Genomic DNA, 57671 nt, shown 5'->3' with positions numbered 1-57671 from the left:
GTGAACATCTTTCACGGCTTCTAGCAGTTCTTCTTCTGGTAGCGAACCTTTGTGGTACTCGATGTTGGTGTAGCCAGCAGCCTGAAGTACTTCTACAGATGATGGATGTAGACCTTCAAGTAAGAGGATTTTAATTTTGTCTTTTTCCAGTGAAACTTTGGCCATTGTCTTCTTCCTTAAAGTGGGAAATATGGGCTTAACGGGCGCACATTAGGCTAAATCAGGTAAAGCAAACGTTTTTGTAGACATAACACAGAACGCAAACGTTTTCCTTGTGCGTCTTCTGACCATTAAGTTAACAAAAAAAATACACTTTGGGTAAGAAAATTACGGAATAAGGCATAATTTTTATAGACTAAAATGAAAAAAACGGCGCTAATGAGCACCGTTTGTAATGAAATAACAAAATGAAGGGCTTATGCTTCGATTTTTGCCCCTTCAGGAGTACCAGTAATCACAACATCAGCACCGCGATGGGCAAATAGGCCAACGGTGACGACGCCAGCGATGGCATTGATTTTATCCTCAAGCGTTTTCGGGTCAGCGATCTGCATATTGTGAACATCAAGAATCACGTTACCATTATCAGTCTTCACACCTTCGCGGTAAGCCGGATCACCACCAAGTTTTACTAATTCTCGCGCAACGTATGAGCGTGCCATTGGGATTACTTCCACAGGTAGTGGGAACTCGCCAAGAACGTCGACAGCTTTAGTGTTGTCAACAATACATACAAACTTATCAGAAATAGCAGCGACGATTTTTTCGCGAGTTAGCGCTGCACCACCACCCTTGATCATATCGCGAGCAGCGTTGATTTCGTCTGCGCCGTCAACATAAATGTCTAGCTTAGCCACTTCGTTACAGTCAAAAACCTCAATGCCTAGGCTTTTTAGTTTTTCAGTTGAAGCTTCAGAGCTTGATACAGCACCTTTAATGTCATCTTTCATTGTTGCTAGTGCATCGATGAAGTGATTTACTGTCGAGCCAGTGCCTACACCAACAATGCTGTCTTTTTCAACATACTTCAGTGCTGCCCAACCAGCTTCTTTTTTCATTTCATCTTGAGTCATGCTCATCTCCTAAAGGCGGTAGTATTAACGATTGCGGCGCGATTATAGCCTTATCCTACCGATACTTGAAGTTAAGCGAAAAGAATCTAAGCAAGAGGGTCAATCCCATTGCCAAATCTTGGTTGGAGTCACAACTTTCGGCAGTGGTACATCCCAAGATGCTATCGGCAACTGTTCCACATGTTGACAATCGTGGGCAAGTCCAATTGGTATCGGTCCTTTTCCGGTCTTAAACCAAGGTTCTAAGGTTCGATCATAGTAGCCTCCTCCCATACCTAATCGGTGACCTCTTGAGTCAAAACCGACCAGTGGCGTGCAGATAAGATCGAGTGACTTGGCCGGCAGGATTTGGCTTTGAGCGAGTTTGGGTTCAGGTATTGAGTAGCGATTTAGCACCATTGGGGTAGTTCGATCATAATGCAGAAACAGCAGGTGGCCTTTGGAAAAGGGATGAATGACGGGCAGGTAAGTCTTTTTACCTTGCTGCCATAGCCACTCAATCAGAGGCATGGTTTCAAGTTCGCCATCCGTCGTGAGATACAAGGCGATATGTTGGGCTTGAGACAGTTCAGGCAGACGTGAGAATTGTTGAATTAAATCTAGCCCTGCGAGATGCTGAACATCACTATTCAGTTGATTGCGCTTGTGACGAATACTTGTACGAAAGTCTTGTCGGGATAGTGTCATGACTGTACCCATGGTTAATGGGGATCAGGTAAGGATACCCCAGAGTGCCGTTGGAGAAATGGACCCTTGAACCAGCTGGTTCAAGGCGGATCAGCAGAGATAACCGTAGGCTTCTCGGTACAAGCCGAGCCTGCTCAATAGCTACCAAGTACTAACCCTTAGGTATTGCTTATCGGCTCAGGGACTTAATCCCCTCACGAACACTCCAGGGTAAATTCTTGACGGTGTAAAGGTTTATTGCTGTCCTGGCTTAACTTTACTAATTGCGTTGTCTAACGATGCCGAAAGGAGTTCCATTCGCTCATATATGGCATCTTGTTCCTGCTTAGAATTACTGTCACGCGCTTCTAGCTCATGACAAAAGTTTAACGCAACAAAGGTCAAAAGTTGAACTTCATTGGTAATCTTGGTTTTCGCTGACATATCTTGTAGACGCTCTTCAAGGCGTTCTGCGGCTTTAATTAACGACTCTTCTTGTCCTGCTGGACAATTTACGAGAGTGAGTTTGCCTAAGATTTCAACTTCTACCGCTTGATTACTCATATCGACTCTATATCGGTTGCCTAAGGTGATAACGCAGATAATCACCGAGGAGGAAACTATAGAAAAACGCCAATTAAGATTCAAGCTTTTCAGAGCAGTGATAGGTAAATCAGAGCGTAATAACACAGTATTTGGGCAATTTGTGCAAAAGCTGCCCACAATCGCTAATCGCTCGTTTTCGCTCGCTGTGGTAAGTGATACGATTGGAGATATTTAGATAAATTTAGGCCATTCCAATGAGCGAAACAAAACTACCTGATTACCTAGCATTTGCCAGTGAACTGCAGTCGGCAGGATTAGCGGTTAATCCTGCTGAGTTGCATGGGTTATTGATAGGCATGCTAAGCGGTGGCTTGAGCCTGACGGATAAAAGCTGGCAACCAATGGTTTTTGACTATGTGAGCGAGGGAATGGGGTGGCCAAGCAAAACGCTGCAACTGGCTGAAGCAACCTTAGACGCGAGTATTGCTGAACTTACCGGCTCTGGAATGGACATTAAAATGTTACTGCCAGATGAAGACGCAAGTGCCTCGCTGTTTGATATTGCGGATGGTTTAGCTGACTGGGTGAACCACTTTATCTCTGGATTGGGGTTAGTCAACGCTGAGCTTAAAAAGGCTTCTAACGATGTTAAAGAAGCACTTGCTGACTTAGAAGAGATCGCCAAGTTAGGCATCGATGAAGATGATGACTTACAAGAGCAGGCGCAGCTACTTGAACAGGTTATTGAACACGTCAAAGCGTGTGTCTTAACTATTCATGCGGAATTTGGCCAAAGAAAAGCTGGACCGCAGCAAGCGCCAACGATTCATTAGAAGAGGTTTTCATGAAGCAGTTTGATGTGGTGATTGCTGGTGGTGCGATGGCAGGAATGACGCTTGCACTTGCGATAAATAAGCTTGCAACGCAGCCTCTGTCTGTGGCTGTGATTGAGCCGTTTCAGGTTGATCATAAATCGCACCCCGGGTTTGATTCTCGCTCAATAGCTTTATCATACGGTACAGTTTCAGTCTTAAAGCAGCTTGGTTTGTGGCAAGAGATTGCGAAAGTTGCAACCCCCATTGAACATATTCATGTTTCAGATCGCTCCCATGCAGGAATGACGCAGATTACCACTGAAGAAGTAGGCGTTGATGCATTGGGCTATGTCGTTGAACTGGAGGATGTTGGACGTATTTATCATCAACAAGTCCAGCAAGATACCCAAGTCTCTGTGCTGCATGCTGCGGTTGATCAGGTGCAGCGTAATGAAGAAAAGGTCACACTTGAGTTAAGTGATGGCAGCCATATCGAAGGGAAGTTATTGGTTGCGGCCGATGGCGCCATCTCTACTTGTTGTGAGCAAATAGGCATAGAGCTTTCTGAGTATGATTTCGAGCAAGTGGCGGTGATCGCCAACATCACTGCTCAATCGCCACACAATGGGCGTGCATTTGAACGTTTTACTCAATCAGGGCCAGTAGCCTTGCTGCCGATGTCGCGAGGACGAATGTCATTAGTTTGGTGCGTACGACCTGATAAAGCGCAAGAGATCATTAACTATGACGATGAACAGTTCCTCTCAGAGTTGCAAGATGCTTTTGGCTGGCGACTCGGAAAAATACAGAAAGTCGGCCAGCGAGCCAACTATCCATTACTGTTACGTTACAGAAAACAAAATGTTTCCCATCGTTTTGCCATTGTGGGTAATGCCGCGCAAACCTTGCATCCCATTGCTGGACAAGGATTCAATTTGGGTATACGGGATGTAGCGACGTTGGCAGAGCTCATTGCCGATTCGAGTGAAGATCCAGGTAGCTATAGCGCTTTAGCACAGTTTAAAAACTCGCGCAGTGAAGACCGCAGTGCAACCATCGCCATGACTTCAGCTTTAGTGCATATCTTCTCCAACGATTACTTGTCATTACGTATTGCGCGTAACCTTGGGCTATTTAGTATGGACAATTTCCCCGTGCTTAAAACCCCCTTATTAAGAAGAACACTAGGTTTAGTGGCTCGCTAGATACGCGAAAAAGGATACAAAACTATGATGAAAAGTGTAGATATCGCCATCGTCGGCGGTGGAATGGTTGGCTTGGCGCTTGCCGCTGCATTCAAGGACACTGAATTGCGTATCGCAGTTATTGAAAGTCGCGCGCCAGAGAGTGAGCTGAATGACTTACCAGATGTGCGAGTTTCAGCACTCAGCCGCTCAAGTGAAACTGTGCTTAAAAATTTAGGTGCATGGCAGGGTATTACTCAACGCAGGGCTGCTCCATATCAAGCGATGGAAGTCTGGGAGCAAGACAGTTTTGCTCGAATTGAGTTTGAAGCTCAACAATTAGCGCAACCGGATCTTGGGCATATTGTCGAAAATCGAGTGATTCAGCTTGCGCTTCTTGAACAGGTTAAGCTGCAAAGCAATGTGACGTTGTACATGCCAGAGAAGTGTGCTTCGATGGCAATCGGAGAAAGTGAAGCTTGGCTGACTTTAGATAGCGGTCAAGCGTTAACGGCTAAACTGGTAGTCGGGGCTGATGGGGCAAACTCTTGGGTTCGCAAGCAGCAAGATATCCCACTGACACATTGGGATTACGGCCACAGCGCAATCGTTGCTAATATCCGCACTAAAGAGAATCATCTTCGAGTCGCAAGACAGATCTTTACTCCGCAAGGTCCTTTGGCATTTCTTCCTTTAGGTGAAGACAACTTGAGCTCGATTGTCTGGTCAACGGATCCGAGTCGTGCAGAGCGCCTTATCAATATGTCTTCAGGTGAGTTTGATAGAACCTTAACGGCTGAGTTTGATAACCGTTTAGGGTTGTGTAAAGTTGAAGGTGAACGTTTCGCATTTCCACTGAAGATGCGTTATGCGCGTGACTTTGTTACTGAGCGTGTTGCCTTGGTTGGTGATGCTGCACATACCATTCATCCATTAGCGGGGCAGGGAGTGAATCTTGGCCTGTTAGATGCTGCGAGTTTAGCTGAGGAAATTATTCAGCTCTGGCAAAGTGGAGAAGATATTGGTTCTAAGCGAAATTTACGCGGATATGAGCGGTGGCGTAAATCGGAAGCCGCCAAGATGATTGCTGCAATGCAAGGGTTTAAAGACCTTTTTGAAGGAAGTAATCCAGCGAAAAAGCTTATTCGTGGTATTGGTATGAAACTCGCAGGTCAACTGCCGGGAGCGAAAGATGAAATCATGAAACGAGCATTAGGCTTAAAAGGGAATCTTCCTCTGTTAGCGCAGCAATCACGCCACAAATCACAAGCAATATGAATGCAAAAAGGGTTGGCACTGCCAACCCTTTTTATAATTCTGTTATGCGTATGCGCAGCGAAGCTTCATGATTTCTTGGTTAATCTCTTTTACCGTTTGGAAATGCTTACGCTCTGCTTTTTCTGGCAAGATCAACTTACCGTTATCAAATTCAAACTTACCAACCCCGTAAATGTAAATTCTTCCCTTAAATAGCCGACTAATGTGTTTAGCAATCATACTTGGTGTATAGCGCTTAAACAGTCTCATACAGTTATCCTTATCTTTAGCAAGCACTGCAAATTATATGTGTTTCCCACCCTGAAAATTGTGATTGTGATGGTGGAAAATGCAGATGAAACGGGTTTGTTTGGATATTTGTGTTGCTGTAGACAAAACCACGGATAAATATCCAATTTATTGTGATAATTACCTCACTTATCTTCTGACAGCGGAACTCGCGTAAGAGTTCAATCGCGAAACATTAAACCTCAGTTATATGACACATTTAAGAATAGTTTAACTTTTTGGATTGGGTGTAAAGGAATTGTAATGTTTCGTCAAAAAAAAGCCCGCTTTGATGCGGGCGAATAGTCACAGATGCATTACACAAAAAGTGGATGTCCTGAAACAATCAGTGGATTCACTTTTTAGTTGGAGAAGGATTCACATACCTTTCGAGCCACATACCAACTCTAAGAAAAGCTGTGTCATTCAGGCCAAAACGTATAGCTGAACGAACTTTAACCAACGGAGACAGCATACTTCAAAAAAATCACCATGACTACTTATGCTTGTTTGATGAATAATAATTTAGTTAAGAAAAAGCTAATGATGCGATAGTGCTCAAGGTTTGATGAAATCGATTGCAACAAGCTTGTACACCTTCTACCTAGTTATGGGTAGAAGGTGTTTGATTGCGGCAGATATCGCCAATGAGAGGTTGGGTTAGTTGAATAAGATCTTCGCAGCTTAATGCGAGGCCTGCCATATTAGAGCCGCTGCTGATAGTGACTTCCGGTTCTGCCAAAAGTTGTTGGTCGAAAACAATTGTCATAGGTGTGCGCAGCAATAATGGAACGACTGTACCGATTTGGTATCCGGTGAGACTGATAACTTCATCCATAGACACACAAGTCATTCGCCGCCAGCCGAGTAATGCACGAACCTTTTTGGGATCTACCGATTTATCCCCAGGGGCGCAGGCAATGGCATAGCGGTTACTCATATCGCGCAGAACGATAGATTTAACCATTTGTTGCGGGCGAATGCCTCGTTGCTTTGCCGCATCTTCTATCGTTGTTGCTGGTGTTTGGTGTGGCAGCAGGCGAAAGTGAACCCGCTGCGACTCAAGATATTGAGTAATATGAGTTGAGGAAAGATCAGTCATTGTCTTCGAGTGAGTAGGGCAGATTAACAAAAGTCCATTCGCTCTCTGGCTGATCTTTTAAGCGCAGCTTAGTGTCTGCATCAAGATTGTTAGGCAGTACGATAAGCGCCAGCGCTTTGCCATCACTGTAGCGGTATTGCGCAATCAGCTTACCTGCGCTACGCCAGTTTTCACCTACTGCGCGCTCTAATTCTGCATTGACATCAATGCTAGTGTCAGCATTACCTTGAACGATAAACAGTGCGCGTTTATTGATACCACGGTACTTGGCTCGCGCGACCGTTTCTTGTCCGGTATAGCAGCCCTTGGTAAAGCTAATTCCCCCAAGTGCTTGAATATTTAACGCTTGCGGTATGTGTTCATTCTGTTGTTGTGCATTGAGTAGTGGCAAGCCCGATTGAATATCTAGCAAGGTCCAGAGTTCATCTGTTACTTGCTCTGCTTGGCTCGCGGCAACGATTTTCTCTGCGGCGGTTTGTTCAACGAGCAGTAGCCAACGCTGCTGGTCAATTTTAACCGCAGTACCGCCTTGGATTGAGCGTACATTGCCAGTCTGCGATGACAACGAGTCGACAAACGTTGTTGCAGATGTCCCCATTAAGCCCAGCGCGATATCTTCTGTTTGCGTAATCTCTACTTTTGAGAAAATCGCATATTTCTTTAGCTCAATCAGCTCTTTTTCTATAATGGATGTTGGTTGGAACATGGCATAGCCGCCGTTGTGGTGAAACAGTCGAAATACGCTCCACATTTTACCTTTTGCATCGCAATGAGCGCCGAAAGTTGAGTCATGCTCATCTAACGTAACCACATCACACGTCACCTGACCTTGAAGGTACGATTTTTTGTCATCTCCAGTTATAGTGATGGCACTCCAAGAGGGAAGCACTGCTACTGAAAGTTGAGGAAGTGCATCGTTTGACGCAAGTTGTAGGGGAGCAAACGCTTTCTGCCAGTCCATGATTGATTCCTAATAGAAACTTTATAGGCGTATGTTAGCGCTGATTCCTAGTGATAAACAACCTTTAGAGTTGTAGGCGTTTATTTACCATCTGAAGGTCGAAAATCATGACCTTGCTCGGGAGTGTGACTGACGTACTAGTTGTCAGCGAAATTGCTTGTTACACTCGGCGCAAACAACCGGATAGGTGAGGAATTAGAATGTATACCGCAGAACAAAAAGCGCGTATCAAATGGGCATGTCGTCGTGGAATGCTAGAGCTCGATGTTGTGATTATGCCGTTCTTTGAAGAATGTTTTGACGCCCTACAAGACAATGAGCAGAAAGATTTCGTGTCTCTATTAGAGTGTGATGACCCTGATCTGTTTACATGGATTATGGGTCATGGCCGCAGTGAGAACCTTGGTCATGCTTCTATGGTAGATAAGATTGTCGCCCATAACCTCAGTAAAGTGCGTTAGGCTTAATCTTAGCCCCTCTTATATATCTACAATGGCCAGTGTCATGCTTTTGATGCTGGTCTTTTTGATTATTACCCTGTCATCGATTCCACTTCCGGCTTCGCTCATGCTGATTTACTTACTGGGTAAATTGGCCGCTACCAAAGTGGATCTGTTGCCTACAATGCAAGGTGAGGTGGAGTTTATCTCTCCGACTCGTTATAAAACCGCTCAAGGAGTTAACCATATTCGAACGGTTAATTATGTGGCTATGGCTTTTGGCTTGTTGATTACACGCTCCGACAATAAGCGGGAAATTTTATGGCGTGATAGCCTGCCAGAAGCAAGCTATCGGCATATAGTGGTGATGTTAAAAAGGGAGCACTAAGCTCCCTGGGTTATTTTTGCTTCTCTGGTAGTAGTATGGTCGGGCCGCTATCTTTAGCTAGCTCTGGGTAATCGAGAGTGTAGTGAAGACCACGACTTTCTTTTCGTTCCATTGCACAGCGCACCATTAGTTCAGCAACTTGCAGTAGGTTACGCAACTCAAGCAAATTATTGGAGACTTTAAAGTTGCTGTAATACTCGTGAGTTTCTTGTTGCAGCAACTGTATACGACGCAGCGCACGTTCTAGGCGTTTGTCGGTTCTGACAATCCCCATGTAATCCCACATAAATAGGCGTAATTCGTGCCAGTTATGTTGGATAACCACTTCTTCATCTGAACAACTCACTTGGCTTTCATCCCAAGCAGGAAGCGTTGGTGGCAATGTTGCCTTGGCAATATTCGCAATGATGTCATTGGCGGCAGCCCATGCATACACGACACACTCAAGAAGAGAGTTTGATGCCATACGGTTCGCTCCATGCAATCCTGTGTAGCTCACTTCGCCAATCGCATAGAGCTGAGAAAGATCGGTTTGCCCCGTTTGCTCGACCATAACACCACCACACGTATAGTGGGCGGCTGGAACCACTGGAATTGGCTCTTTGGTCATATCGATGCCAAGGTCGAGTAAACGCATATTAATCGTTGGGAAGTGCTTCTCAATAAAATCAGCTGGCTTGTGGCTGATATCAAGGTACATGCAATCTGCACCCAATCGCTTCATCTCAAAGTCAATGGCTCGCGCGACGACATCACGCGGAGCAAGCTCTTCTCGCTCATCAAAATCGGGCATAAAACGAGAGCCATCTGGACGGCGTAAATAAGCCCCTTCACCACGTAGAGCTTCTGTGAGTAGAAAGTTACGCGCCTCTGGATGGTATAAGCAGGTTGGATGGAATTGGTTGAACTCAAGGTTAGCAACTCGGCATCCCGCACGCCATGCCATGGCAATGCCGTCTCCAGAAGATACATCCGGATTTGACGTGTACTGATACACTTTAGAAGCACCACCAGTTGCAAGAACGACAAATTTCGCTCTGACGGTTTCCACATGCTCTTGGTTGCGGTTCCAGATGTACGCTCCAACTATTTTCTTCTCGTCACCACCGACTTTGTCTTCGGTGATAAGGTCTAGTGCGTTATGACGCTCTAGAACAGTAATATTTGGATGATTATGAACATTGTCCTGCAGCGAGGTTTGCATTGCCATACCGGTAGCATCAGCAGCATGCAAAATTCGTCGATGGCTATGACCACCTTCGCGAGTCAAGTGATAGCGTGGAGCTTCATCACTGTCGTTCTCTTCACGATCAAAAGGTACACCACCATCGATCAGCCACTGCACGCACTCTTTGGCATTCTTGGCAATGAACTCAACCGTCTCTTGCTCGCAGATACCGGCACCAGCCACTAAAGTATCTTGGACATGAGACTCGATACTGTCTGATTCGTCAAATACGGCGGCAATGCCACCTTGCGCATAATAGGTCGCACCTTCGCTACGCGGCCCTTTACTCAGTACGATTACCTTGCCGTACTCTGCGACACGTAACGCCAAAGACAGTCCTGCTGCGCCACTACCCACCACTAACACATCACATTGATGTTCACGGTTTGCGTTCATAAAACTTTTAAATTCCCGAGTTAATGTGTACCTGTGCCATATTCATCCCGAAAAACCGTTGCGGCTTGGCAAGGTAACAGAGCGATCCCGCTCTAAAATAATTCAATGAATTGCAACGTCGACTCTGAAATCTAAAGAGTCAACTCACTATAGTACCACTGTGAGAGTGGCTTTGCATAAATGCAATTGTTCGTAAATAGCATTGCTTTTCTTTACCTTGATCCTCACAATCTGCAACAAGAAGTAGATTGAAGTGTCATTGCGTAAAAATAGTTTGAAGAATTTTTGAACTTATATTTATTTGCTAGGTCACAATAGTGCTCAAGTAGGCAGTGGTGTCAAGACTACATTTTGCATAATTAATGCTCATGTCTGAGAAGATTAGAGTGAATAACGATAGGAGTACCCGCTCGAATGAACGAGCAGCTGACCGATCAAGTATTAATTGAGCGAGTTCAGAATGGGGATAAGCAAGCATTCAACTTGTTGGTGACTAAGTACCAAAATAAAGTCTGCAACCTTATTTCTCGCTATGTGAATAATCCTGGTGATGTTCCCGATGTAGCGCAAGAAGCATTTATAAAGGCGTACCGAGCGATACCAAGCTTTCGTGGTGAAAGTGCCTTCTATACTTGGTTATATCGGATTGCCGTTAATACTGCAAAAAACCACCTTGTTGCCCAAGGGCGCAGACCGCCTGCACAAGATGTGGATACTGAAGATGCTGAATATTACGAAACAGGAAGTGCTTTAAAAGAAATTTCGAACCCTGAGAATTTAACGTTGTCCAATGAATTGAAACGTGTTGTTTTCAGTGCAATCGAAGCACTGCCTGATGATTTAAAAACCGCGATGACGTTGCGTGAGCTTGATGGCTTAAGCTACGAAGAAATAGCAGCGGTTATGGATTGCCCTGTAGGAACGGTACGTTCGCGTATCTTCCGTGCTCGTGAAGCGGTTGAAAAGAAAATTCAACCCCTTTTACAACGCTAGACCAGTAACATTAATGGTGAAAATAATGGCTGACAAAGAGAAACTTTCAGCACTCATGGATGGAGAGTTGGTTGATAAATCTCTAATTACTGAATTAGAGAAAGACCAAGATAGCCTACAGACTTGGCAAAGTTACCATTTAATTGGTGATGTGATGCGAGGTGAAGCACCGGAACAGCCGGAGTGGAATATAGCTGAAAGCGTAGCGTTAGCGTTAGAGGGGGAACCCGCGCACTCTAAGGTTACTCAGTTAGAAGAACATCGCTCGGTCGAGTCGCAACCGACGCCGTCACAAGCGCGTCGCCAGTTACCTGCTTGGTTAACTCAATTCGGTCAGGTAGCTATGGCCGCTTGTGTATCTTTGGCAGTTATATTGGGTGTCCAGCAGTATGGTGGAACGGATGCTGCGACTGCACCTGAGACGGAAACATTGCCTGTTCTTCAGACTATTCCATTTTCTGGTAGTGCAGAGCCTGTAAGCTTGACGCGCTCTTCCGTTGAGCAACCAGCGAATGAAGTGAATATTCAGGAGCAGCGCCGCCGCATCAATGCGATGTTACAAGATTACGAATTACAACTACGCTTAAACAGTGACAATACCATTGAGCATAGTGATAATCCTGAAACGGTAGTTGAATGAAAAAATTTCTGATCAGTGCGCTGACACTGTTCAGTTTGAATACACCAATAGCCTTTGCAGAAAATAACGCTGCAGAGGCTTTGTTGCATCAAATGAACGAGGCTAGTCAGCAGCTTAGTTACGAGTTGTCTTATGTCCTGATAAAGAAAAATAGTATTGAGCCACTGCTTTATCGTCACGCTAAAGCAGAGGAACAACAACTCGCCCATCTCGTTTATCTTAGCGGTCCTGTCCGTGAGGTGATTCGCCGTGGCGACGAAGTGAGCTACATTGAACCAGGTGTAGAACCTTTCACCATTGAGTCTGGCAATATGGTTGCGCCGACGATTCCGTTGTTAAATTCGGATGTTAGTGAGTTGAGCAACTTCTATGATTTTATTCAGGTTGGTCGTGCTCGCGAAGCTGGTGCTGCCTGTCAGGTCTTGCGCGTTGTGCCGAAAGATGGCCAGCGTTACTCTTACGTTCTTTGGGTTGATGAGAAGAGCAAACTACCTTTACGTGCCGATCTTGTCGATCGTGACGGTGAGATTTTAGAGCAATACCGCACCATCTCATACAGCGTCAATGATCGAATTAGTCAGATTCTTAGTGGTCTGAATCAAGTTAAATTGCCACAGGTACTTTCTCTACCAAAAGGCCAAATCACGAACCCATTTTGGACAGTGGGTTGGATCCCAAATGGGTTCGAGCCAAAAGAACTTAATCGCTATCGTATGACCAATACTGAGCGTATGGTTGAAAGCCAGATGTACAGCGATGGGCTGTTTAGCTTTTCGGTTTACGTGTCAGATAGTGATAATTTGTCACTAAAAGGGCAGCTTGTCCGCCAAGGTCGTCGCACCTTACATAGCTTTGTCCGTGGTGATCGCGAGATCTCTGTGATTGGCGATATACCGCCAGCAACGGCCAAGCGCATTGCTCAATCGGTAACGTTTACTGCCAATGAGAGTGCCACGCAATGATGACGGCATTGGCTACTGTCTCTGCCGTTAAGCCTGTTTCCTCCGGTTTTGACGTAGAGCTAAGCTGCGAGCAACAAACTAGCTGTAGTAGCTGCTCCTCACAAAAGAGCTGTGGTACGGGCATTGTATCTAAAGCTGTCGGTAACAAATCTTTACACTGGCACCTAGTGACGCAAAAGTCGGTGAAAACTGGTCAAGTGGTTGAAATTGGTCTGCCAGAGAAAAGTTTGCTCCAATCGGCGGCAGTGGTTTATTTAGTGCCCTTATTTGCTCTGATCTTGGGTGCATTCGTTGCCCAGTGGTGGCTGGCGCCATTGTTTTCCGCTGGGGAAGGGCTGGTTATTTTCACTTCTGCTGTCGCAACGGTCGGTGGTATTTTCCTCGCAAAACGACTATCGGCTAAATTAGAGCAGCAATCTTCGCAACAAGTCATACTATTAAGGGTGTTGGGCGAACCAATTAGCTAGTGCGAAGTGACTAGAAATTGGGTAGAATCTGCCAACTTGATTGAAATGCCGTCGTTCACCTTGAGAAAACGCAAGGTTCAGAGCGGCTTTCTTGTCCCTATTTAAAAGAGTTTAGTCACACCAAATCATGAAGCACATTCGTAATTTTTCGATTATCGCCCACATCGACCATGGTAAGTCGACCCTATCAGACCGTTTGATCCAAGTATGTGGTGGATTAAGCGACCGTGAAATGGCCTCACAGGTTCTGGACTCCATGGATCTAGAGCGTGAGCGTGGTATCACCATTAAATCTCAGAGTGTGACTCTAAACTACACAGCGAAAGATGGTGAAACATACCAACTTAACTTCATCGATACACCAGGGCACGTTGACTTCGCATACGAAGTTTCGCGTTCGCTTGCTGCCTGTGAAGGTGCGCTGCTGGTTGTGGATGCGGGTCAAGGTGTAGAGGCTCAAACTCTTGCTAACTGTTATACCGCGATCGAAATGGATCTAGAGGTGGTGCCAATCTTGAACAAGATTGATCTTCCAGCCGCAGACCCAGAGCGTGTCGCAGAAGAGATCGAAGAAATCGTTGGTATCGACGCGATGGAGGCGACTCGCTGTAGTGCGAAAACGGGTATTGGTGTTGATGATGTTCTTGAAAATATCGTATCAGCGATCCCAGCGCCAGAAGGTGATCCGGAAGCACCACTACAAGCACTAATTATAGACTCCTGGTTCGACAACTACCTTGGTGTCGTTTCTCTGGTGCGTATTAAAAATGGCGAACTGAAGAAGAACGATAAGATTAAGGTAATGAGCACAGGTCAAGTTTGGGGAGTTGACCGTCTTGGTATCTTCACACCTAAACAAGTCGATACTGATATTTTACGTACTGGTGAAGTTGGTTGGGTGGTTTGTGGTATCAAAGACATCCTAGGCGCCCCTGTCGGTGATACGCTAACGCTAGCAAAACATGGCTGTGAAGCTGCGCTACCTGGTTTTAAGAAAGTAAAACCTCAGGTCTACGCTGGCCTATTCCCTGTGTCGTCTGACGATTACGAAAACTTCCGTGATGCGCTAGGTAAGCTAAGCCTTAACGATGCATCGTTGTTCTACGAACCAGAAAATTCTGCGGCACTGGGTTTTGGTTTCCGTTGTGGCTTCCTTGGTATGCTGCACATGGAAATTATCCAAGAGCGTCTAGAGCGTGAGTACGACTTAGATCTGATCACCACTGCGCCGACTGTAGTGTATGAAGTTGAAGAAACCAACGGTAATCTACTTTACGTAGATAGCCCAGCGAAGCTTCCAGCGGTTAATGACATTGAAGAAATTCGTGAACCGATTGCTCGCTGTAATATTCTTGTACCGTCGGATTACTTGGGTAACGTCATTACACTTTGTGTTGAAAAGCGTGGTGTTCAGGTTGATATGGTTTATCACGGAAACCAAGTAGCAGTGACTTACGATATCCCGATGGCAGAAGTGGTACTTGATTTCTTCGACCGTCTGAAATCAACCTCTCGTGGTTACGCTTCGCTGGATTACAACTTCCAACGCTTTGAAGCTTCGAATATGGTTCGTGTCGATGTGCTACTAAACGGCGATACAGTAGATGCGCTTGCGATGATAACTCATAAAGATCACTCACAAACACGTGGTCGTCAGCTAGTCGAGAAGATGAAAGAATTTATTCCTCGTCAGATGTTTGATATCGCGATTCAGGCTGCAATTGGTAATCACATCATCGCCCGTTCAACGGTTAAACAGTTACGTAAAAACGTAATTGCCAAATGTTACGGTGGTGACGTGAGCCGTAAGAAAAAGCTCCTGAAGAAGCAGAAAGAAGGTAAGAAACGTATGAAGCAGATCGGTAACGTAGAGCTGCCTCAAGAGGCCTTCCTTGCCATTCTGCACGTAGGTAAAGACTAATCCCTGTCATATTTGCCATCGCAGCGTTACTGTCTGTGCAAACTATTTATGGGATTGCTTGAAACAAATTTAATTGGTAAGTGGAAGGGTTTCGGCTCTTTCACTTTCGTATTTTTGAGATAAGGGAAGTCAATGGCGAATACATTTTCACTCATCCTAGTACTTGTTACTTTGGTGACCGGTGTTGTCTGGGTCTTAGAAAAATTGGTTTTTGCCAAGAAACGTCAAGCGAAAGTGGCCGAGGTCGAAGCTCAAACTAACGGTTTAGATGCTGCCATTGTTGAAAAAGTGAAAACGCAACCTTGGTGGATTGAAAATAGTGTGTCTATTTTCCCTGTCATTGCTGTTGTCCTGGTACTACGCTCATTTATTTATGAACCATTTCAGATCCCATCGGGGTCTATGATGCCAACGCTTTTGGTTGGTGACTTTATTTTGGTTGAAAAATACGCATACGGATTGAAAGATCCGGTTTGGCGTACTCAGTTAGTAGAGACAGGTAAACCACAACGCGGTGATATCGTGGTATTTAAGTACCCACCACAGCCAAGCATCGATTATATTAAGCGTGTTGTAGGCCTTCCGGGTGATACCGTGCGTTACAACAGCAAAAAAGAAGTCTGCATTCAGTCTCAAGGCGACACAAGCTGTCAGCCAGTGAGACTGTCTAACGTTGAAGAGAGCCAATTCATTCAAAATGGCATTCCACTGATTCAGTTGGATGAAAAACTAGGTGAAGTTGGTCATCAAATTTTGGTTAACCCACTGCGTCGCGACCGTGTTGAGTTGTATCAACCACGTAATGGCGTCAACGAATGGGTCGTACCTGAAGGTCAGTACTTTGTTATGGGTGATAACCGCGACAACAGTGCAGATAGCCGCTACTGGGGTTTTGTTCCAGAGGGCAACCTAGTCGGTAAAGCGGTCGGTATTTGGATCAGCTTCGAGTTTGAGCGTGATGCAGATAGTGTTTTACCTTCTTGGATTCCAACTGGTGTTAGGTTTAACCGCATCGGTGGTATTAACTAAATTTTCGTCATAGTTGGTACCACAGCGTTGTTGACTGCATAAATCCACCTTAATCACATAGAGCCTCTATGTTCATAGGGCTGGATTTATTTGTCGCCTAGCTGTGAAATCAACTATTTAGAAAATTCGAAATTATGAATGAGAGAGCATGAATTCTCCTATTGCAAAACTAGAGAAAAAGCTCGGTTATCAATTTAATGATGCTGAGTTAATCAGTTTGGCACTGACACACCGCAGTGCTAATGGAAAACATAATGAGCGTCTTGAGTTTCTGGGCGATTCAATTTTAAGTTTTGTCATTGCTGATGATCTTTATCATCGTTTCCCGAAGGTCAATGAAGGGGACATGAGCCGTATGCGTGCCACACTAGTACGTGGAAACACGCTGGCGGAGCTAGGTCGTGAATTCGAACTAGGAGATCACTTAAAATTAGGTCCAGGTGAATTAAAAAGTGGCGGTTTCCGTCGTGACTCAATTCTTGCCGATGCTGTAGAAGCCATTATTGGTGCCATCTACCTTGATAGCGATATCGAAGTCGTACGTGGCATTATTCTGAGCTGGTATAAAACGCGTCTTGATGCAATCAAGCCGGGAGTTTCGCAAAAAGACCCGAAAACGCGTCTTCAGGAGTTTCTTCAAGGGCGAAGAAAGCCGCTACCTGCTTATACAGTGACTAATATTAAAGGTGAAGCACATAACCAAGAGTTTACGGTTTCGTGTGAAGTGGCAGGTATTGGACAGCCTGTTATTGGTAAAGGCACCAGCCGCCGCAAGGCAGAACAAGCGGCTGCTGAATTAGCACTAGAGCAATTGACCAATGACTGATTCAACTGACAACAACGAATTTGATATCGACACGTTTTTCTCATCGAACAGTGAGAAAGAGAGCTCGCCAGAGAACCAACACTGTGGCTTTATTGCGATCGTAGGTCGCCCTAATGTAGGTAAGTCGACACTGCTCAACCGCATCCTTGGGCAGAAGATTTCGATTACATCACGTAAACCGCAGACGACTCGTCACCGTATTATGGGTGTTGATACTGAAGGTGATTATCAAGCAATTTACGTTGATACACCGGGACTACATATCGAAGAGAAGCGCGCAATCAACCGCTTGATGAACCGCGCTGCGAATTCTTCGTTAAGTGATGTAAACCTAGTGTTTTTCCTCGTTGATGGTACGCACTGGACTAACGACGATGAAATGGTGTTGACTAAGCTGCAGAAGTCTAACTTCCCTGTGGTTTTGTGTGTCAACAAGGTCGACAACGTCCAAGAACGCAATGAAGTCATGCAACACATGATGGATATGTCGAAGAAAATGGAGTTTGTTGACGTAGTGCCTATCTCGGCAAAACAAGGCAAAAACATCGACGTACTGCGTAAACATGTTCGCGACCATTTACCTAAAGCGACGCACCACTTTCCTGAAGAATATGTGACTGACCGATCTCAGCGCTTTATGGCGTCAGAGATTGTGCGTGAAAAGCTTATGCGTTTTACCGGTGAGGAATTACCTTACTCGGTAACGGTTGAGATTGAGCGTTTTGATTACAACCCGGAAACGGATGGCTTCCACATCAATGCCCTTATTTTGGTTGAGCGTAACGGCCAGAAGAAGATGGTAATTGGTAAAGGTGGAGAGAAGATCAAAACGATTGGTCGTGAAGCGCGACTAGATATGGAAGAGCTGTTCGGCCGCAAGGTTTACCTAGAAACTTGGGTAAAAGTAAAATCTGGTTGGGCGGATGACGAGCGAGCACTGCGATCTCTTGGCTATATTGACGATCTATAAGCTGCGCGAGGCTAAATGCTTCGCTCCGTGCAAGACGAAATAAGGAGCCAGATGGCTCCTTATTTTTTATCATAATTATTTAATAATTCTGTGGCAGATTTTATGTCCTCTGAAGGTTTACAACGCTGCTTTGTTTTACACCGCCGCCCTTACAGCGAGTCGAGTTTGATTCTCGATGTGTTTAGTGAGGAGTATGGCCGTGTGACGTTAATGTCAAAAGGGGCTCGAAGCAAACGTTCGAACCTCAAGGGCGCGTTGCAACCTTTTACCCCGCTGCTACTTAAATGGTCGGGTAATGGCTCAATGAAAACTTTGCGTCAAGCCGAGCCGATCAGCCTTGGTTTGCCTCTGACGGGAATCAACCTCTATTCGGGGATGTACGTCAACGAATTAGTGGGGCGAGTGCTCATGGCAGAAGTAGCTATGCCCGCTTTATTTCACGATTACTTACATGCACTGACGGAATTGGCTCAGTGTGACAATCCTGAACCCGCCCTGAGACGATTTGAACTCGCACTGCTTTCTTCGATGGGCTACGGCGTTGATTTTCTGCATTGTGCTGGTACGGGTGAACCTGTTGACCCCAGCATGACATATCGCTACCGAGAGCAAAAAGGGTTTATTGCTTCAGTACGTAAAGATAATCTCACTTTCCATGGCAGTGAACTGATCGCCATTAGTGAACGTAGATTTACCACAAAAGAACAACTTAAAGCGGCAAAACGCTTTACACGTATAGCATTAAAGCCGTATCTTGGCGGCAAACCATTAAAAAGCAGGGAACTCTTTCTTAGCATGGTTCCCAAACGGAGTATTGGAAAATGAGCTCAATTTACCTAGGTGTCAATATCGACCACATTGCAACGCTACGTAACGCGCGCGGTACTAAGTACCCAGATCCGGTTCATGCTGCTGAAATTGCAGAGCGTGCGGGTGCTGATGGTATTACGATCCACCTACGTGAAGATCGTCGCCATATTGTTGATCGTGATGTGCGTATTCTGCGTGAAACACTACAAACGCGTATGAACCTAGAAATGGCCGTCACTGACGAGATGGTTGAGATTGCACTTAACACTAAACCTGAATACGTCTGTCTTGTACCAGAGAAACGTGAAGAACTAACAACGGAAGGTGGCTTGGATGTCGCAGGATACCTCGAGAAAGTAAAAGCAGCAACCCAAACGCTAACCGAGGCTGGTATTAAAGTGTCTCTGTTTATTGATGCAGACCGTGAGCAAATTGATGCAGCAAAAACGTGTGGCGCACCATTTATTGAATTGCACACTGGTCATTATGCAGATGCGGAAACTGAAGAAGATCAGCAAGATGAGCTGAAGAAAATTGCTGCTGGTGCAAGCTATGCAGCTGATCTCGGTATTACCGTAAACGCAGGGCACGGTCTGACTTACCACAACGTGGCACCGATCGCAGCAATCCCAGAGATTTTTGAGCTTAACATTGGCCACTCGATTATTGGTCGTGCGGTATTTGATGGCTTGCACAAAGCGGTTGCTGACATGAAAGCGATTATGGTTGAAGCGCGTCGTTAAGCATGGCAATTGTTGGTTTAGGCACAGATATCGCAGAGATCGAACGTATTGAAAAAGCGCTTGGTCGAAGTGGTGAGCCATTTGCTAAGCGAATACTGACTAAAGCAGAGTTAGAAAAATTTGCTACTCTCAAACAGCAAGGACGCTTTCTGGCTAAGCGCTTTGCAGCGAAAGAGGCTGCATCAAAAGCATTAGGTACTGGTATCGCACTTGGCGTCAGTTTTCATGACTTTGAAATCACCAACGATGAGTTAGGTAAACCAGTGCTAAGTCTGTCAGGTACAGCCTTGGAACTAGCCAAACAAAAACAGGTGGAGCATATCCACCTGTCTATTTCTGATGAACGGCACTATGCTGTCGCCACCGTTATTTTAGAGAGCTAACTGTTTAGCTCTCTTCCATTTTTAGGTTTCCAAATAAGGTCTAGCGCTCGCGACCACTTTCTCCATCTCATCTTGTAGCTCGAATAACTCAGGTTCGATATCCTCAATAGCAGAACCTGAACGTAACGCTTTCTCTATTGCCGCACAGACATTTTTTAGCCTCGGTACGCCGCAGTATGAGCTGCTGCCATGCAGTTTATGCACATGATGAATCAACTGCTCAATATCAAAATGGTCATCTTCGAGCGCGGCGTCAACGATGGAGCTGACCTCTGGAATATAGTCGACCAACATCTTGAGCATATCACGTGCTAGATCCTCTTTATTGGCAGACTGTTTAAGCGCGGCTTGCCAGTCAATGATCATATTGTTGTGCTCAGTTGGAGGAGACTCCTCGATTTGGCTATCGATAGAAAGCGCACCAGTAGTGATCTCTAGTTTTTCTAACTCTTGCTCATTGGTGTGTGGGTTCCAATGCATCAAGACTTGTTGCAGTACATGCTCTTCGATAGGTTTGGTGAGGTAGTCATCCATGCCAGCTTGAAGCAGTCGATCTCGTTCACCGCTCATCGCATGAGCGGTAACGGCGATAACTGGTGTATTAGCGTTTAACTCAGTTTGTTTAATCTTATTACAGGCGGTCACACCATCCATATGTGGCATTTGAATATCCATGAGGATGATATCAAAGTGCTGTACTTCGGCTTGCTTAACCGCATCGACACCGTTAGTACAGGTAATCACGCTTTCAACGCGTTCTTGAAGTAGAGCACTGATCAGTTTCAAGTTCGCAGGATTGTCGTCAACTGCCATGACTCTAAGCGGTAAGGTCTCGTTACTTTCTTCAGGGCTTTCAAGCAGTAGAATACTTTCTTGATTGGCGGCTAAGGTCTGCAGCAGCTTCCTACGCGAGAGTGGCTTAGTGATACAGTGAATATGGTATTGCTGAATCAAGTGATCAGACAGCGCCAATGCCGTGCTTGGCGTACCCACCACCACGTGCGGAGCACAGCGCATTGCTTGTTCGACCATTAGCTGCACTGAGTTGGTATCGTTGTCTTTACTTGGAGAAAGGTTGAGAAGCACATAATCAAAGCTTTCGGCTTCTTCAGGTAGAAAAGAACGATAGGTAACTATCAAGCCTTCTTGAACTAAGGTTTGCTGGATGACTGAGGCAGCTTGCATATTTGGCTCGACCAGTAACAAGGTACGCTGTCGTAATGCTTGGGTTTCAACAAGATCGCTAACAGGCATATCTGTTGATGATAGGCGTAAGGTAAACCAGAATGTGGAGCCTTGGTGGAGGCGGCTGGTGAGACTTATTTCACCACCCATCTGGCTAACCAGTTTTTGGGTGATAACAAGACCTAGTCCTGTACCGCCATAGCGTCTTGATATACTGGCGTCAGCTTGGCTAAAGGCCTGGAAGAGTTGTGATTGCTGGCGCTCGGAAATACCGATGCCTGTGTCGCGTACCATAAACTGCAGCTCAACCGAATCGTCTCTTTGTGAGCGGAGTTCAACGCTGATATCAATGTTACCTCGCTCAGTGAACTTAATCGAGTTGCCGACCAAATTGGTCAGAACCTGCTGAATACGTAAGGGGTCACCGACAAGACCGGTTGGTATCTTAGGATCAACTTTTAGCGTCAGCTCTAGTCCTTTTTCGTGGGCGCTGGTGGCTTGTAAGCTAACCACTTCTTCAAGCGAGCCTTGGAAATCAAATGGGATATTTTCCAGTGCCAGTTTGCCAGCCTCCAGTTTCGAGAAATCAAGAATGTCATTGATAATATTGAGTAGGTTGTTAGCTGATTTTTCGATGGTTTGTAGATAATCTGTTTGGCTGTTGGTCAGGGTTGTCTTAAGCATTTGGCGGGTAAAGCCAATCACTCCATTGAGAGGAGTACGTAGCTCATGAGACATATTAGCTAGGAATTCCGACTTCACGCGGGCAGCTTCTTGCGCACGTTTTTTCGCGATATCGAGTTCGACGTTTTGAATTTCTAACTGTTCTAAGGTTTCTCGTAAGTCAGAGGTGGCTTGGTCGATACTGTGCTGCATTTCCACATGGTACTCAGACAGAGATACAGCCATCGCATTAATACCGTTTTTCAGTGAGTCCAACTCACCATGCATCTTACCTTCGATACGCACATCTAAATGACCACGGCGAATTCGGTCGACCATGTTTTTCATGTGCGAGATTGGTCGAGTCACATCGTACATCAAGCGGTACGCAAAGACGGCGGATAAACCTAAACCGATCAGCAAGACTAAAAACGCAGAGAAAATTTCTTGATACTGTTGCAAGCGCAATGAAGAAAGATCGAGTTCGATAGCAACATAGCCAAGAGCCGGATTTGAATTTGGTCCTTTCATGGTGGCGACAAGCCCAGATTCGGCAATGACAGGTGCACGAAGAATTAAGGTATTTTCTTGTAAGTCTGAACTGACCAGAAGTGGAATCGGTTTATTGCGCGGAAAGGTCAGTAGCTCAAAGTTTGGGTGGAAGTTCGAAGTAACAAACAGTTCGTGGTTGTAATCGAACACAGCGATACTGCGAACAAATTTAGAATTCTTACGATGGGCGTAGCTGATGATACGGCGCACTGATTCGCGGCTGTTATTCTTTAATCCATCTTCACTGGCGATCGCCAGCGGTTCGATAATACTTAATCCTGAATTAATAACCTGCTTTTCTAAGTCGTGATAGCGGTTGAAAGAGAAAAAAGCACTCAGAAGTAGTCCGATAATTAGCGTCGGCGCTAAGGTAAGAGTAATAACGCGGGCGCGTAAGCCATATCTTGTCATTATTGTCTAAACATCGTGGTGTGGATATGGGAAAATAACTTCCAAAATAAAAGAAGCCGTCGAAGTAATCACCTAAGCATAATCAACTCAGTCGGCTCAGACAATGATTCAAGCGTAAAAGCTTGGGACACAAGCAGCAATTCGAGCAATAGGCCGTAAGGTCATAAATAGTAGGCACAAAGCATGGCGCGTTTTTTCCAACCAAAGAAGAAAACTCAACTGAATACAAAACATCAATCGCTGACGATTGAAAAGTTGGATCATCACGGCGCAGGTATGGCCTACCAGAATAAAAAGCCCATTTTTATAGAAGGTGCTCTGCCAGGTGAACAAGTTCTCGCTCAACTGACAGAAAGTAAGAGCAAGTTCGCCCGGGCAAGGTTAATTAAGATTCAAAAAATAAGCGAGCAACGTATAGAGCCATTTTGCAAACACTATGCTGAGTGTGGCGGCTGCAATATGCAGCATTTGTCTATTGAGGCACAGCAAGAGTACAAACAGCAGACTTTGAGCCAACTGATGAGTAAGTTTGCTGGGCAAAGTGTCGCTTTAGACGCACCAGTAATGGGAGATGAGCGTAGCTATCGTCGCCGTGCCCGCGTTAGTATCAAGCTGAACAAGAAAACCCGTGAGTTAGAGTTTGGGTTTCGCAAAAAACAGAGCAAAGATATCGTGAACGTCACTCATTGCCCTGTGCTTGATACCGAGCTAGATAGCTTGTTAGCACCTCTTTATCAGCTACTGAAAGGCTTCTCAAACCAAGAAGATATTGGTCATATCGAATTGGTTAAGGGGGACAATGCCAAGGTGATTGTGCTACGCCACTTAAAAGCACTGAAAGAGGGTGAGCAGCAAGCGCTTGAAGAGTTTGCTTGTCAGAATCAGGCAAGTCTGTATCTGATGCCGGAAACTGATCAACTTAATCATGTGCTTGGTGAATCTGCCCACTATTTAGAAGCTGGTGTGACGATTCCGTTTGAACCTAATAATTTCATCCAAGTTAACCAAAAAGTGAATCAGGCAATGGTTGAGCAAGCGTTGTCTTGGCTTGAGCTGAGTGAGAAAGACAGGGTATTAGACCTATTTTGTGGTTTGGGCAACTTTAGCTTGCCAATGGCAAAGCAGGTGGCGAGTGTTATCGGGGTCGAAGGCGTTGAGGCCATGGTTGAAAAAGCGACAAGTAATGCCCAAATTAATGGTATTAGCAATATCGCTTTTTATCAGGCTAATTTGGAACAAGATATGTCTGGTCAGCCCTGGGCAGTCGAAAAATTTGATAAAATACTGCTTGATCCTGCAAGGGCGGGAGCCAGCGGTATTGTCGAGCAGTTGTCGGCATTGGGTGCCAGTCGAGTTGTGTATGTCTCATGCAACCCAGCCACCCTCGCCAGAGACTCACAAAGTTTGCTAGATCAGGGCTATAAATTGGAAAAATTAGCTATGCTCGATATGTTTCCGCATACAAGCCATTTAGAATCTATGGCGCTCTTTGCAAAGGATTAACACGAACTTCCTTGGTCGTCAGTAGTCTGAACATGGGCAGTTCGATAATAGAAAAAGAACAGGACGAAAATAATGGTTGCGGTCAGAAGCGCACATTTAAATCAAGACGAACAGTTTGAGCTAGATAAGTGGATTTCTAGCTTAAGGCAAGACCCTAAAATATCTAAGCGCTTAAAAGAAGTATACCTCCGTGGTGAGGCTGTTTTGCAAGATAAGGAGCAAGGCCCGCTACTCTTGTGGCGTGGGCGCGAAATGGTCGAGATCCTTATTACATTATCAATGGATAAAGCGACCCTAGTCGCGGCGTTATTATTCCCACTGGTTTCAAGTGATGCATACGGCCGAGAGCAGTTCGAAGAAGATTTTGGTAAAGAAACCATTAAGTTGATCGACGGTGTAGAAGAGATGGCCGCGCTAGGTCAGCTAAATGTGACACTTGAAGGTAGCGCAGCTTCTTCTCAGGTCGACAATGTACGCCGTATGTTGTTGGCGATGGTCGATGATTTCCGTTGTGTGGTGATTAAACTCGCGGAACGCATCTGTAACCTGATTGAAGTTAAGAAAGCACCGGATGAAGTGCGCCGAGCAGCAGCGCAAGAGTGTGTCAACATCTATGCTCCACTGGCTAACCGCCTAGGCATAGGTCAGTTAAAGTGGGAAATCGAAGATTACGCATTTCGCTACCAACAGCCCGATACCTACAAGCAGATAGCTAAGCAGCTCTCTGAGCGCCGTATTGTGCGCGAGCAGTACATCAAAGATTTTGTTGATGACCTGACATCTGAAATGAAGACCTCTTCTATTAATGCTGAGGTGAGTGGGCGTCCAAAACATATCTACAGCATCTGGCGAAAAATGCAGAAGAAAGGGCTCGCTTTTGACGAGCTATTCGATGTTCGAGCGGTACGTATTATCGCTGACAAACTGCAAGATTGTTATGCGGCACTAGGTACGGTGCATACCAAGTATAAGCACTTGCCAAGTGAGTTTGATGATTATGTAGCAAACCCTAAACCTAACGGTTACCAGTCGATTCACACCGTTATTCTCGGCCCTGAAGGCAAGACGATTGAGATTCAGATTCGTACTAAAGACATGCACGAAGATTCTGAACTCGGCGTCGCGGCACACTGGAAATACAAAGAAGGTGGCGGTGGCCGTAGTGGTTACGATGAGAAGATTACTTGGTTGCGTAAGCTACTTGACTGGCAAGAAGAGATGTCTGATTCGGGTGAAATGCTCGATGAACTTCGTAGCCAAGTGTTTGATGACCGAGTGTATGCGTTTACTCCACGTGGTGACGTAGTCGACCTACCTATGGGCGCGACACCGCTCGATTTTGCATACCACATTCACTCCGAAGTGGGCCACCGCTGTATTGGTGCTAAAGTCGCTGGCCGTATTGTGCCATTTACTCATAAACTGGCAATGGGTGATCAGGTTGAGATTATCACCTCGAAAGAGCCTAATCCATCACGTGACTGGCTAAACCCATCAATGGGCTTTGTCACTTCAGGTCGAGCACGCGCAAAAATTAATGCTTGGTTCCGCAAGCAAAGTCGTGAGAAAAATGTTGAAGCAGGGCGCGATATCCTTGAGGTTGAGCTGCAAAAAATTGGTGCGACGTTAAAAGACGCAGAACAGTATGCGTTGAAACGCTTTAACGTCAACAGCACTGATGAACTGTATGTTGGCATCGGAAGCGGTGATTTACGTATCAACCAAGTGATTAATCACATCAACGCCTTGGTAAATAAACCAACGGCAGAGGAAGAAGATCAACAAGCTCTTGAGAAGCTGCAAGAGGCAGAGAGTAAAGCACCAGCGCAAAGTCGTCCTAAGAAAGATGCGGTCGTGGTTGAAGGGGTTGATAACCTGATGACCCACCTTGCACGTTGTTGTCAGCCCATCCCTGGTGATGAAATTGCAGGTTATATTACACAAGGGCGCGGCATTTCAGTCCACAGAGCAGACTGTGAACAGCTAGAAGAGCTACGTCACCATGCACCAGAACGTATTATCGAAACGGTTTGGGGCAGCGGCTTTGTCGGCTCTTACATCTTAACTGTTCGCGTTGAAGCGATGGAACGTGGTGGCTTGCTTAAAGACATCACTAGCTTGTTTGCTAATGAGAAGATCAAGGTTACCAGCATGAAAAGTCGTGTTGATTACCGTACTCAAATGTCGATCATGGACTTTGATTTGGAAGTGACCAACGTTGAAATTCTGACTCGTGTGTCTAAGCGAGTAGAACAAATAAAAGATGTCATGTCGGTAAAACGCCTCGGCTAACTTTCACGTTGTACTTGTCACTTTTACGGCGTTAACTGCGTTTTCTTGCTCCATCACATAGGCGAGCTATGCTCAGGAGTCGCGAAAACTTGTTGCCTTGTTAAAGTAACAATTACTTAGTGAAAGTAAAAACGAATGTTGTCATTCCCTACAGTGAGGGACGAACGCGATAGGGAATCTCTTAAAGTAATTAGAGATCTCTAAGTCGTTCAGGCTTACTCTGTAAGATGACAGATTAAAATTAAAGGTGAGTGGTTTTGGCCGCTCACCTTTTTATTTGAATGAAAGTTCTTTAGCTAGAAGATTTAAAGGAAGAAGGAATATGAGCCACCCAATCGAACAGTTGGAACAGATCATGAGCAAGCTGCGTGACCCAGAAAGTGGTTGCCCTTGGGATCTCAAGCAGAGCTTTGACACTATTGTGCCACACACCATTGAAGAGACCTATGAAGTCGTTGATGCGATTCAAAATCGAGACTGGCCGAATTTAAAAGAAGAATTAGGTGACCTACTTTTTCAAGTTATCTTCTATAGCCAATTGGCTAGAGAGCAGCAACTGTTTGATTTTTCCGAAGTGGTGGAAAATGTTAATGAAAAGCTGACTCGTCGTCATCCTCATGTTTTTTCAGATGTTGAATTTGAAACTGATGATCAGATCAATGCAAATTGGGAAGCGGAAAAAGCCAAAGAAAAAGCACAAGTAGGCAAAACAGAGCAAAGTATTCTAGACTCAATACCAAATTCTCTTCCTGCGTTATCACGTGCCACAAAGATGCAAAAAAAATGCGCTAAGTATGGCTTTGACTGGGACTCGATTGGCCCGGTTGTGGGTAAGGTTCAAGAAGAGATAGATGAAGTGATGGAAGAGGCGCTGCAAGTCTCTCGTGACGAAGAAAAAATTGAGTTGGAATTAGGTGATTTACTGTTTGCAACGGTGAATTTTGCGCGTCATCTGGGTAAAGACCCTGAAGTCGCTTTAAGCAAAGCCAATCTTAAGTTTGCTAAACGTTTCAAAGGTGTCGAGGCACTGGTCGCAGAGCAGGGCAAGCAGCTATCTGATTACGATTTGGAACAGTTAGATGCGTTTTGGGACAGAGTAAAAACACTAGAAGCGAAGTAAGATAGTGGCAACTAATCCACCACTTGAATTTGATTTGAAGCAAAAAATAAAAAATTGCAGTGTGATAGATTTCACGTTGTAGCGGAAAAGGGCTTCTGGTATATTTATATCCCGTCCAGAAGAAATCCATTTTCCCTCATTCAACCAATTTCAGGTTAAACATGACGACAAATTACATTTTTGTTACTGGCGGGGTTGTATCCTCTCTAGGTAAAGGTATTGCAGCAGCATCTCTTGCGGCTATTCTAGAAGCTCGTGGTCTTAAAGTGACTATGATGAAGCTTGACCCTTACATTAACGTTGACCCAGGCACTATGAGCCCAACTCAACATGGTGAGGTGTTCGTCACGGAAGATGGCGCTGAAACTGACCTTGACCTTGGTCACTATGAGCGTTTCATTCGCACCAAGATGTCTAAGCGCAACAACTTCACTGCAGGTCGTGTTTACTCAGACGTTCTCGCTAAAGAGCGTCGTGGTGATTACCTAGGTGCAACAATTCAGGTTATCCCTCACATCACTAACGCAATCAAAGATCGTGTAATTTCTGGCGCTGAAGGTCATGATGTTGCGATCGTTGAAGTCGGTGGTACGGTTGGTGACATCGAATCTCTACCATTTATGGAAGCGATTCGTCAGCTTGCTGTAGAACTGGGCCGTGAACGAGCAATGTTCATGCACCTTACTCTAGTTCCTTACCTAGCAGCAGCAGGTGAAGTGAAAACTAAGCCGACTCAGCACTCAGTTAAAGAACTACTTTCTATCGGTATCCAACCAGACATTCTGGTTTGTCGTAGCGATCGCATGATCCCTGCGAACGAGCGTAAGAAGATTGCTCTGTTCTGTAACGTTCAAGAGAAAGCAGTAATCTCAATGAAGGATGTAGATTCTATCTACAAGATCCCTCAACTAATTAAAGCTCAAGGTCTAGATGACCTAGTATGTTCACGCTTTGGCATTACAGCTCCTGAAGCTAACCTGTCTGAATGGGAACAAGTAATCTACGAAGAAGCGAACCCAACTGGTGAAGTCACTATCGGTATGGTTGGTAAGTACATTGAACTGCCAGACGCTTACAAATCAGTCAACGAAGCACTGAAACACGCAGGCCTTAAGAACCGTCTAAGCGTAAAAATTAAATACGTAGATTCACAAGATGTTGAGTCAAAAGGTGATGAAGCACTTGCTGACCTTGACGCAATCCTTGTTCCTGGTGGTTTTGGCGACCGTGGTGTAGAAGGTAAGATCCTTGCTGCAAAATACGCTCGTGAAAACAACGTACCTTACTTAGGTATCTGTCTAGGTATGCAAGTCGCACTGATTGAATACGCGCGTAACGTAGCGGGTATGGAAGGTGCACACTCAACAGAATTTAACAAAGAGACGAAGTACCCAGTTGTTGGTCTAATCACTGAGTGGGTTGATGGTGAAGGTAAAGTTGAAGAACGTACTGAAACCTCTGACTTAGGTGGTACTATGCGTCTTGGTTCACAACTGTGTCACCTAGAAAAAGGGACTAAGGCTCGTGAACTATACGGTAGCGCGACAATCCATGAGCGTCACCGCCACCGTTATGAAGTGAACAATATTCTTCGTCCTAAGATCGAAAAAGCAGGTCTGAAAGTGTCAGGTCTATCTGCAGACAAGAAACTGGTAGAAGTGATTGAGAACCCAGCTCACCCTTGGTTTGTAGCGGCTCAGTTCCACCCAGAGTTCACTTCAACGCCTCGCGATGGTCACCCACTATTTGCAGGTTTCGTGAAAGCGGCTGGTGAATACCAACGCGGCGAATTAGAGAAGTAAAGGATACGGGCAGCAGCGTTAGTAGTGCTGCTGCCCTTAATTTTGACATTATATATTCAACGAGAAGGAAACATTCAATGTCTAAGATCGTTAAAGTTCTAGGTCGTGAAATCATCGATTCACGTGGTAACCCAACTGTAGAAGCTGAAGTACACCTAGAAGGCGGTTTCGTAGGTATGGCTGCTGCTCCATCTGGCGCATCAACTGGTTCACGTGAAGCTCTTGAGCTACGTGACGGCGACAAAGCTCGTTTCCTAGGTAAAGGTGTTCTTAAAGCTGTTGAAGCTGTTAACGGCGAAATCGCTGAAGCTCTAGTTGGTAAAGACGCTAAAGACCAAGCTGCAATCGACGCAGTAATGATCGACCTAGATGGCACTGAAAACAAGTCTAAGTTCGGCGCAAACGCAATCCTAGCGGTTTCTCTAGCAAACGCTAAAGCTGCTGCAGCGGCTAAAGGCATGCCTTTATACGAGCACATCGCTGAGCTAAACGGTACTGCTGGTCAGTTCTCTATGCCTCTACCAATGATGAACATCATCAACGGTGGTGAGCACGCTGATAACAACGTTGACATCCAAGAGTTCATGATCCAACCAGTTGGTGCTAAGACTCTTAAAGAAGGTCTACGTATCGGTGCAGAAGTATTCCACAACCTAGCTAAAGTTCTTAAGTCTAAAGGCTACAGCACAGCAGTTGGTGATGAAGGTGGTTTCGCTCCTAACCTTAAGTCTAACGCTGAAGCTCTAGAAGTTATCGCAGAAGCTGTTGCTGCTGCTGGTTACGAACTAGGTAAAGACGTTACTCTAGCTATGGACTGTGCAGCATCTGAGTTCTTCGACAAAGAAGCTGGCATTTACAACATGAAAGGCGAAGGTAAGACTTTCTCTTCTGAAGAGTTCAACCACTACCTAGCTGAGCTAGCTAACCAATTCCCAATCGTTTCTATCGAAGATGGTCTAGACGAGTCTGATTGGGATGGCTTCAAGCACCAAACTGAACTACTAGGTGACAAGCTTCAACTAGTAGGTGACGATCTATTCGTTACTAACACTAAGATTCTTGCTGAAGGTATCGAGAAAGGCGTAGCTAACTCTATCCTTATCAAGTTCAACCAAATCGGTTCTCTAACTGAGACTCTAGCTGCAATCAAGATGGCTAAAGACGCAGGTTACACAGCAGTAATCTCTCACCGTTCTGGCGAAACTGAAGATGCAACTATCGCTGACCTAGCGGTAGGTACAGCTGCAGGTCAAATCAAGACTGGTTCTATGAGCCGTTCTGACCGTGTTGCTAAGTACAACCAACTTATCCGTATCGAAGAAGCTCTAGGTTCTAAGGCTCCTTTCAACGGTCTTAAAGAAGTTAAAGGTCAATAATTCATAGCAATTTGCTGAATTATTCGCTTTAAAGCTTTCGAAGCGCTCCACTTAGGTGGAGCGCTTTTTTTATGGGAGATGAGAACGGGCTTCGCCCTAAGAGAGTCGGGAACGGACTCCGTCCTTCGAGAAGTTCTCGTGGTGAAGTGGTCGAGACTTGTTGGCCGTACCTGTTCACGATAGAGCTTAACTCTTTGAACGTATCTCGTGTCTCTATTCTCGCTTCTCGATTCTCAGATCTCGAATAGCCTCAACTCTGCGCTTTTCCATCTCAGTGCGAATATCTGCGCCTTTAAAGCCATCCTTAATGATGTCTTGTACGTTGATGGAAAGGGCAGCCTGATAGGCTTGCTCAAAGATAACTTTTTGTGGGTAATCAATCTCTTCATGACCTGTTCGCCCTCGGCTATCGGCCATACAACAAAGCAGAATATCTTGTAAGCGTTCAGGTTTACGCCACACATCGAACTTATTCAGGACTTTGAGTTTGGTCTCAGGTCGAAGCTCAGCGGCTCTATGGATGTTGGAGTGTTGTTCACACACCATCAAAGCTAAATCACGAAACTCGTTTGGAACACGCACTCGCTCACACAGTGTTTTGATCAGTTTAACACCAGTGTGGCAGTGCATTTTATGGCTTGGCCACTCTGATTTTGGTGTAATGCCTTTACCCAAGTCATGCACTTGAGCGGCAAAACGGACAGTTAAAGAGTCACTTAATTTAGCGGCTTGCTCAGCAACGAGTAAGGTATGAATACCAGTATCAATTTCAGGGTGCCACTTTTCTGGCTGAGGTACGCCAAACAGAACATCTAGTTCAGGCAAAACCACTTTTAAGGCACCACACTCGCGTAATACCGATAGAAATATTTGCGGATTTTGTGTCGATAGGGACTTATGCCATTCTTGCCAGACTCTTTCGGCTGTCAGGTGCTCGAGTTCACCTGAATGTGAGATTTTTCGCATAAGCTCGATGGTTTCATCGGCAACACAAAAACCTAAGTGGTGAAGCTTAGCTGCGAAACGGGCGACTCGCAGGACTCGCAAGGGATCTTCGGTAAAAGCATCAGAAACGTGGCGTAAGATCCGATCTTCGAGATCTCGTCGACCGTTAAAGGGATCGATGATATTGCCGTTAGGATCTTGAGCTATGGCATTGATAGTCAGGTCGCGCCTGAGTAAGTCTTCTTCAAGGGTGACATCAATGGCAAAATAGCATTCAAAGCCAGTATAGCCCGAGCCCACTTTGCGCTCTGTTCTCGCAAGAGCATGCTCTTCTTTACTGTCTGGGTGAAGAAATACAGGAAAGTCTTTACCTACCGCTGTATAACCTTTTCTCAGTAGCTCTTCAGGCGTGGAGCCGACAACAACCCAGTCTCTGTCATAGACGTCAATATCTAGCAGTTGATCTCGAACTGCTCCACCAACAAGGTATCTTTGCACCTAGTTCTCCCTTTTCATCAGTTTGCCATTGGCTAATCGTGTCAGCAATGGTACTTTTCTTAGCACTAAATTCCCAGAGAAGAGAGTTATGTATCAACAACATTTTGCACTGACAGAGTTGCCTTTTTCTATTGTGCCAAACTCTCGTTTCCTCTATCAAAGTCGGCGCCATAAAGAAGCGATCTTTCAAATCCAAGCTGGACTAGGTGAAGGTGGTGGCTTCGCTATGCTGACGGGGGAAGTAGGAACGGGTAAAACGACCATTGCAAAATCGATACTTAAAACTCTAGCAGATAACACGCGTGCAGGGTTGATCTTAAATCCTACTTTCTCGAATATTGAGCTATTAGAGGCAGTATGCGATGAGTTTGGTATTCGCTATGAACCGAACTCTTCGCTAAAGCAGCTTAACCAACAGATTCATCACTTTTTGTTGGAGAATCATTCTAACAGGGTTCAAACCCTGTTGGTTATTGATGAGGCTCAGCACCTGTCTGCGGATGTACTAGAACAGTTACGCTTACTGACCAACCTGGAGACGGAAAGCCAAAAGCTGCTTAAGGTGTTGCTGATTGGTCAGCCTGAGTTACAGCAAAAACTGCAAATGCCCCAGTTAAGGCAGCTAGCGCAGCGTATTACAGGCCGCTACCATCTATTGCCGCTTAATCAAGATGAGACCAGAGACTACATCAAGTTTCGTCTTACTTTGGCTGGTGGCTCTCCTAGCTTGTTTTCAGCTCAGTCGATTCGGTATATTGCCCGTCATACACAAGGGATTCCACGTCTAATTAATTTAGTCTGTGATGCCTGCCTTAAGCAAGCCTACAGCATTGGTGAGTCGCAACCCTCTCATGCAACGGTTACGGCTACATGTGATGAGGTGATGAGCTTTCAAACCGGATCGGTGCTGCCAGTGACAGCGAAAGCCTCAGTAACAAAGAACATCTTGTCACCCAGTTTACTCTCACTATTATTGGCAGGTGTGTTATCTGTTGGCACCTATTACGCAACTCCGATGTTGGTCACTCCGACAATAACTCACCAGCTACAACAGCAGTACCCTGCGGTTGAGAATACTCAGCAGAACAAGCAAGTGTTTCCACAGGAACTGAAAACCTTGCTCAATCAAGCTAACAGTCAGGAAGCGGCGATTACTTCATTGTATAAAGTCTGGGGCTATCGGGCTTCTGTGTTGGATCAACTGTGTTTGGATAATGGTGAAGGGGTATTTCGTTGTGTACTTGAAAATGGCTCTCTTGAACAGCTTGCCGAAAAAAATGTGCCTGTTGTGCTGACACTTCATATTGAGCAGCAACCGCGTTTTGTTGTCTTGTACGGACTTTCTGAAAGCAGAGTGTCGCTGTTAGTGAACGATCAAGTTATCGAGTTTGAACGTCAATGGTTAAGTCGTATATGGCAAGGCGAATATCGAGAGATTTGGCAGAGCTACTGGAATGAAACGTTGAAGCCTGGAATGAGAGGTGAGGCGATTGCTGCGCTCGATCAACATCTATCTCAAGTGTTAGGGGAAAAGGCATCAGGGCAAACTCAGTTCAATCAACAGCTTAAACAGAAAGTCGAGTTGTTTCAGCGTTGGCAGGGGCTAACAGTGGATGGCATTGCTGGCAAAAAAACATTGCGCTTGCTGGAAAGGCTTTCTCAGCCACAAGCGCCTTCATTAACGTCTCGAGAGGTCAGTTCGAATGTCTAAAGTGATGCAAGCCTTGGAACGTTCAGAGCGTAGTCATCAAACCCTTACTACGCAAAATCAGCCCCTTGCCCATTCATTGATGCAACAGCAGAATGAACCATCTAATAAACGAACTATCGCTTTTGCCGTGATTCCACCACTGTTGGTAGCTGCATTTATGGTGTATGACACCTACAAATCTGAGAAACAACAGTGGTTAGATCAGAATGTTTCTCAAACGGTAATCGTTGAGGTGCCTTTTGAATACCAGGTAGAGCAAGCGCCAGATTTTGGTCAATTAGCAGCAACTTATCGCGGTGAGTCGATAACAGATCAAAGTGATTGGTTAACCCAAGCTGAAAAGGATGTTAGCCCGCTACCTGAAGAGGTGTTTGAGCAAGTGGAGCTCCGTGATAATATTGCCTCAACCAGTAAGGATGATCTTTTGTCTGGGGTCGACTTATCGCAACTTTCACCGGAATTGGCGCAACGTTTTGAATCAGCCCTCAACGCGAAAGCGAAGCAAGAGTCACGGGCTCGCAGCAGTGAAGCTTCTCATCTTTCTCAGCAAGCAGAACGTTGGTTTGGAAAACTACCTGCTATGAATTTTCAGACTCATGTCTATTCGAGTAGACCAAATAAGCGTTGGGTTAAGATCAATGGTGTTGAGTATAACCAAGGTGACTGGGTGAGCGATGACATTGAGCTAGTCTCTATTGAGCAGCAATCTTGCCTGATTCGCTTCAAAGGTGAGTTGATAGAAGTACCAGCACTGTATGACTGGCAAGGCTAGGTACTGGTTGAACTGAGGTAATGAAAAGGTCACCAATGTGACCTTTTTTGGTATTGAACTGTTTTGCTAAGTGCTTATGCCCAGCCTGAAGGGGAGCGCTTTCTACGTGGAATGATATGAGGAAGAATCAAACCAAATAGCAGACCTAGGCCAGCTACACCGCCACCGTACATAAAGTACTTAAGCAGGAGATCATCTTTTTGTGTGTCTAGCTTAGCACGTAGCTTACGAGCTTCTTCCTGTGACGCTGACAGCTGTTTGCTCATATCGCTGTAGCCTTGCTCTAGTTCGCTAATCTGGGTATTACGTGTTTCTAATGAGTCAATCAGACCTGCTTTCTCTTGGTCTGCGTTCGAACGCGCATTGGCTAGTTTCTCTTTAACATCAGCCAGTTCTTTTTCTAGCTTAGGTAGACGCAGCGCCATGCTCTCTTGTCTGGTGACGAAACGGCTCTCTACCCAACCTTTGCGTCCTTTTCCATCTTGAACTTGAGTGTAGCCACTATCACGATTTACGGAGAGAAGCTTTACTTTATCCCCAGCATCTACGCTGCCAATAATTCGGAACTCATTGCTAGGGCCTGAATGCATATAGGTAAATAGTTTATCAGAAATGTAACGGTCTTGAGCCATTGCAGCTGGAACAGCGAGCATTGATGCTAGAACGAAGCAAACCAGTTTTTTCACGGTAAATCCTTTAACAGTCTAAGAGGGTCTGCAAACCCATAATCTATTTCTTTGCTAACGCCAAATAGTAAGTAGTTTCGAGGTTGACTGCAACAAAGAAGGGAGGCTGAGCCTCCCTTTATGCGGTTTTGAGTCAATAATGACAGTGTATTAACACATCACTGACCTTATTGATTAAACGAACATTGCCTGAATCGCGTAGAAGAACACCACTGCAAGTAGTGCACCAGCTGGTAGCGTAACAATCCACGAAGCCACGATGTTACGTACAACGCCTAGGTTAAGAGCTGCGATACCGCGAGCAAAACCAACACCTAAGACCGCACCAACCAGTGTTTGTGTCGTCGAGATAGGAAGGCCTGTGCCCGAAGCAAGTACAACAGTACATGCAGTTGCTAACTGAGCAGCGAAACCGCGGCTTGGCGTCAGTTCAGTGATACCTGTACCAACAGTCGCCATTACTTTATGGCCAAGTGTTGCTAGACCAACCACGATACCGAAACCACCTAATGGCAGAATCCACCAAGCGATTGTGCTCTTACCAGTGATTTCACCCATGTGTTCAACGGTTGATACGACAGCAGATAGAGGACCAATAGCGTTTGCTACGTCGTTCGAGCCGTGAGCAAATGCCATCGCACACGCAGTGATAACCATCAGTACGCTGAAGATACCTTCTACACCTGCAAAACCGTGGTCGTCTTCGCGGCTAGCGAATTTCTTTTGAATATAAAAGTAACCACCTGCCATAACAAGTGCAGAAACGACAGCCGCCCACATCCACGCTTCGCCATTTGAAAGGTGTAGACCAACGTGCTTAAGACCTTTCTTAATTGTAACTAGTGCGATCACCATCGTAGTGATAAACATGTACACAGGAACAAAGCGTTTTGCATTAAATAGCGGTTTCTCAGTATCAAAGATCAGGCGCTGTGCACTGACAAAGATAACATAGGCAAAGAAACCAGAGATGACCGGAGTGATGATCCAGCTACCAACGATACCTTGAACTGAAGCCCAATCTACAGCTTCTGTACCAACAGAAACACAGGCAAAGCCGATGATGGCACCGATAATTGAGTGAGTGGTTGATACAGGCCAGCCCATGTAGGAAGCCAGCAGTAACCATGTACCAGCGGCAAGAAGCGCAGACATCATACCGTAGACTAATACATCTGGTTGGTGAGCAAATAGGGACGTTTCAATTACGCCTTTACGGATAGTGTCGGTTACTTCACCACCTGCTAAATATGCACCGGCAAATTCAAAGATCATTGCGATAATGATCGCTTGTTTAACCGTTAGAGCCTTTGAGCCTACTGATGTACCCATCGCATTAGCAACATCGTTTGCGCCAATACCGATAGCCATCAGAAAACCGAAAGCTGCTGCAATAATAATCAGGACAGTGCCGTAGTTCGCAAGGATATCCATCGTAATACCTAGTTGTTGATAACAAGCGGAGCAAAAATTAAGCACGACAAAACCCCTTCAGCGCTTCAGTATTTATCGCCTAACAGGGGTGTGAACGAGTTAGATGCTCTTCGTTATTTGGTTAACTTATGTTTATGAGCGAGACAACATTACTTCCAGACGCGCACCAACACGTTGCGCCTGATCAGCAATACCACCTACCCACTCTAGAATTTTGTAAAGGAACATCACATCAATCGGATTCAGATCAGCTTCGATTGCCATTAGGCCTTGGCGAAGTTGAATCTGCATTGCATCAGTGTCGTCCTCAATCACATCCAGTTGGTGGATCATTTCAGCCACAAGTGTTACTTCACGGCCTTTAAATCCAGTTTCCAATAACTCATCAAGCTCATTGATAACTTTTTGCGCTTGCTCTGCTGCGTCTAAGCAACGTTTTACGTACGCAATAAAGTTTTCTTGAAGAGGTGCAGGAATAGTCAATTGACGGCCATAAACACGGCCAGCAATGTCTTTTGCAAGGTTTGCGAGTTTGTCTTGTTGAGTCAGTAGCTCTAGCATGTCGCTACGATCAACGGGCATAAACAAACCACGGGGAAGTTTGAGACGAATTTCGCGCTTGAGTACGTCGGCTTCTTTCTCTAGATGAGAAATCTGTGCGCGGATTTCAGATGCTTTTTCCCAGTCACCCTTTGAACTGACTTCAAAGAAGTTAACTAGATGCGAGCAACATTCGTTTACACACACAACGTGGCGCTGCAAAGGTTTAATAGGGGACTTTGCAAATAACCCCATAATTGTATTTACTGGCATGGTCATTCAACCCAATTAATATAACCTAAAAACTAACATACACCATTTCATGGCGAAATGTTGAACGATGGCTATAAAGGCGCGCATGTTAACCCATTAAATCACTCATTAAAACTGTTTTAGATCATCATTAGCGCGATATTTCTTTCTTGCCGAGTAAGAAAATAGGCAATATCCTGTCTTTATCTGCTTTGAAAGGTAACACTATGGAAACCGAGATAGAACTGAAGTTTTTTGTTTCTCCTGAATTTTCAGAGACTTTGCGTCAGAAAATCGCTGAAACCAAAGTACTTCAGCACAGTTGTCGAGAGTTAGGTAACACCTACTTTGATACGCCTGACCAGTGGTTACGCCAACACGATATTGGTCTTCGTATTCGTCGCTTTGATGACGTCTATGTCCAAACTGTAAAAACAGCCGGACGCGTAGTCGCAGGTCTGCATCAAAGACCTGAATTTAATGCTGAGCATGACAGCAACGATCCTGAGCTTACTCTCCATCCGCAAGATATTTGGCCAACTGGTAAAGACGTTACGACGTTACAAGCTGAACTAGAGCCACTTTTTTCTACTAACTTTCGCCGTGAGCAGTGGCTGATTGGCATGGCCGATGGCAGCCAAGTTGAAGTGGCCTTTGATCAAGGCAATGTAGAAGCCAATGGTAAACAAGACCCTATCTGTGAAGTTGAGCTTGAATTGAAGTCAGGCCAGACTGATGCGCTGTTCACCTTAGCTAGAAGCTTTTCTGAAGATGGTGGTATGCGCTTAGGCAACTTGAGCAAAGCGGCAAAAGGCTATCGCTTGGCAATGGATTACGCAGGTGATGAAGTTAAACCGTTGCCGTTAGTCAAAACTGACAAGAACGATACAGTTGAATCTTGTTTTATCAACTCGTTAGAGCATGCGCTTTCTCATTGGCATTATCATGAGCAGATTTTTTCAGAGCGTGATTCTATTGAATCGGTTCATGAAATCAAAAACTCGATCAGCTTTATTCGTCAGATCCTGACCGTTTATGGCGGTGTCGTTCCACGTCGCGCTAGCGCTATCCTACGCCAAGAGCTGAAATGGCTCGAGCAAGATCTTGAATGGCTACATGATTATGACTATTTAGAAGATCTTCTTGATGACAAAGGCCATGCGTTGCGTAAATTGGATGCGCGTAAATTCCTTATTGGAGAGCTCAAACTGTTACAAGAGCAGCTACCAAGTCGAGATCAGATTCTAGAGCTGCTCAACTCCGCGCGTTACACAGGTCTTTTACTCGACCTTAGTCGCTGGATTCTAACCCGCGGTTGGCAACCTTTCTTAGACGACAAGTCTCGCGAGAAAATGTCGCTCAATATTGAGCACTTTTCGGTGCAGCAATTGGATCGTACCTGGGCAGAGTTGATGGAAGCTTTCCCGCCCGAAAGGAGTCTCAGTAGTGCCGATTATATTGAACAGCAGTATCGCTTGATGCGTAACCTTTATACAGGGGTGAGTTTTGCGAGCCTGTTTGACTTTGATGAACGTGATAGCTTCCGTCTGCCATGGAGTGATTTATTGCATGGTACTGATGACCTACTCAAATTGAAAACCTTAGAGCAGTTGGTTGAAAAGCTAGAAGGCGATGAACGCGAACAGCTAGAGCGTTGGTTGGCGCGTCAAGAAAGCTCGATTCTCCACGCGATGGAGCAAACTCGCGTTATCTGTATAGAGGCTGAGCCATACTGGCAAGACTAGATAAAAGTGATTGATATCAACGGGAGCCTTAGGGTTCCCGTTTTGTGTTTACTTGCTGCTGTTCGAGTCTATCTAAGCGTTCAATAATCTCATTTTGCTTATCTACTAATTCGAGAAGTAGCCGCTCCTTATTCTCTGAACGTGTGGTTTGTATTTTGGAGGGGGTGGTGATCATTGAGGTGACCAATCCAGAAATCATACCGAATAAACCGACACCACATATGATTAAACCTGCGGCTAATATGCGTCCTGCATTCGTCACGGGATAATGATCCCCATAGCCAACCGTTGAGATAGTCACTAATGCCCACCACATCGCATCGCCGCCATCACGTATATTGGCATTTGGCGCATGGCCTTCAATAAATAGCATTATGCTCGAACCTGCGGTTAACAGGATCACCATTAGGAGCAAAATCGACGCCAAGGTGGTTTCGTGTTTGTTTTTAAGCAATTGTTTGAGCACGCTGCGACTAGAACGAATAACCAAAATTACGCGCAAAATTGAAAATAGCCGTGCATAACGAAGTGGTTCAATCATAGGAATACTGGCAACAAAGTCTATCCAGTGATTTTTCAAAAATTGCATACGATTTGTCGCACGGATCAAATCAACACTGAGTTGCAGCAGAAATATGCTACAGATAATGAAGTCGAGGCCGATAAGTACTTGTCGAGTGTCAGGGTGCAATGGAAAAAACAACAAGCCAGAGATCACAATTAGCGCCATAAAAGACAGGATTAGTGATAGCAAGCTCATCGGTTTAGTATCGTCTTTGATATTATCTCTATTCATACGAGGCTCGAAATAAATGAAACGCAGTGAAACCAGAGGATTGGGTCTCAGATACGCTCACTCTATTACAAAGTGCTGCAAAGATAAAATTGACGAAATGGAGAATGGACAATGACCAAAATGGCGTTTAAGCCATGGGAACGAGTAATAACGGATGTTCGACTTGTTCCCAAAATGGTGATGTTGATGGTGTTCAGTACCGTATTGATCATCGGCAAGCAGTTATGGGATGCGAGTACCTTTTATGATTCTCTGCTTGTTGTGACGCAAAATGCGCAAGTCGCACAAGAGCACTATGAAGCCTATTTGGTTCAAGTTGTGTGGCAAACCGTAATCATGATTGCGGTGTTTGTTACTCTCCTGCTATTTGCCGCACGAGTGATGTTACGTCAAACCCAATATTTAAACGATTCAATCAAAACGATGGCCGAAAGAGATCTTTCTGTACCAATCGAAATGGCGTGTAAAGATGAGTACGGTGATGTAGCTCGCGAGCTAGAAAAAACACGTGTACAACTGCAAGAAATGATCAAGCTGCAAGTTGATGCCTCGCAAGAGCTTTCTGGGTTGACTGAAGTGATGACGTTAAGCATGTCAGAAACCAAAGAGTCGGCTCAGGAAGAGTTCAATGAAATTGACCAGCTCGCCACAGCAATGAGCGAAATGACCTCGACCGTTCAGACTGTTGCCGATCACGCGCAAAATGCCTCCTCGTTAACTGAAAACGCTTCTGGTCAGGCGGCAACAGGTCAGCGTTTTGTTCAAGATACAGTGGTTAAGATTAGCGAGCTATCACAAGATATTTCTGCATCAGCTCAAGCCGTTAATCAAGTAGAAGAGAGCGTCGATTCTATTGGAAGTGTTGTTGGAACAATCCAAGGTATATCGGAGCAAACTAACCTGCTGGCGCTAAATGCTGCGATTGAAGCGGCGCGTGCGGGTGAGGCTGGGCGTGGCTTTGCAGTAGTTGCCGACGAAGTACGTAATCTTGCCCAGCGTACACAGCAAGCGACGGTCGAAATTCAAGAGATGATCACCCAGCTTCAATCAAGCGCAAGCTCTGCGGTTGAGCTAATGGAGAAAAGTGTGGTTGAAGCCGCTGAAGGTGTCGAGCTAGTGACCAATGCGGGAAGCGAATTGGACGGTATTGTTGGTCAGGTAAACCAAATTAACGACATGAATTTCCAAATTGCGACCGCGGCAGGTCAACAAAGTAGCGTTGCAGAAGAGATGAATCAAAATCTGACCAATGTTCGAGAGTTAGTTGAAGCGTCGGTTACGGTAGTTTCAGAGCTGCTTGAAACTTCGGAAATCATGCAGCAAAACGCTGAAGAACTAGATAAGAAGATCACCTCATTTAAGGTTTAGCCTCTCAACTTAACCCCTACAAACGCTCACTCGCTACTAGTGGGCGTTTTTTATTGGTATAAATAGGGGGTACCCTTCTCTCGATTGGTATTTGCCTACAAGGAAGAATCATGCAACTACCCGAAACTCTTAATGTAATCTCTCATTCTGCACTTGAATCATTCTCTCAATCTGAAGCTTTGACAAATTGGCCGCAACCGCTGAAAGATCAGTTGGGCTACGTCGTGGGATTGAGCCAATTTATTACGGAGGCACTATGCAGTGATGATACTCTGGTACAAGCGTTGCCTAGTATGCTTGCCAAAGAGTCTCGCTACGAAGACTACCGAGAGCGGTTGTCGGGTTTGCTTGCGGAGTGCAGTGATGAAATGCAAGGGCACCGAGTGTTAAGGCAGTTTCGCAATCGAGAGATGGTCTACATTGCTTGGCGTGACTTTACTGCTTCATGGACATTAGAGCATAGTCTAGAACACTTGTCCCAGCTGGCAGAAGCAATGATTTTTGAAACTTACCAATGGCAGTACAAAGCTTGTTGTGAACTATGGGGAACGCCGACCAATGCTCAAGGTGAAGCGCAGCCAATGTTGATTATTGGTATGGGTAAGCTGGGTGGTGGTGAGCTCAACTTCTCCTCGGACATCGATTTGATCTTTACCTATCCTGAGAATGGTGAAACGCAAGGGACGCGCCGTAGTATTGCCAATGCTCAGTTCTTTACTCGACTCGGCCAGCGAATTATCAAAGCGCTCGATCAGCAAACCTTTGATGGTTTTTGTTATCGCGTTGATATGCGCCTACGCCCGTTTGGTGATAGCGGGCCACTCGTTATGAGTTACGCTGCGCTTGAAGATTACTACCAAGAGCAGGGGCGTGACTGGGAGCGCTACGCGATGATTAAAGCGCGTGTCATGGGACGTGAAATGTACCCAGAATATCAAGAGCTTCGCCAGATGCTGCGTCCGTTTGTGTTCCGTCGCTACATTGACTTTAGTGCGATTCAATCTTTACGCCGAATGAAGTCAATGATCAGTAGTGAAGTTCGTCGCCGAGGTTTGAGTAACAATATTAAGCTTGGCGCTGGTGGTATACGTGAAATTGAATTTATCGCTCAAGTGTTTCAGCTTATTCGAGGCGGACGCGAGCCAAGTTTACGCCAACGAGGTTTGTTGCACACTCTCGATGCAATCGAAGAGCTAGAGCAGCTTAACGCTGAAGAAACAGAGCACTTACGTAGTGCTTATAAGTTCTTACGTCGATTGGAAAACTTACTTCAGGCGATGGCAGATAAGCAAACGCAAACCTTACCCGAAACCGATACGGAACAGTTGCAGCTAGCGGTTGCGATGGGATACAGCCAGTGGGAGGAGCTACAAGCAGAGGTTCAGCAGTATATGGCCAATGTTCATGCGGTATTTGTGACATTAATTGGTGCTGAAGAAGAAGAGCAGAAGGATATTGCTCAGCACTTTACTGAACTGTGGGATATGGCGGCTAAGCAGGATGTGATTGAGCACATCCTAGAGCACGATATTCAAGCCGATGACCCGCCCCAAATGGCGCAGACAATTATTCAGTTTAAGCAAGATTTAGCCAAGAAAACCCTCGGCCCACGCGGGCGCGAAGTGCTTAACAAGTTGATGCCGAAGATCTTCTCTGCCATATACAGCCACCAAGATGCCAAGTTCGGGTTACCGCGTGTTTTACACTTGTTGCACAAAATAGTTACCCGCACCACCTATCTAGAGTTGCTAGATGAACATCAAGCCGCTCTGGTGCAGTTAGTTCGTTTATGTACTGCTAGCCCAATGATCTCAGAGCAGTTAGGTCGCTATCCGATTCTGCTTGATGAACTGATCGACCCACAGCAGCTATACAATCCGATTCCACTTGATAGCTACCGCACTGAATTACGCGACTTTCTTGCTCGTATCCCAGAAGACGATATGGAGCAGCAAATGGAAGCACTGCGCCAATTCAAGCAGATCTGTATTTTGAGAATTGCAGCGGCAGACATTGCTGGTGTGTTACCAGTGATGAAAGTAAGTGACCACTTAACCTATCTTGCTGAAGCCATCGTAGAGTCAGTGGTGAGTCAAGCTTGGCTGCAGATGACAGAAAAATATGGTGAGCCGACCCATCTGAAAGATCGCGAAGGAAAAGGCTTTGCTGTGGTTGGTTACGGAAAAGTCGGCGGTTGGGAATTAGGCTATAACTCGGATTTAGATATCGTCTTTATGCATGATTGCCCAGTGCATGTGTATACAGATGGTAAGAAAGAGATCGACGGTCGTCAGTTCTATTTGCGCTTGGCGCAGCGAGTTATTCATATTTTTTCTACTCGAACGGCTTCAGGGATTTTGTATGAAGTGGATACTCGCTTACGCCCGTCTGGTGCTTCAGGTTTGTTGGTTAGCCCGACTGACGCATTTGATGAGTATCAGCGCCAAGAAGCGTGGACATGGGAGCATCAGGCTTTAGTACGCGCCCGTATGATCTATGGCGATGCTCCTTTGCAACAGGCATTTTCACAAACACGCCACGACATTCTATGCCTAGAACGAGATGAGTCTAAGTTAGCAAAAGAGGTGTCAGAGATGCGAGTCAAAATGCGTGACCACTTGGGTGGTAAGAAAGCAGGGCGCTTTATGCTCAAACAAGACCCTGGTGGAATTACTGACGTGGAATTTTTAGCTCAGTACCTTGTCTTACGCTACAGTCATCAAGAGCCTAAGCTTACACGCTGGAGTGACAATGTACGTATATTTGAAAGCATGATGGCGCAAGGTATTATGGATGAAGGAGCCGCTCTGGCGCTGACCCATGCTTACACGACAATGCGAGATCAGATCCACCACCGTAACCTACTTAACCAAGATGCCGATGTGGCAGATGCAAAACTGGTCAATGAGCGAGGGCTCGTAACGAAACTATGGCATGAGTGGTTAGAATAACGTCGAACCTTTATGGTAAACTCTTGCCCGAATTAGAATTTGGAGAACCACAATGAAGCCAATCCTACCTAACTACAGTGATTCTGGAGTGCTTATCATCGGCGACGTGATGTTAGATCGCTATTGGTATGGCCCAACAGGTCGCATTTCACCAGAAGCGCCAGTACCTGTAGTAAAAGTAGAAAACAATGAAGAGCGTCCTGGCGGTGCTGCTAACGTAGCAATGAATATTGCCTCTCTTGGCGGTCACGCTCATATTGTGGGTTTAACAGGGATCGACGAGCCTGCCAAAGTCCTCAACGAGACACTTTCGGCGCTGAAAGTGAAATGTGATTTTGTTGGGCTACCAAACTACCCAACGATTACTAAGCTACGAGTATTGAGCCGTGGTCAGCAACTGATTCGTTTAGACTTTGAAGACAAATTTGAAAATGTCGATGCAGAACTGATTCTGGATCGCATGGAACAAGCGCTACCTAAAGTGAAGTCCGTTGTATTGTCAGACTACGCAAAAGGCGCGTTAGAGCACGTACAGCAGTTTATACAGAAAGCGCGTGAAGCCAAAGTGCCTGTATTTATCGATCCTAAAGGTGCTGATTTCGAGCGTTACCGTGGTGCAACGCTATTAACCCCAAACATGGCAGAATTTGAGCTTGTTGTCGGCAAAGTAAAAACTGACCAAGAGTTAGTTGAGAAAGGTCTAGCACTACTTGAAAAGTATGACTTTGAAGCACTGTTAGTGACGCGTAGCGAGCATGGTATGACGCTACTACGCCGTGGACAAGAGCCTTTCCACTTACCTACCCAAGCGAAAGAAGTGTACGACGTTACGGGGGCGGGTGATACGGTGATTTCTGTATTAGCGGCTTCTGTTGCAGCGGGTAAACCACTAGATGAAGCATGTGCACTAGCAAACGCAGCGGCAGGTGTGGTTGTCGGTAAACTTGGAACATCGACCGTTTCAACCATTGAGCTAGCTGAAGCTGTGCATGGTAGCCAAGATACCGATTTTGGTATGATTGCTGAGCAAGCACTAATCGAAGCGGTTAAGAAAGCTCAATCAAAAGGTGAAAAGGTCGTAATGACCAATGGTTGTTTCGATATTCTTCATGCTGGTCATGTTTCTTACCTTAACCATGCAGCCGAGCTTGGTGATCGCTTGATTGTTGCTGTAAATACAGACGAATCAGTGAAGCGCCTAAAAGGCCCTGGCCGTCCGGTGAATCCGACCGATCGACGTATGGCGGTATTGGCAGCTCTTGGTGCGGTTGATTGGGTGGTTCCTTTCGCTGAAGACACGCCACAACGGCTAATTTCTGAAGTTCTGCCTGATTTACTAGTAAAAGGTGGAGACTACAAACCAGAAGAGATTGCTGGTGGTAAAGAAGTGATCGCTAACGGAGGTGAAGTTAAAGTTCTTAACTTTGAAGATGGTTGTTCAACCACAGAAATTATCGATGCTATCAAAGGTGGTCGAGGTTAACGCTCTCACTGATTGTAAAACATACTCGCCAAAGTGGTGAGTATGTTTATTTGCTTACAGCAGCTTAAGTGTCACAAACAAAAATGGAGCCAATTGGCTCCATTTTTCATTGAAGTGTACTTACTCTTCTAGGTCACTTATTCTTCTAGATCGCCACAGAAGCGGTAGCCTTCACCGTGAATCGTTGCGATGATTTCTGGTGTGCCAGAAACTGATTCAAAGTGCTTACGAATACGGCGAATTGTTACGTCAACAGTACGATCGTGTGGCTTAAGCTCGCGACCTGTCATTTTCTTCAGTAGGTCTGCACGCGTCTGGATCTTGCCAGGGTTTTCACAGAAGTGAAGTAGGGCACGAAACTCAGAACGAGGTAGCTTGTAGCCATCACCGCTTGGGCTAACTAGTGAACGACTGTTGATATCAAGAACCCAACCGTTGAACTCGTATTTTTCTACGCTGCGCTTCTCTTCGCTTACTGCGCTCGAATTCATCGAACGGTTCAGTAGGTTGCGCGCACGGATAGTTAGCTCGCGTGGGTTGAACGGTTTAGTGATGTAATCGTCAGCACCGATTTCTAGACCAAGAATCTTATCAACTTCATTGTCACGGCCTGTTAAAAACATCAGCGCAACGTTAGCTTGCTCGCGCAGTTCGCGGGCTAGCAGTAGACCATTCTTGCCTGGTAGGTTGATGTCCATAATGACCAAGTTAACTTGGTTATCAGACAGCACCTGGTGCATCTCTTCACCGTCACTGGCCTCAAAAACAGCGTATCCCTCTGCTTCAAAAATACTCTTTAGAGTGTTACGAGTTACTTGCTCATCTTCAACAATAAGAATGTGCGGGGTTTGCATTGGCGGTACCTAAACTTGTGAAAAATTTGTGCTAATAGAATAAATTCTAGGCAAAAACATAACATACAGGTAATGTGATGTTGATAATAAACCAAAGACTGTAAAAATACACTCTCTTTGATTGCCCGCCATCCTTGGTGTTGCTTTTTCTATGCTTAAGAGGTCCTTTATCCTCTGCATTCTATTAGTCTTTGACGCGGATTCTATAATGTTAACAGCATGCTAACAACGTAGAAATGTTAATTCCAATCACTTTGTTGATTTATATCAAGAGTTAGAATGTAACAAATATTAATAGTATCCATTAAATGTATAAACTCAGATGTTATGACAATTGATGCCCAGCTTTGGCAAGCTTATTGCGATCCCTATTTTCGTTTTGAACAACAGGTAGTATGCAGCCAGTTTGCTATTATTACTGCTTGGAACCCAGGAAGCGTTTGGCTGTCAAAAATAGATAATGACATAAATAACCAGCGCTTAGCTCGAGAAATGAGCCATACTTGCTGGTGTGGTGTCCAGGTGGGCAACGTGGATTTTTCTTGGATGGAACAAAGCTTTGCCGTTCAAATTAGCCCGAGTAGGGCACTAGAGTTGGGCCGCAAGTATGGGCAAAATGCGATTTATTATGTCGAAGGAGAGACGCTATTTCTCCTCTCCTGTTTAGAAGAACAGAGCAAGGTTTCGCTGGGCAACTGGCGCAGTCGATGTCGATAGGATTCGATTTTAAATTTGGAAGTTCATGGAGGAAAAATGAAAGATATAACCCCAGATATTTGTGATAAGCATGAAGACAAGGTCACGTTGCTAGAATTACCACTGCATAGCTTTGGTCAGAAATTTGCCTTCTATGGTGAGATTGTTACCGTGCGTTGTTACCATGATAATTCTAAAGTTAGAGAAATACTTAGCCAAGATGGTACGGGAAAAGTACTCGTGGTCGATGGGCATGGTTCGTGCCAAAAAGCGCTGATGGGTGATCAATTGGCGATCTTAGCGATCGATAACAATTGGGAAGGCGTAATTGTCAATGGTGCGGTTCGAGATGTGGGAATGATGGCGGAAATGGAGCTAGGGATCAAAGCCTTGGGTACTTGCCCATTTAAGACCGAAAAACGTGGAGCAGGGGAAGTCAATGTCACATTGACCATTCATAACCAAATGATTCAACCGGGTGATTATATTTATGCGGATTGGAACGGGGTTTTGATGTCTACCGAGTTACTAGATTGGAGCTAAAATCTAAAGCCTAATCCAATTTCAACTCCCTTCTGCCACTCTTGATAGTCGAGAGTGGCATGCACATCGAGATTTTCTGTGAGTTTCATTCGGCTCGATACTTCTGCTGCTAAGCTTGACTCCTTCCCTTCTGTCAAACTTTCATCATTGTAAGAATGCACGGTACTCTGCACCGAAACTCTAGGCGTTAGCTGATAGCTTACACCACTTAAGAAACCAGTTTCATTGATCTTCGCGCTATTGTTGAGTCGGGCACCGACGTAAAGATCAACCTTGTCGAATAGGTTGTATGAGTAGCCACCATCGATCTTCCAAGAATCAAAATCGTATTGATCATTTTCAGTCGATAAAAAGATCTTGTGTGGTGAGACAGATTGATGTGAAGGCAGCGTGGGGAGTTCGGTTGCAAATAACGGACACGCGCAAAGTAGCGCTGATAGGCTTAGTGTTATTTTCATATGCCACTCCTTTGCTATTATCTGCTTTCCACTGCAAGACTAATTAAAGCATAAAATGAACGAACTAGTTGCAACTTTTATATAGCAATTAGTTATTATGATATGTGCTAATAGTTTCATTTGTTGTGGCAATTGTTAGGCAACATGATGAGATGTTGTGAATGTGAGTGATGCGGAGCGCGAACAAAAAATAGTAACTTTTCGTTGACGTGAACAGGAAAAATAAGGTAAACGTATGGGTAAGCAAACACACATCGTATAGATAATTAAGAATATGCAGAACCGCAGCCTAGTAATGACCACAACCATTATTATTACCGACATCGCTATTGTTGGGGCAGGCTGCTAAGCGAAAGAAATTAAAAAAAAGGCCTGTATCCCACCAGATACAGGCCTTTTTTTATGCCAATTTATGACCTATTTGGAGGAAGGGATGCGAGTTTTAAAGTTTGGAGGTTCATCATTAGCAGATGCTGATCGTTTTTTAAGAGCAGCAGATATCATTGCTAATAATGCCCAGCAAGAAGAAGTGGCGGTGGTGCTTTCGGCTCCAGGTAAAACCACGAATAAATTAGTGTCTGTGATTGAAGGCGCATTGAAAAATGGAGAGGCTGAGCTACAGATTGCTGAGCTAGAAGACTCTTTTCGCGACTTGTACCAAGATATTAAGCAGGTGCTACCAAACATTGATGGTAGTGGTTATGACAATCAAGTTAAAACGTCACTGACTCAACTGCGTCAGTTTGTTCACGGTATCAACCTTTTGGGTATGTGCCCAGACCATGTTAATGCACGTATTATCAGCAAAGGCGAAAGAGTTTCTATTCAGCTAATGAAGGCGGTACTCGAAGCGAAAGGTCAAGCAGCCAGCTTAATTGACCCAGTTCAGTATCTATTTGCTCGTGGTGATCACCTAGAAGCTATGGTTGATGTTGAGGTCTCGACGCAAAACTTCCGCCAAAATCCTCTTCCTCAAGGACACGTTAATATCATGCCTGGCTTTACCGCAGGCAACGAAGAAGGCGAGTTGGTGACACTAGGTCGTAACGGCTCTGACTACTCTGCTGCGGTACTTGCTGCTTGTCTGCGTGCGGATTGCTGTGAAATCTGGACTGATGTTGATGGCGTTTATAACTGTGACCCACGCTTAGTTGACGATGCGCGCCTACTTAAATCTCTAAGCTACCAAGAAGCTATGGAGCTATCTTACTTTGGTGCTTCTGTTCTTCACCCTAAAACAATCGCTCCAATCGCTCAATTCCATATCCCGTGTTTGATTAAGAACAGCTTTAATCCGCAGGGTGCAGGGACGTTAATTGGTCAAGATACTGGTGAAGATAACTTAGCAATTAAAGGTATTACGACGCTTAGCGATCTGACTATGGTCAACGTTTCTGGTCCGGGTATGAAGGGAATGGTCGGCATGGCGAGTCGAGTATTTGGTGCTATGTCTTCTGCTGGTGTTTCGATTGTACTTATTACTCAATCATCGTCGGAGTACAGCATCAGTTTCTGTATCGAAGCACAAGACAAAGAGATTGCTGCACAGGCACTGAGTGATACCTTTGAGCTTGAGCTAAAAGATGGACTACTAGAGCCAGTCGAGTTTATCAGTGATGTCGCTATCGTGACGTTAGTTGGCGACGGAATGCGCACATCACGCGGTGTTGCCTCGCAGTTCTTCTCATCGTTGGCTGAAGTAAATGTCAACATAGTCGCTATCGCACAAGGTTCATCAGAGCGTGCGATCTCTGCCGTGATCCCGGAAGACAAGATCTCTGAAGCAATCAAAGCGTGTCATGAGAATCTATTTAACTCGAAGCACTTCCTTGATGTGTTTGTTGTTGGTGTCGGTGGTGTTGGTGGTGAGCTGGTTGATCAGATTCAGCGTCAACAAGCTAAGTTGGCCGAAAAAGGTATTGTTTTACGTGTCTGTGGATTAGCCAACAGTAAAGGCTTGCTGCTTGATAGCGAAGGTCTACCGTTAGAGCATTGGCGTGACCGTATGAAAGATGCTTCTGAAGAGTTTACTTTGGCTCGTCTAATCTCGCTTGTTCAGCGTAACCATATCATTAACCCTGTGCTGGTTGATTGTACTTCAAGTGAGGTGATTGCTAATCAATATGCTGATTTCTTGGCTGCGGGTTTCCACGTAGTTACCCCTAACAAGAAAGCAAATACTTCTAGCATGGCGTACTACCACCAATTGCGTGATGTAGCGCGTAGCTCACGTCGCAAGTTAATGTACGAAACAACTGTAGGTGCTGGTCTGCCCGTAATTGAGAACTTGCAGAACCTTATCTCTGCGGGTGATGAGCTAGAGCGCTTTACTGGTATCTTGTCTGGCTCATTATCTTATATTTTCGGAAAGCTTGATGAAGGCATGACGCTAAGCCAAGCAACCAATATCGCGAAAGATAACGGCTTTACCGAGCCAGATCCTCGAGATGATCTGTCAGGTATGGACGTTGCGCGTAAGCTACTTATCCTTGCTCGTGAAGCAGGAATGAACCTTGAGCTTGAAGATGTGATCGTTGATCAAGCGCTACCACCAGGCTTTGATGATTCAGGCAGCATTGAAGAATTTATGGCTCGTCTACCTGAAGCTGATGCTTACTTTAAAGAGCAGTCTGCAAAAGCGGCAGAAGAAGGGAAAGTGCTACGTTATGTTGGTGAGATCGTAGATGGCCAATGTCGAGTAAGCATTGCGGCCGTAGACGAGAACGATCCTATGTACAAGATTAAAGATGGTGAGAACGCACTAGCATTCTACAGCCGTTACTACCAACCGATTCCGCTGGTTCTGCGTGGTTATGGCGCGGGTACTGAAGTAACAGCAGCAGGTGTTTTCTCAGACGTGATGCGAACGTTAGGTTGGAAGTTAGGAGTTTAGAGAATGAGCCGTGGTATGGATGTAGCAGTTTATGCTCCAGCATCAATTGGTAACGTAAGCGTTGGTTTTGATGTGTTGGGGGCAGCGGTGTCCCCAATTGATGGCACTCTACTTGGTGATCGAGTGTTAGTGAAGTCTGGTAGTGAACCATATAGCTTAAAAACAGCAGGCAACTTTGTCTCTAAGCTACCTGCCGATCCTAAAGAGAATATTGTTTATGACTGCTGGAGAGTATTCGCTCGAGAGTTAGACAAGAAAGGTGAATCGCTTTTGCCGCTTGAAATGACCCTAGAAAAGAATATGCCAATTGGCTCTGGTTTAGGCTCTAGCGCATGTTCTATTGTGGCGGCGCTTGATGCGTTAAACCGTTTTCATGGAGAGCCGTTGAATGAGACTGAACTGTTAGCGCTAATGGGCGAAATGGAAGGTCAAATCTCTGGTGGTATTCACTATGACAATGTTGCACCTTGCTATTTAGGTGGCGTGCAACTCATGCTGGAAGAGCTAGGTATCATTAGTCAGGAAGTGCCATGTTTTGATGATTGGTACTGGGTAATGGCGTATCCGGGTATTAAAGTTTCGACCGCTGAAGCGCGTGAGATCTTACCTTCTCAATATCGCCGTCAAGACATCATAGCTCATGGTCGTCATCTTGCAGGCTTTATCCACGCGTGTCATTCAAATCAACCTGAACTGGCAGCGAAGATGATCAAAGACGTGATCGCTGAACCGTATCGTGAGAAACTGCTGCCAGGCTTTGCTGATGCACGTAAATATGCGGCAACAGCAGGCGCATTAGCTACTGGTATTTCTGGTAGTGGTCCAACACTATTTAGTATTTGTAAAGATAAAGATGTCGCTGAGCGAGTTGCTCGCTGGCTTGAACAGAATTACGTACAAAATGAAGAAGGATTCGTCCATGTTTGTCGCCTCAACAAACAAGGTTCGAACGTAACAGGAAGTGAGCTATGAAGCTGTACAACATAAAAGAAAATGATGAACAAGTATCCTTTGGCCAAGCCGTTCGCCAAGGGTTGGGCCGTAACCAAGGCCTTTTCTTTCCGCAAGAATTGCCAAAGTTCGATGATATCGATGCACTGCTAGCAGAAGACTTTGTGTCACGTAGTACTAAGATTCTATCCGCGTTAATTGGCGATGAGCTTGCAGAAGATAAAGTAAACTCTCTAGTCGATGCAGCGTTTCAATTCCCTGCACCAATCAAGCAAGTAAAAGATGGTGTATATGCGCTTGAGCTGTTCCACGGCCCAACGCTTGCGTTTAAAGACTTTGGTGGCCGCTTTATGGCTCAGTCTTTGGCAGCAGTTTCTGATGGTGGCAAAATCACTATCCTGACCGCAACATCTGGAGATACTGGTGCAGCAGTTGCTCATGCTTTCTATGGTATGGAAGACATTAACGTTGTGATCCTTTACCCGAAAGGGAAGATCAGTCCACTACAAGAGAAACTGTTCTGTACTTTAGGTAAGAACATTCACACCGTGGCTATTGATGGCGACTTTGACGCTTGTCAGGCTTTGGTTAAGCAAGCGTTCGATGACGCTGAGCTGCGCAAAGAGATAGGCTTGAATTCAGCTAACTCTATCAATATTTCACGTCTAATGGCGCAGGTCTGTTACTACTTCGAAGCCGCTTCTCAGCTAAGCAAAGAGCAGCGTGAAAATCTTGTGATTTCTGTACCAAGTGGCAACTTCGGTAACCTAACGGCGGGTCTACTTGCCAAATCACTTGGCCTACCTATTAAACGCTTTATCGCGGCAACGAACGCTAACGATACAGTGCCACGTTATCTAGAAACAGGGAAGTGGGAGCCAAAACCAACGGTAGCAACAACATCGAATGCGATGGATGTAAGCCAACCAAACAACTGGCCACGTATCGAAGAACTGTGCCGCATAAAAGAGTGGGGCTTAGAGACACTCGGTAAAGGCGCTGTTACGGATGTAGAAAGTGCTGCATCAGTTAAAGAGCTACACGAACAAGGTTACCTATGTGAGCCACACGGTGCCATCGCTTATCGTGTGTTAAACGAACAACTTCAAGAGGGTGAAACCGGTCTATTCCTATGTACCGCTCACCCAGCTAAGTTCAAGGAAGTGGTGGATGACATTCTTGGTTCTGACATCGATCTTCCGGGCCCGCTAGCGAAACACGCAGCAATGGAGCTTCTATCGGAAGAGCTAGCTAACGACTTTGATTTACTGAAAGAAGTACTGCGCCGAGTGCAGAAGTAATTCAAAAGAATGGAAGATTAGAAAGGTCGCTTAGGCGACCTTTTTTTGATAGTTACGTAATTGTCATTTCTGAATGTGGTTACTACTGTCATCCTCAAGAGTGAGGAACGAACGAGTTGGGGAGCTCTTAAAGCGAGATGAATTCGATTTGGAGATTCCTTACTCACTCATTCTTCGTTCTAAGGAACGACAAGCAAAGCATATCTTTGAAATATTCTCGCTAACGATTCAGCGCAAACGTCGGCAGTGACAAGTGCCAGCGAATGGCGCCGAGTCTAATGAGCAGAGTCGAGGCCACACCTGCGAGAAATGCGCTGTCACTACTATGACCCATCGCGAGCGCAGTTGTGTGGAATGCGCCGCCAATAATACAAGCTGTGGCGTACACTTCGCTTCTTAAAACCATTGGAACCTCGCGGGCCAATACATCACGGATAATGCCGCCGCCACATCCGGTAATCACTCCCATAATGATTGCGACCAGAGCAGAGTCTTGGTAAGCCATTGTCTTCTCAACACCAATGCCAACAAATACCGCAAGTCCAATAGCGTCACAGACCGGTAAAATCCACCAAGCTAGTCGCTTTGGCCTTCTGACGATAAGCATGGTCAGTAAGCAAGTGATAAGGATGGTCCACAGATAGTTGGTATCGGTGATCCAAAATACAGGTGTTGCACCCAATGCCATATCACGTATTGTGCCACCACCTATCGCAGTCACACTGCCGAGGACAGTAACGCCAAATGGGTCCATTTTTAATCGACCCGCCAATAAAACACCTGAAATGGCGAAAACCGCAGTGCCGAACAGGTCGACTACATAAAGCAGCATGGAATCCATGATACTAAAATCTCTTACTAAAAAGTGGGAACAGAAAACGAAGTGGGATTGTACGAGATCTCATCGTTTAACCGTTAGCGTTTTCGCCTAACTGTTTCGAAATGCTCACAAACTTGCTCTATGGCCTTGAGCGTTCTCGGCGTTGGGCGATTAATCCAGTCTGAGTTTAAGGACCAAATATAGTTGTTCTTTACGGCTGAAAGTTGCTCACTCCACTGCGCCCAAATATTGCCATTGGCGATGGCGTGCTCTGAAGTAAACATTACGTCTGGGTTTTGCAAGATGACTTGTTCTTTGCCCACTTGAGGGTAAGGCGCAGCACTGCTCTCAAAAATATTTTCACCACCACAGAATGAAAAGACTTCGCTTGGCCACTTTCCTTGCGCCAAAGTGATAATAGGCTGCTCACTCAATTGATAGAAGTAACGAACTTTAGACTCCGTGTCGTAGCGGCTTTTAAGTTCTATTAACTGATTCCTAAAGTCTTGCGCGTTGTTTTTTCCGATATTCGGATTTTCAGCATATTCGCTTAGCTGCTCTATGTTAGCGGCAATATCTTCAAGTGAATGGGTTTGAGAGTAGTAAATATTGAGGCCAAATTGTTTTAGCTTGTCTAGTTCTCCATTTGGATTGCCTGAAGGCCAAGCTATGATCAGATCTGGTTGAAGAGCGATGATGCGCTCTATTTTTATTCCCTGATAGTTAGCGACTTTTTCTATCTTCTGAGCTTGTTCTGGATAATCACTACGCTCACTGACTGCAATGAGTTTATCACCAAGGCCCGCAGCGAAGGCGAGCTCAGTGGCGTGCGGAGCCAAGCTGATCACGCGCTCAGCAGGGGAGGCTCCAGCAATAGAAGAAATAATGGCTGTAGCAAGTAACAGAGCGAGACGCATTTAGATTCCTTGGTAGATAAAGCCCATAACTAGGCTTTGAATGACAATCCAGGCAAACATTCTCCACGCCAGTGTTTTTTGTACCTGCGCAATATGGATGGCAGATGGCGCAATACGACCACCCAATTTGGCACGCTCGGCTTTGTGGCCATCGTAAATGGCGGGCCCACCTAGTGAGAGTTCGAGTTTTGATCCAACAGAAACCAATAACCATGCAGGGCCGGGCAAAGGCCATGACTGGGTTTGCTGTCTAAGTAGTTGAGCCGTGGCTTGGGCCCGATGACCAATAGTGATAAAAATGGCAAACACTCTTAGCGGGATAAAGTCCAGTACTGCTACCGCGCGAATCGCGGGAATGCCAAATGGTGAAAAGCGCTGCCGACTAGGTGACCAGGCTCTTGCCAGTTCTACGCTCATACGATACATAAAGGCTGCAATGCCACCACCAAGCGCATACCAAAACAGCACACCTATGACGTTACGACCGTAAGACATAATCAGAGTTTCGGCTCCCGCTTTACCTAAACCTAACAATGACAATGGTGCCGTAGAGCGGTTTATGATCGGTTTGATGAGCATTTTTGCCTGCTCTTTGTCTTCACGTGCTATCGCGGCAACAAACTGAGCCGTGAACTTATCAGTATTACGCCAGTCGATAGCGAGCAGTAATAGCGCTAACTCAAACAACTCTGGTTGCCAAACTAAAGGCTTTAGTGCAATTAATACCGCAAACATGGGGAACAGCATCAACAGCCAAGCAAGAGTGCCAGAGATAATACTCTGTGAGTAGTTGCTGTTGACGTTAACTTTGTCAGCCAACTGCTCAGCAAATTTATGCCACAGAATAGCTGGGTGGGCTTCGCGTGGAAAAGGGAGAATTAGGTGAATTAGTAACGCGCCCCATAAGACTAGGAGCGCGCCATTCGAGTAGAATTGATTGAAACTATCTTCCATGATTCCGCTTATTCTTATTTCAGCAGTTCAACCATTTTAACCACCATTTCTGAAGAACTCTTTGCGGCTAATGGTAGGAATTCATCAAAGCTCATACCCGCTTCTTTGTCTGCGACGTCAGAAATTGCGCGTACCACAACAAATGGGATTTTAAACTGGTGACAGGTTTGAGCGATTGCTGACGCTTCCATTTCTACAGCGATGACTGAAGGGAAGTGCTTGCGAATAAAAGCTTGACGCTCTGCGCTTGCAACAAAAGCATCACCAGTACAGATCAAACCACGTACTGCGTGTTTGTCTTCCATTTGTGCAAGGGCTTTTTCCGCCACATCCATTAGCTTTTCATCGGCCATAAAAGCGGCGGGTTGCTGTGCCATTTGGCCCATTTCGTAGCCAAATGCGGTAACGTCTGCATCGTGGTGGCGAACTTCAGTTGAAATGACGACATCACCAAGATTCAGGCTAGAGTCAAAGCCACCTGCTGAACCAGTGTTAATCACGACATCAGGCTGATATTCGTCAAGCAGGATAGTTGTACCTATTGCTGCAGCAACTTTACCAATACCTGATTGAAGTAATACAACTTCTACACCATTAAGCTGGCCAGCGTAGAAAGTACAGCCCGCTTTTGATACTTCTTGGCAGTTTTCAATAGCTTGCTTAAGAATAGAGACTTCTTGCTCCATTGCACCGATGACGCCGATTTTCATAAGGAATCCTGTTAATTCAAATAGGTAGGTTTGGATAAGCTAAGTGTAACAGAAAAGGGAAAGATGGGAACGGGCTGCGCCCTATGGAGTTGGCAACGGACTTCGCCTTATGGAACACTTTGTTTCGGGAAAACGGGAAGGGGCTTCGCCCTGCTAGAGTGCTACGCGTTAAGAACCTAGGGTGGCAGCGTCTTTCGAGAGGTAAACTGTCATTCCATAGACTGACGATGGAAGGAGTAGGGAGTCTCATAGTGTATTCGACTCGCTTTTAGAGATCCCCAACTCGCTCGTGCCTCGCTCTCGGGGATGACTCTGATGAAAGGGACGCTCTTATAACTGACTAACTGACGTCTCTAGTTTTCCAGTTTTCCATAGGACGCAGTCCGTTCCCGCCTCCCGCC

At 45.4% G+C, this 57671-nt stretch carries 52 protein-coding genes, 1 other RNA gene and 1 other annotated feature (1 of these 54 running past the window's edge); of the genes, 32 read left to right on the top strand and 21 right to left on the bottom strand.

The window, feature by feature from the left end; all coding sequences use genetic code 11:
* From serA to zapA, 5 genes are all read right to left on the bottom strand, one after another.
* Positions 1-165: the 5' portion of a phosphoglycerate dehydrogenase gene (serA, locus tag ZX61_RS14770; protein ID WP_049845391.1), read on the bottom strand. 1065 nt of this gene lie to the left of the window's left edge; the window shows 165 of its 1230 coding nt (coding positions 1-165); it begins with the start codon at positions 163-165; its stop codon lies off the left edge, out of view.
* Between the two features lie 251 nt (positions 166-416).
* On the bottom strand, positions 417-1073 hold the full coding sequence (gene rpiA, locus ZX61_RS14765; RefSeq protein WP_049845390.1) for a ribose-5-phosphate isomerase RpiA: 657 nt from the start codon (positions 1071-1073) through the stop codon (positions 417-419).
* Positions 1074-1172: 99 nt separating this feature from the next.
* Positions 1173-1760, bottom strand: coding sequence for a 5-formyltetrahydrofolate cyclo-ligase (locus ZX61_RS14760; protein ID WP_049845389.1), 588 nt, complete (start codon positions 1758-1760; stop codon positions 1173-1175).
* A gap of 32 nt (positions 1761-1792) precedes the next feature.
* A non-coding RNA gene (ssrS, locus tag ZX61_RS23775) (6S RNA) lies at positions 1793-1975 on the bottom strand.
* Between the two features lie 19 nt (positions 1976-1994).
* On the bottom strand, positions 1995-2303 hold the full coding sequence (zapA, locus tag ZX61_RS14755; protein ID WP_049845388.1) for a cell division protein ZapA: 309 nt from the start codon (positions 2301-2303) through the stop codon (positions 1995-1997).
* A gap of 236 nt (positions 2304-2539) precedes the next feature.
* On the opposite strand from zapA, the gene ZX61_RS14750 reads away from it, so the two are divergent.
* From ZX61_RS14750 to ZX61_RS14740, 3 genes are read left to right on the top strand one after another with little or no spacing between them, the layout of a single operon-like run.
* The gene (locus ZX61_RS14750) at positions 2540-3118 is read left to right on the top strand and encodes a YecA/YgfB family protein (protein WP_049845387.1); all 579 of its coding nucleotides are present in this window, start codon (positions 2540-2542) and stop codon (positions 3116-3118) included.
* An 11-nt stretch (positions 3119-3129) separates the two neighbouring features.
* The gene (gene ubiH, locus ZX61_RS14745; RefSeq protein WP_049845386.1) at positions 3130-4305 is read left to right on the top strand and encodes a 2-octaprenyl-6-methoxyphenyl hydroxylase; all 1176 of its coding nucleotides are present in this window, start codon (positions 3130-3132) and stop codon (positions 4303-4305) included.
* A gap of 24 nt (positions 4306-4329) precedes the next feature.
* On the top strand, positions 4330-5562 hold the full coding sequence (locus tag ZX61_RS14740; RefSeq protein WP_049845385.1) for an FAD-dependent 2-octaprenylphenol hydroxylase: 1233 nt from the start codon (positions 4330-4332) through the stop codon (positions 5560-5562).
* Positions 5563-5604: 42 nt separating this feature from the next.
* Here ZX61_RS14740 and ZX61_RS14735 read toward each other — a convergent pair whose 3' ends face one another.
* The 3 genes from ZX61_RS14735 to ygfZ all read right to left on the bottom strand — a co-directional run bounded on the left by ZX61_RS14735 (position 5605) and on the right by ygfZ (position 7892).
* Positions 5605-5811 (bottom strand): DUF1107 domain-containing protein, encoded by a 207-nt coding sequence (locus ZX61_RS14735; protein ID WP_049845384.1) that lies wholly within the window; start codon positions 5809-5811, stop codon positions 5605-5607.
* 622 nt (positions 5812-6433) lie between these two features.
* Positions 6434-6931, bottom strand: coding sequence for an aminoacyl-tRNA deacylase (locus tag ZX61_RS14730; RefSeq protein ID WP_049845383.1), 498 nt, complete (start codon positions 6929-6931; stop codon positions 6434-6436).
* A complete protein-coding gene (gene ygfZ / locus ZX61_RS14725; protein ID WP_049845382.1) occupies positions 6924-7892 on the bottom strand; it encodes a tRNA-modifying protein YgfZ in 969 nt (322 codons plus the stop codon). The genes ZX61_RS14730 and ygfZ overlap by 8 nt, the downstream gene beginning before the upstream one ends.
* A gap of 200 nt (positions 7893-8092) precedes the next feature.
* Between ygfZ and ZX61_RS14720 the strand changes: the two genes are divergently transcribed.
* Together ZX61_RS14720 and ZX61_RS14715 are read left to right on the top strand one after the other, a co-directional pair.
* Positions 8093-8353, top strand: a complete 261-nt coding sequence (locus ZX61_RS14720) for an FAD assembly factor SdhE (protein WP_049845381.1) — start codon at positions 8093-8095, stop codon at positions 8351-8353.
* A 43-nt stretch (positions 8354-8396) separates the two neighbouring features.
* Positions 8397-8720, top strand: coding sequence for a hypothetical protein (locus tag ZX61_RS14715; protein ID WP_235431342.1), 324 nt, complete (start codon positions 8397-8399; stop codon positions 8718-8720).
* 10 nt (positions 8721-8730) lie between these two features.
* Here ZX61_RS14715 and nadB read toward each other — a convergent pair whose 3' ends face one another.
* Positions 8731-10344: an L-aspartate oxidase gene (gene nadB, locus ZX61_RS14710; RefSeq protein WP_049845380.1), complete on the bottom strand. Its 1614-nt coding sequence runs from the start codon at positions 10342-10344 to the stop codon at positions 8731-8733.
* A gap of 414 nt (positions 10345-10758) precedes the next feature.
* Here nadB and rpoE point away from each other — a divergent pair, with 414 nt between their 5' ends.
* The 11 genes from rpoE (at position 10759) to acpS (ending at position 20088) form a co-directional block, all read left to right on the top strand.
* The gene (gene rpoE, locus ZX61_RS14705) at positions 10759-11337 is read left to right on the top strand and encodes an RNA polymerase sigma factor RpoE (protein WP_004415624.1); all 579 of its coding nucleotides are present in this window, start codon (positions 10759-10761) and stop codon (positions 11335-11337) included.
* Positions 11338-11362: 25 nt separating this feature from the next.
* A complete protein-coding gene (locus ZX61_RS14700) occupies positions 11363-11977 on the top strand; it encodes an RseA family anti-sigma factor (RefSeq protein WP_049845379.1) in 615 nt (204 codons plus the stop codon).
* The gene (rseB, locus tag ZX61_RS14695) at positions 11974-12939 is read left to right on the top strand and encodes a sigma-E factor regulatory protein RseB (RefSeq protein ID WP_049845378.1); all 966 of its coding nucleotides are present in this window, start codon (positions 11974-11976) and stop codon (positions 12937-12939) included. Before ZX61_RS14700 ends, rseB begins: the two co-directional genes overlap by 4 nt.
* Positions 12936-13406, top strand: a complete 471-nt coding sequence (locus ZX61_RS14690) for a SoxR reducing system RseC family protein (protein ID WP_049845377.1) — start codon at positions 12936-12938, stop codon at positions 13404-13406. The genes rseB and ZX61_RS14690 overlap by 4 nt, the downstream gene beginning before the upstream one ends.
* Before the next feature lie 127 nt (positions 13407-13533).
* Positions 13534-15327 carry a translation elongation factor 4 gene (gene lepA, locus ZX61_RS14685; protein WP_049845376.1) on the top strand — a complete coding sequence of 598 codons (1794 nt, stop codon included), beginning with the start codon at positions 13534-13536 and terminating at the stop codon, positions 15325-15327.
* A gap of 132 nt (positions 15328-15459) precedes the next feature.
* The gene (gene lepB / locus ZX61_RS14680) at positions 15460-16356 is read left to right on the top strand and encodes a signal peptidase I (protein WP_049845375.1); all 897 of its coding nucleotides are present in this window, start codon (positions 15460-15462) and stop codon (positions 16354-16356) included.
* A 148-nt stretch (positions 16357-16504) separates the two neighbouring features.
* Complete coding sequence (gene rnc, locus ZX61_RS14675) at positions 16505-17182, top strand: ribonuclease III (RefSeq protein WP_049845374.1); 678 nt, start codon at positions 16505-16507, stop codon at positions 17180-17182.
* A complete protein-coding gene (gene era, locus ZX61_RS14670) occupies positions 17175-18152 on the top strand; it encodes a GTPase Era (protein ID WP_049845373.1) in 978 nt (325 codons plus the stop codon). Before rnc ends, era begins: the two co-directional genes overlap by 8 nt.
* 102 nt (positions 18153-18254) lie before the next feature.
* Positions 18255-18977, top strand: coding sequence for a DNA repair protein RecO (gene recO, locus ZX61_RS14665; RefSeq protein ID WP_049845372.1), 723 nt, complete (start codon positions 18255-18257; stop codon positions 18975-18977).
* Positions 18974-19705 (top strand): pyridoxine 5'-phosphate synthase, encoded by a 732-nt coding sequence (pdxJ, locus tag ZX61_RS14660; protein ID WP_049845371.1) that lies wholly within the window; start codon positions 18974-18976, stop codon positions 19703-19705. The genes recO and pdxJ overlap by 4 nt, the downstream gene beginning before the upstream one ends.
* 2 nt (positions 19706-19707) lie before the next feature.
* Complete coding sequence (gene acpS / locus ZX61_RS14655) at positions 19708-20088, top strand: holo-ACP synthase (RefSeq protein ID WP_049845370.1); 381 nt, start codon at positions 19708-19710, stop codon at positions 20086-20088.
* A gap of 21 nt (positions 20089-20109) precedes the next feature.
* Here acpS and barA read toward each other — a convergent pair whose 3' ends face one another.
* A complete protein-coding gene (gene barA / locus ZX61_RS14650; RefSeq protein ID WP_049845369.1) occupies positions 20110-22899 on the bottom strand; it encodes a two-component sensor histidine kinase BarA in 2790 nt (929 codons plus the stop codon).
* A gap of 183 nt (positions 22900-23082) precedes the next feature.
* On the opposite strand from barA, the gene rlmD reads away from it, so the two are divergent.
* From rlmD to eno, 5 genes are all read left to right on the top strand, one after another.
* On the top strand, positions 23083-24402 hold the full coding sequence (gene rlmD, locus ZX61_RS14645) for a 23S rRNA (uracil(1939)-C(5))-methyltransferase RlmD (RefSeq protein ID WP_049845368.1): 1320 nt from the start codon (positions 23083-23085) through the stop codon (positions 24400-24402).
* Between the two features lie 72 nt (positions 24403-24474).
* Positions 24475-26694, top strand: coding sequence for a GTP diphosphokinase (relA, locus tag ZX61_RS14640; RefSeq protein ID WP_049845367.1), 2220 nt, complete (start codon positions 24475-24477; stop codon positions 26692-26694).
* Between the two features lie 322 nt (positions 26695-27016).
* Positions 27017-27814: a nucleoside triphosphate pyrophosphohydrolase gene (gene mazG, locus ZX61_RS14635; protein ID WP_049845366.1), complete on the top strand. Its 798-nt coding sequence runs from the start codon at positions 27017-27019 to the stop codon at positions 27812-27814.
* A 161-nt stretch (positions 27815-27975) separates the two neighbouring features.
* On the top strand, positions 27976-29616 hold the full coding sequence (locus tag ZX61_RS14630) for a CTP synthase (protein WP_049845365.1): 1641 nt from the start codon (positions 27976-27978) through the stop codon (positions 29614-29616).
* A 77-nt stretch (positions 29617-29693) separates the two neighbouring features.
* Positions 29694-30992 (top strand): phosphopyruvate hydratase, encoded by a 1299-nt coding sequence (gene eno, locus ZX61_RS14625; RefSeq protein ID WP_049845364.1) that lies wholly within the window; start codon positions 29694-29696, stop codon positions 30990-30992.
* A gap of 213 nt (positions 30993-31205) precedes the next feature.
* Here eno and ZX61_RS14620 read toward each other — a convergent pair whose 3' ends face one another.
* A complete protein-coding gene (locus ZX61_RS14620) occupies positions 31206-32435 on the bottom strand; it encodes a multifunctional CCA addition/repair protein (RefSeq protein WP_049845363.1) in 1230 nt (409 codons plus the stop codon).
* 88 nt (positions 32436-32523) lie between these two features.
* On the opposite strand from ZX61_RS14620, the gene ZX61_RS14615 reads away from it, so the two are divergent.
* Positions 32524-34146 carry an ExeA family protein gene (locus tag ZX61_RS14615; RefSeq protein WP_049845362.1) on the top strand — a complete coding sequence of 541 codons (1623 nt, stop codon included), beginning with the start codon at positions 32524-32526 and terminating at the stop codon, positions 34144-34146.
* On the top strand, positions 34139-34918 hold the full coding sequence (locus ZX61_RS14610; protein WP_049845361.1) for a general secretion pathway protein GspB: 780 nt from the start codon (positions 34139-34141) through the stop codon (positions 34916-34918). The genes ZX61_RS14615 and ZX61_RS14610 overlap by 8 nt, the downstream gene beginning before the upstream one ends.
* Positions 34919-34992: 74 nt before the next feature.
* On the opposite strand, the gene ZX61_RS14605 is transcribed toward ZX61_RS14610, so the two are convergent.
* The 3 genes from ZX61_RS14605 to ZX61_RS14595 all read right to left on the bottom strand — a co-directional run bounded on the left by ZX61_RS14605 (position 34993) and on the right by ZX61_RS14595 (position 37851).
* Positions 34993-35604, bottom strand: coding sequence for a TIGR04211 family SH3 domain-containing protein (locus ZX61_RS14605; protein ID WP_049845360.1), 612 nt, complete (start codon positions 35602-35604; stop codon positions 34993-34995).
* A gap of 174 nt (positions 35605-35778) precedes the next feature.
* Positions 35779-37038: an inorganic phosphate transporter gene (locus ZX61_RS14600; protein WP_049845359.1), complete on the bottom strand. Its 1260-nt coding sequence runs from the start codon at positions 37036-37038 to the stop codon at positions 35779-35781.
* Positions 37039-37170: 132 nt separating this feature from the next.
* Entirely contained in the window at positions 37171-37851 is a 681-nt protein-coding gene (locus ZX61_RS14595) for a TIGR00153 family protein (RefSeq protein WP_049845403.1), read from the bottom strand.
* A 206-nt stretch (positions 37852-38057) separates the two neighbouring features.
* Here ZX61_RS14595 and ZX61_RS14590 point away from each other — a divergent pair, with 206 nt between their 5' ends.
* Entirely contained in the window at positions 38058-39575 is a 1518-nt protein-coding gene (locus ZX61_RS14590) for a CYTH and CHAD domain-containing protein (protein ID WP_049845358.1), read from the top strand.
* 28 nt (positions 39576-39603) lie between these two features.
* Here ZX61_RS14590 and ZX61_RS14585 read toward each other — a convergent pair whose 3' ends face one another.
* Complete coding sequence (locus ZX61_RS14585) at positions 39604-40371, bottom strand: potassium channel family protein (RefSeq protein WP_049845357.1); 768 nt, start codon at positions 40369-40371, stop codon at positions 39604-39606.
* Between the two features lie 111 nt (positions 40372-40482).
* Here ZX61_RS14585 and ZX61_RS14580 point away from each other — a divergent pair, with 111 nt between their 5' ends.
* The 3 genes from ZX61_RS14580 to hldE all read left to right on the top strand — a co-directional run bounded on the left by ZX61_RS14580 (position 40483) and on the right by hldE (position 46173).
* Positions 40483-41739 (top strand): methyl-accepting chemotaxis protein, encoded by a 1257-nt coding sequence (locus tag ZX61_RS14580; protein ID WP_049845356.1) that lies wholly within the window; start codon positions 40483-40485, stop codon positions 41737-41739.
* A gap of 110 nt (positions 41740-41849) precedes the next feature.
* A complete protein-coding gene (gene glnE, locus ZX61_RS14575; protein ID WP_049845355.1) occupies positions 41850-44690 on the top strand; it encodes a bifunctional [glutamate--ammonia ligase]-adenylyl-L-tyrosine phosphorylase/[glutamate--ammonia-ligase] adenylyltransferase in 2841 nt (946 codons plus the stop codon).
* A gap of 52 nt (positions 44691-44742) precedes the next feature.
* Positions 44743-46173: a bifunctional D-glycero-beta-D-manno-heptose-7-phosphate kinase/D-glycero-beta-D-manno-heptose 1-phosphate adenylyltransferase HldE gene (gene hldE / locus ZX61_RS14570; RefSeq protein ID WP_049845354.1), complete on the top strand. Its 1431-nt coding sequence runs from the start codon at positions 44743-44745 to the stop codon at positions 46171-46173.
* Positions 46174-46310: 137 nt separating this feature from the next.
* Here hldE and arcA read toward each other — a convergent pair whose 3' ends face one another.
* Positions 46311-47027: a two-component system response regulator ArcA gene (arcA, locus tag ZX61_RS14565; RefSeq protein WP_038202903.1), complete on the bottom strand. Its 717-nt coding sequence runs from the start codon at positions 47025-47027 to the stop codon at positions 46311-46313.
* A 327-nt stretch (positions 47028-47354) separates the two neighbouring features.
* Between arcA and ZX61_RS14560 the strand changes: the two genes are divergently transcribed.
* The gene (locus ZX61_RS14560; RefSeq protein WP_049845353.1) at positions 47355-47744 is read left to right on the top strand and encodes a DUF3293 domain-containing protein; all 390 of its coding nucleotides are present in this window, start codon (positions 47355-47357) and stop codon (positions 47742-47744) included.
* A gap of 36 nt (positions 47745-47780) precedes the next feature.
* Positions 47781-48266 (top strand): putative 4-hydroxy-4-methyl-2-oxoglutarate aldolase, encoded by a 486-nt coding sequence (locus ZX61_RS14555; RefSeq protein ID WP_049845352.1) that lies wholly within the window; start codon positions 47781-47783, stop codon positions 48264-48266.
* Here ZX61_RS14555 and ZX61_RS14550 read toward each other — a convergent pair.
* A complete protein-coding gene (locus ZX61_RS14550; protein ID WP_049845351.1) occupies positions 48263-48724 on the bottom strand; it encodes a hypothetical protein in 462 nt (153 codons plus the stop codon). The two genes, ZX61_RS14555 and ZX61_RS14550, sit on opposite strands and share 4 nt — an antisense overlap.
* A 284-nt stretch (positions 48725-49008) precedes the next feature.
* Positions 49009-49127 (top strand) — a sequence feature (Thr leader region).
* A gap of 30 nt (positions 49128-49157) precedes the next feature.
* On the opposite strand from ZX61_RS14550, the gene thrA reads away from it, so the two are divergent.
* Genes thrA through thrC form a run of 3 tightly spaced genes read left to right on the top strand, consistent with a single transcriptional unit; the run spans position 49158 to position 53869 of the window.
* Positions 49158-51617 (top strand): bifunctional aspartate kinase/homoserine dehydrogenase I, encoded by a 2460-nt coding sequence (thrA, locus tag ZX61_RS14545; protein ID WP_049845350.1) that lies wholly within the window; start codon positions 49158-49160, stop codon positions 51615-51617.
* A gap of 15 nt (positions 51618-51632) precedes the next feature.
* Positions 51633-52589 carry a homoserine kinase gene (gene thrB / locus ZX61_RS14540; protein ID WP_049845402.1) on the top strand — a complete coding sequence of 319 codons (957 nt, stop codon included), beginning with the start codon at positions 51633-51635 and terminating at the stop codon, positions 52587-52589.
* Positions 52586-53869 (top strand): threonine synthase, encoded by a 1284-nt coding sequence (gene thrC / locus ZX61_RS14535; RefSeq protein ID WP_049845349.1) that lies wholly within the window; start codon positions 52586-52588, stop codon positions 53867-53869. The genes thrB and thrC overlap by 4 nt, the downstream gene beginning before the upstream one ends.
* Positions 53870-54089: 220 nt before the next feature.
* Here the strand turns inward: thrC and ZX61_RS14530 are convergent, their stop codons facing one another.
* The 4 genes from ZX61_RS14530 to mtnN all read right to left on the bottom strand — a co-directional run bounded on the left by ZX61_RS14530 (position 54090) and on the right by mtnN (position 57270).
* Positions 54090-54710, bottom strand: a complete 621-nt coding sequence (locus ZX61_RS14530) for a TRIC cation channel family protein (protein WP_049845348.1) — start codon at positions 54708-54710, stop codon at positions 54090-54092.
* Positions 54711-54784: 74 nt separating this feature from the next.
* Positions 54785-55606, bottom strand: a complete 822-nt coding sequence (gene btuF, locus ZX61_RS14525; RefSeq protein ID WP_049845347.1) for a vitamin B12 ABC transporter substrate-binding protein BtuF — start codon at positions 55604-55606, stop codon at positions 54785-54787.
* Positions 55607-56560, bottom strand: a complete 954-nt coding sequence (locus tag ZX61_RS14520) for a cobalamin biosynthesis family protein (protein ID WP_049845346.1) — start codon at positions 56558-56560, stop codon at positions 55607-55609.
* Between the two features lie 14 nt (positions 56561-56574).
* A complete protein-coding gene (gene mtnN, locus ZX61_RS14515) occupies positions 56575-57270 on the bottom strand; it encodes a 5'-methylthioadenosine/S-adenosylhomocysteine nucleosidase (protein WP_049845345.1) in 696 nt (231 codons plus the stop codon).
* Between the last annotated feature and the right edge of the window lie 401 nt (positions 57271-57671).

The organism is Vibrio sp. VPAP30 (assembly GCF_001188205.1).
Taxonomy (GTDB): Bacteria; Pseudomonadota; Gammaproteobacteria; order Enterobacterales; family Vibrionaceae; genus Vibrio; species Vibrio bivalvicida.
The sequence above is the reverse complement of the archived record's forward strand: the minus strand, read 5'-3'. Positions and strand labels throughout refer to the sequence as shown.

Coding starts and splice junctions, on each gene's coding strand:
- ZX61_RS14720 (WP_049845381.1), top strand. CDS start 8,093: ATGTATACCGCAGAACAAAAAGCGCGTATCAAATGGGCATGTCGTCGT.
- ZX61_RS14550 (WP_049845351.1), bottom strand. CDS start 48,724: ATGAAAATAACACTAAGCCTATCAGCGCTACTTTGCGCGTGTCCGTTA.
- pdxJ (WP_049845371.1), top strand. CDS start 18,974: ATGAGCTCAATTTACCTAGGTGTCAATATCGACCACATTGCAACGCTA.
- thrC (WP_049845349.1), top strand. CDS start 52,586: ATGAAGCTGTACAACATAAAAGAAAATGATGAACAAGTATCCTTTGGC.
- rseB (WP_049845378.1), top strand. CDS start 11,974: ATGAAAAAATTTCTGATCAGTGCGCTGACACTGTTCAGTTTGAATACA.
- rpoE (WP_004415624.1), top strand. CDS start 10,759: ATGAACGAGCAGCTGACCGATCAAGTATTAATTGAGCGAGTTCAGAAT.
- barA (WP_049845369.1), bottom strand. CDS start 22,899: ATGACAAGATATGGCTTACGCGCCCGCGTTATTACTCTTACCTTAGCG.
- ZX61_RS14740 (WP_049845385.1), top strand. CDS start 4,330: ATGATGAAAAGTGTAGATATCGCCATCGTCGGCGGTGGAATGGTTGGC.
- ZX61_RS14530 (WP_049845348.1), bottom strand. CDS start 54,710: ATGGATTCCATGCTGCTTTATGTAGTCGACCTGTTCGGCACTGCGGTT.
- rnc (WP_049845374.1), top strand. CDS start 16,505: ATGAATTCTCCTATTGCAAAACTAGAGAAAAAGCTCGGTTATCAATTT.
- rlmD (WP_049845368.1), top strand. CDS start 23,083: ATGGCGCGTTTTTTCCAACCAAAGAAGAAAACTCAACTGAATACAAAA.
- ZX61_RS14600 (WP_049845359.1), bottom strand. CDS start 37,038: ATGGATATCCTTGCGAACTACGGCACTGTCCTGATTATTATTGCAGCA.
- ubiH (WP_049845386.1), top strand. CDS start 3,130: ATGAAGCAGTTTGATGTGGTGATTGCTGGTGGTGCGATGGCAGGAATG.
- ZX61_RS14715 (WP_235431342.1), top strand. CDS start 8,397: ATGCTTTTGATGCTGGTCTTTTTGATTATTACCCTGTCATCGATTCCA.
- ZX61_RS14580 (WP_049845356.1), top strand. CDS start 40,483: ATGACCAAAATGGCGTTTAAGCCATGGGAACGAGTAATAACGGATGTT.
- ZX61_RS14585 (WP_049845357.1), bottom strand. CDS start 40,371: ATGAATAGAGATAATATCAAAGACGATACTAAACCGATGAGCTTGCTA.
- acpS (WP_049845370.1), top strand. CDS start 19,708: ATGGCAATTGTTGGTTTAGGCACAGATATCGCAGAGATCGAACGTATT.
- mtnN (WP_049845345.1), bottom strand. CDS start 57,270: ATGAAAATCGGCGTCATCGGTGCAATGGAGCAAGAAGTCTCTATTCTT.
- ZX61_RS14615 (WP_049845362.1), top strand. CDS start 32,524: ATGTATCAACAACATTTTGCACTGACAGAGTTGCCTTTTTCTATTGTG.
- thrA (WP_049845350.1), top strand. CDS start 49,158: ATGCGAGTTTTAAAGTTTGGAGGTTCATCATTAGCAGATGCTGATCGT.
- ZX61_RS14760 (WP_049845389.1), bottom strand. CDS start 1,760: ATGACACTATCCCGACAAGACTTTCGTACAAGTATTCGTCACAAGCGC.
- ygfZ (WP_049845382.1), bottom strand. CDS start 7,892: ATGGACTGGCAGAAAGCGTTTGCTCCCCTACAACTTGCGTCAAACGAT.
- rpiA (WP_049845390.1), bottom strand. CDS start 1,073: ATGACTCAAGATGAAATGAAAAAAGAAGCTGGTTGGGCAGCACTGAAG.
- ZX61_RS14700 (WP_049845379.1), top strand. CDS start 11,363: ATGGCTGACAAAGAGAAACTTTCAGCACTCATGGATGGAGAGTTGGTT.
- ZX61_RS14730 (WP_049845383.1), bottom strand. CDS start 6,931: ATGACTGATCTTTCCTCAACTCATATTACTCAATATCTTGAGTCGCAG.
- relA (WP_049845367.1), top strand. CDS start 24,475: ATGGTTGCGGTCAGAAGCGCACATTTAAATCAAGACGAACAGTTTGAG.
- ZX61_RS14595 (WP_049845403.1), bottom strand. CDS start 37,851: ATGCCAGTAAATACAATTATGGGGTTATTTGCAAAGTCCCCTATTAAA.
- ZX61_RS14630 (WP_049845365.1), top strand. CDS start 27,976: ATGACGACAAATTACATTTTTGTTACTGGCGGGGTTGTATCCTCTCTA.
- recO (WP_049845372.1), top strand. CDS start 18,255: ATGTCCTCTGAAGGTTTACAACGCTGCTTTGTTTTACACCGCCGCCCT.
- ZX61_RS14690 (WP_049845377.1), top strand. CDS start 12,936: ATGATGACGGCATTGGCTACTGTCTCTGCCGTTAAGCCTGTTTCCTCC.
- lepA (WP_049845376.1), top strand. CDS start 13,534: ATGAAGCACATTCGTAATTTTTCGATTATCGCCCACATCGACCATGGT.
- era (WP_049845373.1), top strand. CDS start 17,175: ATGACTGATTCAACTGACAACAACGAATTTGATATCGACACGTTTTTC.
- eno (WP_049845364.1), top strand. CDS start 29,694: ATGTCTAAGATCGTTAAAGTTCTAGGTCGTGAAATCATCGATTCACGT.
- btuF (WP_049845347.1), bottom strand. CDS start 55,606: ATGCGTCTCGCTCTGTTACTTGCTACAGCCATTATTTCTTCTATTGCT.
- ZX61_RS14560 (WP_049845353.1), top strand. CDS start 47,355: ATGACAATTGATGCCCAGCTTTGGCAAGCTTATTGCGATCCCTATTTT.
- arcA (WP_038202903.1), bottom strand. CDS start 47,027: ATGCAAACCCCGCACATTCTTATTGTTGAAGATGAGCAAGTAACTCGT.
- lepB (WP_049845375.1), top strand. CDS start 15,460: ATGGCGAATACATTTTCACTCATCCTAGTACTTGTTACTTTGGTGACC.
- ZX61_RS14610 (WP_049845361.1), top strand. CDS start 34,139: ATGTCTAAAGTGATGCAAGCCTTGGAACGTTCAGAGCGTAGTCATCAA.
- ZX61_RS14750 (WP_049845387.1), top strand. CDS start 2,540: ATGAGCGAAACAAAACTACCTGATTACCTAGCATTTGCCAGTGAACTG.
- hldE (WP_049845354.1), top strand. CDS start 44,743: ATGAAGCCAATCCTACCTAACTACAGTGATTCTGGAGTGCTTATCATC.
- thrB (WP_049845402.1), top strand. CDS start 51,633: ATGGATGTAGCAGTTTATGCTCCAGCATCAATTGGTAACGTAAGCGTT.
- glnE (WP_049845355.1), top strand. CDS start 41,850: ATGCAACTACCCGAAACTCTTAATGTAATCTCTCATTCTGCACTTGAA.
- ZX61_RS14735 (WP_049845384.1), bottom strand. CDS start 5,811: ATGAGACTGTTTAAGCGCTATACACCAAGTATGATTGCTAAACACATT.
- ZX61_RS14590 (WP_049845358.1), top strand. CDS start 38,058: ATGGAAACCGAGATAGAACTGAAGTTTTTTGTTTCTCCTGAATTTTCA.
- ZX61_RS14555 (WP_049845352.1), top strand. CDS start 47,781: ATGAAAGATATAACCCCAGATATTTGTGATAAGCATGAAGACAAGGTC.
- zapA (WP_049845388.1), bottom strand. CDS start 2,303: ATGAGTAATCAAGCGGTAGAAGTTGAAATCTTAGGCAAACTCACTCTC.
- nadB (WP_049845380.1), bottom strand. CDS start 10,344: ATGAACGCAAACCGTGAACATCAATGTGATGTGTTAGTGGTGGGTAGT.
- ZX61_RS14520 (WP_049845346.1), bottom strand. CDS start 56,560: ATGGAAGATAGTTTCAATCAATTCTACTCGAATGGCGCGCTCCTAGTC.
- mazG (WP_049845366.1), top strand. CDS start 27,017: ATGAGCCACCCAATCGAACAGTTGGAACAGATCATGAGCAAGCTGCGT.